We start from the raw sequence: 56603 nt of genomic DNA, 5'->3' as shown, positions 1-56603 counted from the left end.
CACGCACTGGAACTGCTGCGCCGACGTGGCAGCCCGGTGCGGGCCGCGCACTGGATCGGCGGACCCCGGCTGGGGCTCCGTCAGACGTACCTGGCGCACCTGGAGCGGTGCGGCATGGTGACGGCGGTGCCGGGCCAGGTGTGCGGCGTGCTGCCGACGACGCGCTATCAGGCGTCGGACGACTGTACGAACGCCGCCATCAAGCAGCGTCTGGACACCGCAATCCGCACCGGCGTACCACCGGACCCCAGGACGGCCGCGCTGGCCGCACTGGCGCACGCGGTGGGTCTGGGCAAGCATCTGTACCCCGGTAACGAGGGGAGGTCCTCGCGGTCACGACTGCGCGACCTGATCCGTTACGACCCGCTCGGCGGGATGGTCGCGCACGCCGTGATGGACGTCCAGAACGGCCTGCCGGCCCAGCAGGGCCGCGCCACGGCGGCCGGTGCCGGATCCCCGGCGGCCGGGCGTCCGGTGCCCGCCGGACGGCCCGTGGTGGCCCGGCCGGCCGCGGGCGGCCGGGGCGTGGCGGCCCGGGTGGGCGTGCGATGAACGGCTCGCGCCGTTAGCCAGAGGTGCATCTCGGGGCGGTCCGCCCGGCACACCGTTGCCGGACGGACCGCCCCGTCGGCGTTTCCCGGGGGGCTTTATCGGTTCTGCGCGGATGGCGCAAGAGGGGCGATCCCGATTGGGCGCTTTTCCGATGATCTGTTCTAGTGCGCTACTGCGATTCCCCGGCGCCGACCTGAGCCGAGATGACATGCTGCTCCAAGTCAGGGGGGTTGGTACCAATTTCCACAGTGTTCCGCGGCGCACCGCTCCCGGGTGTGCCAGAGGTCCGGCCGGAGGTCGATGTGTCCGCCAACATCAATCCGACAGTTCGGCGACGCAGACTCGGCGCCGAACTGCGGCGCCTGCGCGAGCTGAAGGGGATGACGGCCGAGGAGGTCGCCGGCCGCCTGATGGTCTCCCAGTCGAAGATCAGCAGGTTGGAGAACGGCCGTCGCAGCATCAGCCAGCGCGACGTCCGCGACCTGTGCGAGGTGTACGAGGTCGCCGACGAGCGGGTGCGCGCGGGGCTGATGGAGATGGCCCGCGAGTCCCGCCAGCGCGGCTGGTGGCACGAGTTCGGCGACATCCCGTACAGCGTCTACATCGGCCTCGAGGCCGAGGCCTCCTCGATCCGCGCGTACGAGTCCTCCTTCGTCCCCGGTCTGCTGCAGACCCGCGAGTACGCCGAGGCGGTGGTGCTCGGCACCCAGCCCGACACCGAGCCGGGCGCGATCAAGCGGCGGGTGGACGTACGGCTGAAGCGGCAGAGCCGGATATACGGCGAGGACCAGCTCGGCAGCCTCTGGGTGGTCATAGACGAGGCGGTGCTCTGCCGGGAGGTGGGGAGCCGCCAGGTGATGGCCGATCAGCTCCTGCAGCTGCTGGACCTGGGCGAGCGGCCCAACATCAACCTTCAGGTCATCCCGTTCAAGCACGGCGCCCATCCCGGCATGACCGGGACATCTCCCTGATGGAGTTCCCGGAGTCAGCGGATTCGACCGTTGTCTACTTCGAAGGAGTGACGAGCGACCTCTACCTTGAGAAGGAGGCCGACGTCCGCCGCTATACCAATCTGTACGACCACCTGCGGGCCGCAGCGCTCAGCGTCGCGGAGAGCCGGTCGCTGATACACAACCATGCAGAGGGGTTCAAGAGATGACCACCAAGTCCACGAGCAACCTGATCTGGCGCAAGAGCAGCCACAGCGGTGGCAACGGCGCTTGCGTCGAGATCGCCGTTCCCGACACCGCCACCATCGCCGTCCGTGACTCCAAGGACCCCGAGGGCCCCCAGCTGCACTTCTCCAACGAGGCCTGGGCCGCCTTCGCCGCCGCCGCCGGTTCCGGTGTGTTCGGCGAGGTCTGACGCACCCTCTGCGGTCCGGTGCCCGCCGTCCTTGCGCGGCGGGCACCCTCGGTCAGGCGATCGGGTAGCGCTCCGCCCACACCGTGCGCAGCTCGCCGCCGTGCAGCTCCGGCCCGTGCAGCAGCTCCAGGACGAAGTCGTCGGACAGCTCCAGGAGGGTTCCCCGCCCCTCCAACTCCGCCAGCAGCGTCGGCGGCAGCGCCGTCTCCCCGTGCAGCGCCCCGAGCAGATTCCCGCATATCGCCCCGGTGGAGTCGCTGTCCCCCGAGTGGTTGACGGCCAGCAGCAGACCGGACTTCACGTCGTGGGCCACCAGCGCGCAGTACACCCCGATGGCCAGCGCCTCCTCCGCCACCCAGCCCTCCCCCAACGCCTCGATCCGCTCGGCGGACGGTTCCCCCGCCCGTACGGCGTCCAGCGCCCCGCGCAGGGCCGCCGTGGTCTCCTCGTGCGACGGCCGCTCGGAGAGCAGCGCCAGAGCGAGGTGCACGCCCTCCTCCAGGGTGCCGCCCCGGGCCACCGCATGGACGATCACCGCCAGCGCTCCGGCCGCCAGGTAGCCGGTCGGGTGTCCGTGCGTCAGCACCGAGCACTCCACCGCCAGCTGGAAGACCAGTCCGGGCTCCCAGGCCACCAGCAGCCCGAACGGCGCGGCGCGCATCACCGTGCCGCAGCCCTTGGAGTGCGGGTTGCGCGGCGCGTCCAGGGTGCCGAGCCGCTCCGCGTCAGGCCCGGTGAGACCGGAGAGGCAGGCCTGGCCGGGCGCCCGCTGGGCGTACAGCCACTCCTCGCGGCCGAGCCAGCCGAGGTCGGCCCGGCGCTCGTCCGGGCCCCAGTCGCGCTGGGTGGCGGCCCAGCGCAGGTACGCCTGGTGCACGTCGGTGGGCGGGTGCCAGCTGCCGCCGTCCCGGCGGATGTGGGCGCGGATCAGCCCGTCGACGGTGAAGAGCACCATCTGGGTGTCGTCCGTGACGGACCCGCGCCGCCCGTACGCGGGCACGTACCCCGTCACGCCCTGCGGGCCGTGCGCGGCGCGGATCTTCTCCAGCGACTCGAACTCGATGCCGGCGCCGAGCGCGTCACCGATCGCCCCGCCGAGCAGACAGCCCCGCACCCGGCTGCGGAAGTCCTGCTGCTGCGCGCGTGACCACAGTGGCATCACGGGTCGGCACCTTTCGTCCGGGGGCAGGCTGCGGAGCCGGCCCGGTCAGCGGGGGTGGAGGCCGCGCCCGTCAAGGGTTCGGGCCCGGATCGGAGCTCCGAGCTTCGAGCGCACCCGCACTGTATTCGAATACCCGGGCGGATTGGGAAGGCCGGTCACTCCAGCACCGGCAGCAGCTCCGGCAGGTGTCCGTCCGAGGCCAGCGCCGCCGCGCGGCGTTCTGCGGGCACCTCGCCGTAGGTGGTGGTGCGCTGGCGGTGCGGGCGGCCGGCGGCCTCGGCGATGGCCTCCAGGTCGCGGATCGACTTGTAGCTGCCGTAGGCCGAGCCGGCCATCCGGGAGATGGTCTCCTCCATCAGCGTGCCGCCGAGGTCGTTGGCACCCGAGCGGAGCATCTCGGCCGCGCCCTCGGCGCCCAGCTTGACCCAGCTGGTCTGGATGTTGGGGATGTGGGTGTGCAGCAGCAGCCGGGCCATGGCGACGACGGCCCGGTTGTCGCGGGCGGTCGGGCCGGGGCGGGCGATGCCCGCCAGGTAGACCGGGGCGTTGGTGTGGATGAAGGGGAGGGTGACGAACTCCGTGAACCCGCCCGTGCGTTGCTGGATCTGCGCCAGCAGCCGCAGGTGTCCCAGCCAGTGGGCGGGGGTGTCCACATGGCCGTACATCATGGTGGAGGAGGAGCGGATGCCCAGCTCGTGGGCGGTGGAGACGACCTCGACCCAGGTGGCGGCGGGCAGTTTGCCCTTGGTGAGGACCCAGCGGACGTCGTCGTCCAGGATCTCCGCCGCCGTACCGGGGATGGTGTCCAGCCCGGCCTCCTTGGCCTGCTGGAGCCAGTCGCGGATCGAGAGCCCGGTACGGGTGGCCCCGTTGACCACCTCCATCGGCGAGAAGGCGTGCACGTGCATGCCGGGGACGCGGGCCTTCACCGCGCGGGCGATGTCGAAGTACGCGGTGCCGGGCAGGTCCGGGTGGATGCCGCCCTGCATGCAGACCTCGGTGGCGCCGACCTCCCAGGCCTGGGCGGCGCGGTCGGCGACCTGCTCCAGCGAGAGGGTGTAGGCGTCCGCGTCCGTCCGCCGCTGGGCGAAGGCGCAGAAGCGGCAGCCGGTGTAGCAGACGTTGGTGAAGTTGATGTTCCGGGTGACGCAGTAGGTGACGGTGTCGCCGACGGCCGAGCGGCGGACGTCGTCGGCGATCCGGCAGAGCGCGTCCAGCGCCGGGCCGTCCGCGTGGAAGAGCGCGAGGGCCTGGTCGTCCGTCAGCTTCGTCGGGTCGTCGGCGGCCACCGCGAGCGCCTCCCGGACGTCGCCGGGGAGCCGCTCGGGCGCGGAGGCGGCCAGCTGCTCGCGCAGGGCATCCCAGTCGCCGTAGACGTCCTCGAAGTCGGCCCGGCGGTCACCCGTACGGCCCTCGGTGTCGATGGTGCGGTGCAGGTCGGTGCGACCGTACGAGGCCGGCAGGTCCTCCGGCTCCTGCCAGGGCAGGCCGACGGGCTTGGCGTCCTCACGGGCCAGGCCGGTGACGGGGTCGGCAAGGGCCCGGACGTGCGGCAGGACGCGCGGGTCGAGCCAGGGCTCCCCGGCCAGCAGGTACTCCGGATGGACCGTCAGGCGCTCGCGGAGCTCGAAGCCCTCGGCGGCGGTGCGGGCGGCCAGCTCCTCGATGTGCGGCCAGGGGCGCTCGGGGTTGACGTGGTCCGGGGTCAGCGGGGACACGCCGCCCCAGTCGTCGATGCCCGCCCCGATGATCAGCGGATACTCCTCGTCCACCAGGTTCGGCGGCGCCTGGACCCTCGCCGACGGGCCCAGCACCAGCCGGGTGACGGCGATCGCGGCGGCCAGCTCCTCCAGCTCGGCGTCGGGCATCGCGCGCATCGCGGTGTCCGGCTTGGCCCTGAAGTTCTGCACGATCACCTCCTGGATGCCGTGGTACTGCCGGGCCGTGCGGCGGATCGCGAACAGCGGGTCGGCCCGCTCCTCGTACGTCTCGCCGATGCCGATCAGCACACCGGTGGTGAACGGGACGGCGCTGCGGCCCGCGTCCTCCAGCACCCGCAGCCGGACGGCCGGCTCCTTGTCGGGCGAGCCGTGGTGCGGGCCGCCGGGCTCGGACCAGAGGCGGGTCGCGGTGGTCTCCAGCATCATCCCCATCGAGGGCGCGACCGGCTTGAGCCGCTGGAAGTCCGTCCAGGTCAGCACACCGGGGTTGAGGTGCGGCAGCAGGCCGGTCTCCTCCAGCACCCGGATGGCCATCGCCCGGACGTACGCGAGCGTGTCGTCGTACCCGTGCGCGTCCAGCCACTCGCGGGCCTCGGGCCAGCGGTCCTCGGGGCGGTCCCCCAGGGTGAAGAGCGCCTCCTTGCAGCCGAGCGCGGCACCCTGGCGGGCGATCTCCAGCACCTCGTCCGGCGAGAGGTACATGCCGTGCCCCGCCCGGCGGAGCTTGCCGGGGACGGTGACGAAGGTGCAGTAGTGGCACTTGTCCCGGCAGAGCCTGGTGAGCGGGATGAAGACCTTCTTGGAGTACGTGATCACTCCGGGCCGCCCGGCCGCCGCCAGGCCGGCGTCACGGACCCTGCCCGCGCTCGCACACAGGTCGCGCAGGTCCTCGCCGCGGGCCTGGAGCAGTACCGCGGCCTCGGTGACGTCGAGCGCCACACCGTCCCGTGCACGACGCAGCGCCCGTCGCATCGCGTTGGCGGTGGGGACCGGCTGCGGGGTGTCCGTTGCATCCATGGGGTGACGATACGCGAGCGTTTCCTCCCATGGGTGTACGTGACCCTGAGGTGGGATCAGGGTCACCTGCGCCCATCGGCGTACCCCGATCTGGCCCTGAAGAGCGATGCCAGGACGGCCCCGGCCGTCTGTAATGGAGTAGCAAGCCAGTTGGTGGCTACGGAGGGGTTGGACGTCATGGTGGAGCAAGACGTGCCGTACCGGTCGGGTCGGCGGACGGCCGTGCGGGTGCTGGTGCCGGTCGGTGTGGTCGCGGTCGCGGCGGCGGGATTCGGGCTGGCGCCCGCGCTGGCCAGCGACTCCGGGCCGAGCCTGCCCTCGCTGACGGCGGAGCAGCTGGTCACGAAGGCGCTCGGTTCGGACACCCAGGCGCTGTCCGGCACGGTGAAGGTGAAGGCGGACCTGGGCGTGCCGGCCCAGCTGCTCGGCGCGGCCGGTGGCGGGCCGGGTGGCGGCGGCAGGAGCTCCGCGGCCCCGGAGGCCAAGCTGACCGAGCTGCTGGGCGGCGAGCACACGGTGCGGGTCGCGGTGGACGGGCCCGACCGGCAGCGCATCGGCCTGATCGACGGGCTCTCCGGGTACGAGGTGGTGCACAACGGCGACCAGGTCTGGGCCTGGGACAGCAGCAGCAACGAGGCCGTGCACCTGACGGCACCTCACGGCACCGAGAAGCAGCACGGCAAGGCCCCGCTGACGGGGGTGCCGACGACACCTCAGGAGATCGCCCGGCAGTTCCTGTCGCTGAGCGCCGGCACCACCTCGGTCACGGTGGACGGCACGGCAGAGGTGGCGGGCCAGAAGGCGTACCAGCTGAGCGTCAAGCCCAAGCAGTCCGGTTCGACCATCGGCGAGGTGCGGATCTCGGTGGACGCCCAGCACGGCGTGCCGCTGGCGGTGCTGGTGAAGTCGGCGAGCGGTGGCAACGTGCTGGACGCGCACTTCAGCTCGGTGTCCTTCGCCAAGCCGGATGCCAAGACCTTCCGGTTCACCGCGCCGAAGGGCGCCAAGGTGACGGAGCGAAAGGCCGATTCGAAGCCCGCGACCACCGAGCACAAGCCTTCGTCGGAGGGCCTCGGGCCGGACGGCTTCAACGTCGTGGGCGAAGGCTGGACGACGGTGCTGAGCACCCGGCTGCCCGCCGGCGAGCTCACGGCCGGTACCGCCAAGCACGGCAAGGGCACCCCGCAGAGCATCTCCTCCTTCGCCAAGGCACTCGGCAAGCCGGTCGGCGGCGGTTCGCTGATCAGCACCAAGGTGCTGAACGTGCTGATCACCGATGACGGCCGGGTCTTCGCCGGTGCGGTCACGCCGTCGGTGCTGCAGAGCGCGGCCGGGGTGAAGTAGTAGTGACCAGTGCCCCCACCCTGGAGAAGCCCGCGAGCCGAGGGGCGCGCCGGTGTCGAAAGCGACGATCGACAAGCGACGAAGGAGCGCCGGAGTGAGGAGTGTCGACACCGGCTATGAGCGTCCGGAGGCGAGCCAAGGGGGGAGCGGTGTGCGGCCGGTGGACTCGGACCACGTCATCCGTACGGCAGGACTGACCAAGCGGTTCCGTGGCGGTCAGCTCGCCGTGGACGGGCTGGATCTGACGGTGCCCCGGGGCAGTGTCTTCGGCTTCCTCGGGCCGAACGGGTCCGGCAAGACCACCACCATCCGGATGCTGATGGGCCTGATCGCCCCGTCCGCGGGCGTGGCGACGGTGCTCGGCGCGCCCATGCCGCAGTCGGTGGCCGCGGTGCTGCCCAGGGTGGGGGCTCTGATCGAGGGCCCGGCGCTGTACGGGTTCCTGTCGGGCCGCGACAACCTCGCGAGGATCGACGCGGCCGACCCGACGGCCGACCCCCGCACCCGGGCCCGCCGGGTCGGCGAGGCGCTGGACCGGGTCGGGCTGACCGCCGCGGCCGGCAAGAAGGCGCGGGCGTACTCGCTCGGCATGAAGCAGCGGCTCGGGTTGGCCTCGGCGCTGCTGCAACCGCGCGAGCTGCTCGTGCTGGACGAGCCGACCAACGGTCTCGACCCGCAGGGCATGCGGGAGATCCGGGCCCTGGTGCGGGAGGTGGCGGCCGAGGGCACCACGGTGTTCCTCTCCTCCCACCTCCTGGACGAGATCGAGCAGGTCTGCACGCACGCGGCGGTGATGTCCAAGGGCCGACTGGTGGTGCAGGGCACGGTCGCCGAGCTGGCGGCCAGGGCACAGGGGCGGCTGGTGGTCCGTACGCCGGACGTCGCGGCGGCCTCGGAGGTCCTGAGCGGGCACCGGGTCACGGACCTGCGGCCGAGCGAGGCCAGGGTCGACGGCCTCGCCGCCGAGCTCGGGGACGAGGCGCTGCCCAAGCTCTGCGCCGCCCTGGTCGAGGCCGGGGTGCGGGTGCACGGCTTCGGAGTGGAGCGGGGAACGTTGGAGGACGCCTTCGTGGCGCTGACCGGGGAGGGTTTCGATGTCGCAGGCTGAGGCGGTGCTTCAGGGGCCGCGGCCGCAGACGGCGGCCGGCTTCCTGGCCCTGTTCCGCAGTGAGCTGGGCCTGACCTTCCGCCGGGCCAGGTCGATCGCCCTGCTGGCGATCCTGGCCGTGCTGCCGGTGCTGATCGGCGTGGTGGTGAAGCTCCAGACCGGCGACAGCGGGCGGGGCGAGGGCCCGGCCTTCATCGCGCAGGTGACGCAGAACGGGCTGTTCCTGGTCTTCACCGCCCTGGCGGTCGCTCTGCCGGTCTTCCTGCCGATGACGGTCGGCGTGGTGGCCGGGGACTCGATCGCGGGCGAGGCGAGTACGGGGACGCTGCGCTACCTGCTCGTCGCCCCGGCCGGGCGGTCACGGCTGCTGGCGGCCAAGTTCGCGGCGGGGCTGGCGTTCTGCCTGGCGGCGACGCTGGCGGTGGCGGCAGCCGCGCTGGCGACGGGGGCCGCGCTGTTCCCGCTGGGCGAGGTCACCCTGCTCTCGGGGGACACCATCGGGCTGGCCGCGGCGCTGCTGCGGGCCGTCCTGGTGGCGGGCGTGGTGGCCGCCTCACTGGCCGGGCTGGTGGCGATCGGGCTCTTCATCTCGACGCTGACGGGCAGCGGGATCGCCGCGATGGCGAGCACCGTCGGCCTGGTGATCACCGTGCAGATCCTCGACACCTTCCCGCAGCTGCACGCGATCCAGCCGTTCCTCTTCACCCACCAGTGGCTGAGCTTCGGCGATCTGCTCCGGCAGCCGATGCACTGGGACAACGTGCTGGAGAACCTCGGGCTCCAGGCGGTCTACGTGGCCGTCTTCGGCTCGGCCGCCTGGGCCCGGTTCACCAGCCGGGACATCACGGCCTGACCCGTGTCACCCGGTGGGCGTCGCCGCGTGGCCGGCGAGGCCCACCCGGGAGGTCGCGGCCGCACAGGCCAGGACGGGAAGCTGGGCGGGCGCGATCAGGAACAGCGGGGACCAGTCGGGGCAGACCAGCCGTACACCGGCGGTGAGGCCGTGCAGCCGCGCCCGGTGGGAGCCCTTGAGGTCGACCCGGTCCAGCCGGTACGGGGACTCCAGCGTTATGGCCGGGCGCCCGTGCCGCTGCCACTGGATGGTCACCGGGCCGCCGCCCGGGCCGGGGGTGAGCAGCAGTTCGCCCGTCTCCGCGGCGTCCATCTCGCGCCGCACCGCAGGCACCCGCAGCGCGCCGCCGGAGGCCAGTACGGCCGTGGCGTCGACGATCGCCGGGCCTGGTACAGCACGGCGGAACGGCCTGGCGAGCTGTCCCGTGAGGTGGACCATCGCGACCCTCCTGTGCCCTTCGGCAGCCCTGTCGGGCGGGGTGTCCCCGGCATGTGGCTGCGGCACCCCGGACGTTAGCAGGAGAGGGGCCCGGTTGAGGAGATCTGGAAACGAGTTCTTCACAGGAGGAGCTCCCGGCACGAACGGCCTTCCGGCCCTCCCGACCGCCCGCGCGGGGGTCGTCCGATCCGTTGAACCGGTCGCGTCCGGACGCTTGACGCCTCCCCCGCCGGACGGTGGGATGGGCGCGTCATCGAACGTGCAACTGCTGTTCGCATCCGGCGCCTTGATCCCTCCCACCCTGCAACACGCCTGGCTGCCGGCCGGCGGGGCGGACGGCAGCGCGGCGCTCCCCTCGGCGCTCGCGGGCCCGCTCGCCGTCCGCACACCGGGAGACTCAGCCAGTCATGTCGATCAGCCGCAGGTCACTCCTGCTGGCCACCGGAGCCCTCGGCGGCTCCGCCCTGCTGTCCGCCTGTGGCGGCAGCGACCCGAGCGGCGCCACGGCCGGCGCTCCGACCGGCGAGTTGGAGGTCTTCTCGTGGTGGACGGAGGGGGCCGAGCGGAACGGACTGCTGGCCCTGCTCGACGACTTCAAGGGCCACCAGCCGAAGCTCGACTTCGTCAACCGCGCGGTGGCCGGCGGCGCCGGCGCCAAGGCCAAGGAGGAGTTGGCCGCACGGCTCGCGGCCGGCCACCCGCCGGACAGCTTCCAGGGCCACGCCGGCGCCGAACTCGCCGGCTACATAGCGGCCGGCCGGCTGGAGGGGCTGAACCCGCTCTACGAGAAGGAGAAGTGGGCGGACCACTTCCCCGCCGCGCTGCTCCCGCTGATCCGCACCGAGGGCACGTACTACTCGGTGCCGGTCAACATCCACCGGGCCAACATGCTCTGGTCCAACCCGGCGGTGCTGACCGCCGCGAAGGCCGATCCCGCCCCGACGAGCATCGAGGCCTTCCTGGAGAGTCTGCAGAAGGTCAAGCGGTCGGGCCGGATCCCGCTGGTGCTCGGGGAGGCGTGGACGCGCAAGCACCTGCTGGAGACGGTGCTGCTGGCCGGGCTCGGCGCCGAGCGGTGGTCCACCCTGTGGCGCAAGGGCGGCAGCTGGAGCTCTCCTCAGGTGACCGCCGCACTGCAGGACTTCCGCGACCTCCTGCAGCTCAGCAACCTCGCCGACGCCGACCCGCTGTCCTGGGACGACGCGACCAAGCTGCTTGGCGCCGGCAAGGCCGGGTACCAGGTGATGGGTGACTGGGCCGAGGGCACGCTCAAGGGCAGTCTGGGCCTGCACCCCGACAGCGGCTACAACTGGGCCGCGGTACCGGGCACGTCGGGCATGTTCCAGTTCCTCTCGGACTCCTTCACCCTGCCCGCCAAGGCGAAGCACCGGCAGGCCGCGCTCGCCTGGCTGACCGAGTGCGGCAGCCTGGACGGGCAGTTGGCCTTCAACGGCGCCAAGGGCTCCATCCCGGCCCGCACCGACTTCCCGGCCGACACCCGTGCACTGTTCGGCCAGTACCAGCAGTGGTCGCTGGACCAGTGGCAGAAGTGCGAGATCGTCGGCTCGCTGACCCACGGTGTGGTGGCGCCGATCGAGTGGAACGCCGAGATCGACGCCGCGCTGGCCGACTTCACCACCCGCCGCGACCTGCCGAAGTTCCAGGACGCGCTGGCCGCGGCAGGGGCCAAGCACGCCACGTAAGGGCGTCCGCCAACAGGTGCGCCGCTCAGGTGTGGGCATCCCAGGGGCGCGGGGAACTGCGCGAGATCGGAAGGTACCGGCCTGTAGCCTCCCGCCTCGCGCACGCAGTTCATCAAGCAGGGCCCCGCGCCCCTGTGGTTGGCCCGCTGCCCCAGCTACTGGCGGAGCCTCTGAGCGACGGCCGGGGCCGCCGCTTCCTCCGTGGAGACGGGCGGCACCGGCCGGTCGGCGCGTACCCGGGTCTGCCGCAGCTGGCGCAGCGCGTCGTAGGAGAGCACCGCCAGCGCAGCCCAGACCAGCGCGAACCCGGCCCAGCGGGCCGGCGGCATCGACTCGTGGAAGACCGCGATGCCGATCAGGAACTGGAACACCGGCGCCAGGTACTGCAGCAGCCCGAGCGTGGTCAGCGGCACCCGCACCGCGGCGGCGCCGAAGCAGAGCAGCGGGATCGCCGTGATCAGCCCGCTGAGCATCAGCAGTCCGGAGTGGCCCCAGCCGTAGGAGCCGGCCTCGGTGTGCCCGAAGGTGCCCTGTCCGCGCACGGCCAGGTAGACCAGGTAGCCGACCGCGAACGGGAACATCACGGCGCTCTCCACCGCGAAGCTCTCCAGCCCGCCGAGGCCGACCTTCTTCTTCAGCAGCCCGTAGGTCGCGAAGGACAGCGCCAGGGTGAGCGCGATCCAGGGCAGCCGCCCGTACCCGACGGTGAGCACCGCGACGGCGGCCGCGCCGATGCCGACGGCCGCCCACTGCGCGGGGCGCAGCCGCTCGTGCAGCACCAGGACGCCGAAGGCGATGGTGACCAGCGGGTTGATGAAGTAGCCGAGGCTGGTCTCGACGACGTGCCCGGAGTTGACGCCCCAGATGTAGACGCCCCAGTTGACCGAGATCACCACGGCGGCGGTGGCCAGGAGCGCGAGACGCCGGGGCTGGGCGAACAGCGGCCGGATCCAGGCCCACTTCCGCTGGACCAGCAGCATCAGGACGACGGCCACCAGCGACCAGGTCATCCGGTTGGCCAGGATGTCGTCGGCCCTGCCCGGCTCCAACAGCGGCCAGAACAGCGGGAACAACCCCCAGATCCCGTACGCGGCGAAGCCGAACCAGAATCCCCGGCCGGCCTCCTGCTGAGATCCCTCCACTGTGACTCCTCACTTGCCTCCGGGCGCTCTTGACCCGGTGCCGACGCTCCTCGCTCCGGCACTCTCCCCCAGCCTTCGGCCGGGGGGACCCCATCGCTCGCTTGTCGCTTTCGCCACCGGCGCGCCCTTCGGCTGGTGAGGAAGACCGACCTGCCCTCCGCGCGCGCTTGTGTCGAGCCGACGGTAGCGGGCGGGAGGGCAGGCTGTCATCTCCGTATTCGCATTTTGGTCATGACAGCCGCGTCAGAGGGCGGCCTTGACCGTCTCGACGAGCGGGGTGGTCGGGCGGCCGATCAGCCGGGCCAGGTCACCGGTGGTGCGGGCGAGGTCGCCGCGCCCGATGGCCGCATCCACGTCCACGAAGATGTCGGCGAAGACCTCCGGCAGCCCCGCCCCGAGCAGCACCTCGCGGTGCTCCTCCGCCGACACGTTCCGGTACACCACCGGCTTGCCCGAGTGCGCCGCCAGCTCGGCCGCGTACTCCGAGAAGCTCCAGGCCACGTCGCCGCTCAGCTCGTACGCACGGTTCTCGTGCCCCTCGCCGGTGAGCACCGCGACCGCCGCCGCCGCGTAGTCCCGGCGGGTCGCGGTGGCCACCCGGCCGTCCCCGCTGCTGCCGAGCACCACGCCGCGCTCGACCGTGCCGGCCGCGTCGGCGGTGTAGTTCTCCGTGTACCAGCCGTTGCGCAGGAAGACGAAGGGCAGGCCCGACTCGCGGATCGCCGCCTCGGTCGCCTTGTGCTCGTCCGCCAGGCGGAAGCTCGCCTCGTCACCGCCGAGCACCCCGGTGTACCCGAGCAGGGCGACTCCGGCGGCCTTCGCCGCGTCGATCACCGCCCGGTGCTGCGTGACCCGGCTGCCCATCTCGTTGCCGGAGATCAGCAGCACCCGGTCACCGGCGGCGAACACGCCCTCCAGGGTCTCCGGTCGGTTGTAGTCGACCACCCGGACGTCCACGCCCTGCGCGGCCCACGCGGCGGCCTTCTCGGCGGAGCGGACGGCGACCGCCACCTCGCTCGCGGGGACCTCGGCCAGCAGCCCCTCGACGACGAAACGGCCGAGCTGTCCGGTGGCACCGGTGACGACGATCATTGCTACTCCCTGAGGTGTGCGGTTTCCTTCGGTTCCTCACTCACCCTAGGGACTGTACTAACCTTTTTTAAGTACGCACTTCAAAGTAGGGTACTTACATGCAGGTAATGAACGAGCCCTCGCTGCTGGACCGTATGCCGGACGTCTACGACCGGATGTGCCCCTCGCGCGCGGTCCTGGAGCACGTCACCAGCCGCTGGGGCGTGCTGGTGCTGGTGGCACTGAGCGAGCGCGGCTACCGCTTCAGCGAGCTGCGCCGCCGGGTCGCCGGGGTGAGCGAGAAGATGCTCGCGCAGACGCTCCAGACGCTGGAGCGCGACGGCTTCGTGCTGCGCGAGGCGCACCCGGTGATCCCGCCCAGGGTGGACTACAGCCTCACCCCGCTCGGCGAGGAGGTGGCCCGACCGGTCTCCGAGCTCGCACACTGGGTCGAGTCCCGCATGTGCGCCGTCGCGGAAGCCCGCGAGGCGTACGACGCGCGCTGAGCCCTGTCGGGTAGATCTTGGGGGCACGCTCACGCAGTGGCGGGCACGGCGAGCAGCGTGGTCAGTCCGGCGACGGCGGCAAGGAGCACTGCGTACGGCCACAGCTCGGTCCGTGCGATCGGCAGGGCGGCCAGCGCATGCCCGACCGCGACCAGCACGAGTTCCACGGCCCACCCGTCGGTTCTCGGCCGGCGAACCAGGCCGAAGGTCCGGACGGCCCCCCAGATGCACACCGCCACCCAACACACCGCCAGGCCGAGCCACAGGTTGTCCGTCCAGGGCGGCGACGGCCTGTCGGGTTCCGGGTCGATGGTCAGCGCGACCACCACGACGGCCCCGAGCAGCAGGGACATGAGAAGCGCCTCGGCCGCGAGGACGAGACCTGTGGCGACGAGGGCGGCCTTCCGCACGGGACTCTCCGGTTGATCGGTCGTGAGCGAGATCGCGACCGACCGTACCGCCCCGAGCCCGCTGCCCGGGCGGCCGGGCGGCCGGGCATGACGACGGCGCCCCCGCCGGAGCGGGGGCGCCAGGGGCGGGAGCGACGGGCGTCAGCCGACGGCCCAGGTGTCGCTTCCGGCGAGCAGTGCGGCCAGGTCGCCGGGGCCGCGCTCGGCGGTGGCGGTGGCGAGCTGGTCGGCCATCAGGGTGTCGTAGACCGGCCGCTGGACGTCGCGCAGGACGCCGATGGGGGTGTGGTGCAGGGTGTCCGCGTCGGCGATCCTGGAGAGTGCGAAGGCACCGGCAGGGCTCGCCGCATGGGCGTCGTGGACGATGACCTCGCCCTCGTTCTCGGGGGTGACCCCGGCGACGAACAGCTCGCCCTGCGGGTCGCGGAAGACGCCCTGCCCGGCGAAGGTGACCGGCTGTCCGTGTTCGAGGCGGATCAGCGCCTCGTCGCGGGTGCCGGGGTCCTTCAGGACCTCGAAGGCGCCGTCGTTGAAGATGTTGCAGTTCTGGTAGATCTCCACCAGCGCGGTGCCCTCGTGCTCGGCGGCGGCGCGCAGCACGGACTGCAGGTGCTTGCGGTCGGAGTCGATGGTCCGGGCGACGAAGGTGGCCTCGGCGCCGAGAGCCAGGGAGAGCGGGTTGAAGGGCGCGTCCAGCGAGCCCATCGGCGTGGACTTGGTGATCTTGCCGAGCTCGCTGGTCGGCGAGTACTGGCCCTTGGTCAGACCGTAGATCCGGTTGTTGAAGAGCAGGATCTTGAGGTTGACGTTGCGGCGCAGCGCGTGGATCAGATGGTTGCCGCCGATGGAGAGCGCGTCGCCGTCGCCGGTGACGACCCAGACGGACAGGTCGGGCCGGGAGGCGGCGAGGCCGGTGGCGATGGCCGGGGCGCGGCCGTGGATGGAGTGCATCCCGTAGGTGTTCATGTAGTACGGGAAGCGGGAGGAGCAGCCGATGCCGGAGACGAAGACGGTGTTCTCCCGGCGGATGCCGAGCTCGGGCATGAAGGCCTGGACGGCTGCCAGGATCGCGTAGTCCCCGCAGCCGGGGCACCAGCGGACCTCCTGGTCGGTCTTGAAGTCCCTGGCGCTCTGCGGCTGGTCGTCCTTCGGCACGAGCCTCAGCGAACGGAAGGCCTCAGTCATTGCTCTCATCCCCTTCGAGCGTTCCGATCGCCGCCCACAGCACGTCCGCCAACTGGGCCGCCTTGAAGGGCAGTCCGCGCACCTGGTTGTAGGACTGCGCGTCCACCAGGTACTTGGCGCGCAGCAGCAGCGCCAGCTGGCCCAGGTTCATCTCGGGCACGATGACCCGGTCGTAGCCCTTCAGCACCGAACCGAGGTTGGCGGGGAAGGGGTTGAGGTTGCGCAGGTGGGCCTGGGCGACGTGGCCGCCGTCCGCCCGGACCCGCCGTACGGCCGCGGTGATCGGCCCGTACGTCGAGCCCCAGCCCAGCACCAGCACCCTCGCCTCGCCCGTGGGGTCGTCAACCTCCAGGGCCGGCACGGTGATTCCGTCGATCTTGGCCTGCCTGGTGCGGACCATGAAGTCGTGGTTGGCCGGGTCGTACGAGATGTTGCCGGTGCCGTCCTGCTTCTCGATACCGCCGATCCGGTGCTCGAGGCCCGGCGTGCCGGGGATCGCCCAGGGGCGGGCGAGGGTGTGCGGGTCGCGCTTGTACGGCCAGAAGGCCTCGCTGCCGTCCTCCAGCGTGTGGTTCGGGCCGTCGGCGAAGTCGGGTGCGATCTCCGGCAGTTCGTCGACCGAGGGGATCTTCCACGGCTCGGAGCCGTTGGCCAGGTAGCCGTCGGAGAGCAGGAAGACCGGGGTGCGGTAGGTGACCGCGATCCTGGCCGCCTCCAGTGCCGCGTCGAAGCACTCGGCGGGGGTGGCGGGGGCCACGATCGGGACCGGGGCCTCGCCGTTGCGGCCGAACATCGCCTGCAGCAGGTCGGCCTGCTCGGTCTTGGTCGGCAGACCGGTGGACGGGCCGCCACGCTGGATGTCGACCACCAGCAGCGGCAGTTCGAGCGAGACCGCGAGACCGATGGTCTCCGACTTCAGCGCCACCCCGGGCCCTGAGGTGGTGGTCACCCCGAGCGAGCCGCCGAAGGCCGCGCCCAGCGCCGCGCCGATGCCGGCGATCTCGTCCTCCGCCTGGAAGGTGCGGACGCCGAAGTTCTTGTGCCGGCTCAGCTCGTGCAGGATGTCCGAGGCCGGGGTGATCGGGTACGAGCCGAGGAACAGCGGCAGCCCGGAGCGCTGGGAGGCGGCGATCAGCCCGTACGAGAGCGCCAGGTTCCCGGAGATGTTCCGGTACGTCCCGGCGGGGAGCCTGGCCGGCGGGATCTCGTAGGAGACGGCGAAGTCCTCGGTGGTCTCGCCGAAGTTCCAGCCCGCGCGGAAGGCGCTGATGTTGGCCTCGGCGATGTCGGGCTTCTTGGCGAACTTGGTGCGCAGGAACTTCTCGGTGCCGTGGGTGGGCCGGTGGTACATCCAGGAGAGCAGGCCCAGCGCGAACATGTTCTTGGCCCGCTCGGCGTCCTTCCGGGCCAGACCGCTGTCCTTGAGCGCCTCCACGGTCAACGTGGTCAGCGGCACCTTGTGCAGGTGGTACGCCTGCAGCGAGCCGTCGGTCAGCGGGTCGGCGGCGTAGCCGACCTTGGCCAGGGCGCGCTTGGTGAACTCGTCCGTGTTGACGATGATCTCCGCGCCGCGCGGCAGGTCCGCCAGGTTGGCCTTGAGCGCGGCCGGGTTCATCGCGACCAGCACGTTCGGCGCGTCGCCCGGGGTGAGGATGTCGTGGTCGGCGAAGTGCAGCTGGAAGCTGGAGACACCCGGCAGGGTGCCGGCGGGGGCCCGGATCTCGGCAGGGAAGTTCGGCAGGGTGGAGAGGTCGTTGCCGAAGGACGCCGTCTCCGAGGTGAAGCGGTCACCCGTGAGCTGCATCCCGTCGCCCGAGTCACCGGCGAAGCGGATGATCACCCGGTCCAGCCGACGGATCGGCTTGGCGGGCGGGTGCTGCCTGCCCGGCGGAGCGGTGGGCCCCAGGCGGCCCTCGCCTCCGTCCGAGCCGTCCACTGCCTCTGACTGATCGACCTGACTGGTCACTGCCGCGGACCTCCTCGTGGGCACCAGCCGCGGGCGTGAGCCGTGTGCCCCGTCCGCCTGGTGCACCAATCGCATCCTAAGCGGCTCAAGGATGGCTAGGTTGTAACCAACGGCAAACCGCGTCGCCGGTGGTTTCCTCTACGGATTCCAACGCCCACCCCGCCGCGGGTCATACCCGGCGGGCGGCAGATCCCGCCGTCAGGAGCTCAGATAGGTGAGCACGGCGAGCACCCGGCGGTGGTCCTCGGGGCTCTGGGCCAGGCCCAGCTTGAGGAATATGTTGCTGACGTGCTTCTCCACCGCGCCGTCGGAGACCACCAGCTGCTTGGCGACGGCCGCGTTGGTCCGGCCCTCCGCCATCAAGCCCAGCACCTCGCGCTCGCGCGGGGTCAGGCCCTCCAGAACATCACCCCTTCGGCTGCGGCTGAGCAGCTGCTGCACCACCTCCGGGTCCAGCGCCGTACCGCCGCCCGCGACCCGCACCACGGCGTCGACGAACTCCCGGACCTCGGCGACCCGGTCCTTGAGCAGGTACCCGACACCCCGGGTGGAACCCGCCAGCAGCTCGCCCGCGTAGCGCTCCTCGACGTACTGCGAGAGCACCAGGACGCCCAGCTGCGGGTAGAGGCCGCGCAGGGTGACGCAGGCGCGGACGCCCTCGTCGGTGTGGGTCGGCGGCATCCGTACGTCCGCGACCACCACGTCCGGCAGCGCGTCGGCGGCGGCCAGCTCGTGGATGGTCATCAGCAGCGCCTCGCCGTCCCCGACCCCGGCGACGACCTCCAGCCCACGGTCGGTGAGCAGCCGGGTCAGCCCCTCCCGCAGGAGTACGGAGTCCTCGGCGATGACGACGCGCAGCATGGGACGGCCCTTCGGGAGTACGGCTCCTGATCAACGGCCCCAGTCTCGCGCATCACCGGCAGGGGCGCGGGGAACTGCGCGAAACGGCAGGGCACCACGGACAACCGGGCACCGAGGGCACCTGCACCCTGCTCCCCAAGGTTCGCTGCGGGTCGGCTGTCTTCCGCCTCGCGCAGTTCTCCCCCAGCCTTCGGCCGGGAGGTGCCCCCACGCGCCCCTGGTGGTGCCCCTCAGATGCTCCGGATCACATGGTCCGGATCGCCACCGCGTCGCAGAGCCCCTGCAGGGCGGCCTTGGCCGGGCACTCCGGGAGCGGGGTGAGCAGCGCGCGGGCCTCCTCGGCGTAGCGCAGGGTCTCCCGGCGGGCGCGCTCGAGCGCGGGGTGGCGGCGGAGCAGCCGCAGGGCCTCGGCGTGCAGCTCGTCGTCCTCGGCGAGGTCGCGGTCGAGCAGCTCGCGCAGCCGTACGTCCTCCGGGTTGGCCTCGTCCACCGGCATCTGCTGGAGCAGCAGGATCGGCAGGGTCGGGACGCCCTCGCGCAGGTCGGTGCCGGGGGTCTTGCCGGACTCGTGGCTGTCGCTGGCGATGTCGAGCACGTCGTCGGCGAGCTGGAAGGCGGTGCCCATCCGCTCGCCGTACTGGGTGAGGATGTCGACGATCCAGTCCTCGGCACCGGCCATCAGCGCGCCGAAGCGGCCGGAGACGGCGATCAGCGAGCCGGTCTTGCCGGAGATGACGTCCAGGTAGTGCTGCAGCGGGTCGTCGCCCGGGCGGGGGCCCGCGGTCTCCAGGATCTGACCGGTGACCAGCCGCTCGAAGGCGTCGGCCTGGATCCGGACGGCCTCCGGGCCGAGGTCGGCCAGCACCTGGGAGGCCCGGGAGAAGAGGAAGTCGCCGGTGAGGATGGCGACGGAGTTGTCCCAGCGCGAGTTGGCGCTGGGGGCGCCGCGGCGTACGGGGGCCTCGTCCATCACGTCGTCGTGGTAGAGCGTCGCGAGGTGCGTGAGCTCGACGACCACGGCGGACGGGACGACGCCGGGGGCGTACGGGTCGCCGAACTGCGCGGCCAGCATGACCAGCAGCGGGCGGAAGCGCTTGCCGCCGGCCTCGATCAGGTGGCTGGCGGTGATCGTGATGAAGGGGACGTCGCTCTTGACCGCCTCGACGAGCGAGGCCTCCACTGCGTCCATCCCTGTCTGGACGTCGCGGGTGAGATCGCGGTCCTGCACGCTCAGCCCGAAGGGCCCCACGACGGTCACGAAGACCACTCCTGTCCCTGGTCGTTTCTGCGGCCTGGTCCCTGAGTGCCGCCGCTGGCCTACAAGGAGGGTATCGGGTCACGAGTGGATCACTGCACGGGCGTGCGGGTGCGGCTCCTTCAAGCGAGCCGGGCGAGGCAGGCCGGGCATGCGTCGGGGCCCGCAGTGGTGGACTGCGGGCCCCGGCGGGTCGGGCTATCGGACGAAGACCGAGGCCTTGGAGGCCAGGTCGAGGAAGTACTGCGGGAGCAGGCCGAGGCCCAGGGTGACCAGGACCCCGACGCCGATCGCGGTGGCGGTCAGCGGACTGGGGACGGCGACGGCCGGGCCGCTGGGCTGCGGGTCGGAGAAGAACATCAGCACGATGACCCGGATGTAGAAGAACGCCGCGACCGCGGAGCTCAGCACACCCACGATGACCAGCGGCGTGGCGCCGCCCGCCGCCGCGGCCTGGAACACCGCGAACTTCCCGGTGAACCCGGAGGTGAGCGGGATCCCCGCGAAGGCCAGCAGGAAGAGCGCGAAGACACCCGCCACCAGCGGCGAGCGCCGGCCGAGCCCGGCCCAGCTGGACAGGTGGGTGGCCTCGCCCTTGGAGTCGCGGACCAGCGTCACCACGGCGAAGGCGCCGAGCGTGACGAAGGAGTACGCGAGCAGGTAGAAGAGGACGGCGCTCAGGCCCTGCTTGTTGGTGGCGATCACGCCGGTGAGGATGAAGCCCGCGTGCGCGATCGAGGAGTACGCCAGCAGCCGCTTCACGTCCTGCTGGGTGACGGCCAGGATCGCGCCGACCACCATGGTGAGGATCGCGACGCCCCACATCACCGGCCGCCAGTCCCACCGCAGGCCGGGGAAGGCCACGTAGAAGAGGCGCAGGAAGGCCCCGAAGGCCGCCGTCTTGGTCGCCGCCGCCATGAAGCCGGTGACCGGGGTCGGGGCGCCCTGGTACACGTCCGGGGTCCAGGAGTGGAACGGCACCGCGCCGACCTTGAAGAGCAGGCCGACGGCGAGCATGGCCAGACCGATCAGCAGCAGCGCGTCGTTCTGGGTGGTGGTCGCCAGGGCCGGGGTGACGGGGGCGACGCCCGAGACCACGTCGGCGATGTCGCCGAGCTGGACGCTGCCCGCGTAGCCGTACAGCAGCGCGGTGCCGAAGAGGAAGAACGCCGAGGCGAAGGCACCGAGCAGGAAGTACTTGACCGCCGCCTCCTGGGAGAGCAGCCGGCGGCGGCGGGCCAGGGCGCAGAGCAGGTAGAGCGGGAGGGAGAAGACCTCCAGCGCCACGAACATGGTCAGCAGGTCGTTGGCGGCGGGGAAGAGCAGCATGCCGCCGACGGCGAAGAGGGTGAGCGGGAAGACCTCGGTGGTGGTGAAGCCCTGCTTTGTGGCCTGCCGCTCCTGCTCACCGCCCGGTACGGCCGCTCCCTGCGCGGTGAAGGCGTCCACCCCGTGGCCGTTGAGGCGCGGCTCGAGCCGCCGCTCGGCGTAGGTGAGGACGGCGACCACGGCGGAGAGCAGGATGACGCCCTGCAGGAACAGTGCCGGGCCGTCCAGCGCGACAGCGCCCATCGCCAGCAGGCCGGCTTTGGTGGTGCCGTACCCCTGGGCGGCGAGCACGATCACCGCGGCGAAGGCACCGCCGAGGCCGAGCAGCGAGATGACCAGCTGGGCGCCGTAGCGCGACCGGCGGGGCAGGAAGGCCTCGGCCAGGATGCCGGCGATCGCGGCTCCGAAGACCACCAGCATCGGGGAGAGCTGGCCGTACTCGACGTGCGGCGCGGGAATGCTCGGGCTGTTGCCGCCCGCCGCAGCCGTCCACAGGCTGTGGATCACTTCTGCTCACCTCCGGTGGTGGCGGCGACCGGGTGGGCCGGCGCCGGGTCGGTCTGGTGGACCTGGGAGAGCGTGGCGTCCACCGCCGGATTGACGATGTCGGTGAGCGGCTTCGGGTACACGCCCAGGAAGATGGTCAGTGCCACCAGCGGGGCGACCACGAGGAGTTCGCGCGCCTTGAGGTCGGCCATGCCCTCGACGCCCGCCTTGACCGGTCCGGTCATGGTGCGCTGGTAGAGCACCAGCGCGTAGAGGGCGGCGAGCACGATGCCGAAGGTGGCGATGATGCCGATCACGGGGTACTTGCTGAACGTCCCGACCAGGACCAGGAACTCGCTCACGAACGGGGCGAGCCCCGGCAGCGAGAGCGTGGCCAGGCCGCCGATCAGGAAGGTGCCGGCCAGTACCGGGGCGACCTTCTGCACGCCGCCGAAGTCGGCGATCAGACGCGAGCCCCGCCGCGAGATCAGGAAGCCCGCGATCAGCATCCACGCGGCGGTGGAGATGCCGTGGTTGACCATGTAGAGGGTGGCGCCGCTCTGGCCCTGGCTGGTGAAGGCGAAGATGCCCATGATGATGAAGCCGAAGTGCGAGATCGAGGCGTACGCGACCAGGCGCTTGATGTCCTTCTGGCCGACCGCGAGCAGCGCGCCGTAGACGATCCCGATCAGCGAGAGCACCAGGATCGTCGGGCCGAAGGTCCTCGACGCGTCCGGGAACAGCCCGAGGCAGAACCGGAGCATCGCGAAGGTGCCGACCTTGTCCACAACCGCCGTGATCAGCACGGCCGTTCCGGCGGTGGCCTCACCCATCGCGTTCGGCAGCCAGGTGTGCAGCGGCCAGAGCGGGGCCTTGACGGCGAAGGCGAAGAAGAAGCCCAGGAAGAGCGCCTTCTCGGCGGTGGGGTCGATGGTGAGCTTGCCGTCCGCGATCGCCGTGGTGAGCGTCGGCAGGTCGAAGGTGGCGAAGCCCTTGCCCTGCGCGATCACGTACAGGCCGACCACCGCGGCCAGCATGACCAGGCCGCCGAGCAGGTTGTAGAGCAGGAACTTCACCGCGGCGTACGAGCGTTGCGCCCCGGACTCGGGGCCGCCCGCACGGTCGCCGAAGCCGCCGATCAGGAAGTACATCGGGATCAGCATGGCTTCGAAGAAGACGTAGAACACGAAGATGTCGGTCGCCAGGAAGGAGACGATCACCATCGCCTCGACGGCCAGCACCAGGGCGAAGAAGCCCTGGGTACGCCTTTTGTTCTCGAACGTGCCCTCCGGCGCGGGCGCCGGGTCGGCGTCGTGCCAGGAGGCCAGCATGATCACCGGGACCAGCACGGCGGTGAGCAGCATCAGCACCACGGCGATGCCGTCCACCCCGAGCGAGAAGGAGATCCCGAACGAGCGGATCCAGCTGTACGACTCGGCGAGCTGGTAGCGCGCCCCACCCGGCTCGAACCGGGCGGCCACGACGGCGGCCAGCGCCAGGGTGGCGCCCGAGACGACCAGCGCCACGGCCTTGCTGGTACGGCGGCGCGCCTCGCTGGAGCCGGCCGGCAGCGCGGCGGTGAGCACCGCGCCGGCCGCCGGGACGGCGCAGGTGGCGGTCAGCAGGTAACTCATGGCCTTACCTCCTGACGTGAACAGTCGCCGCCCCGAGCCGAAGGGCGTGCCGGTGTCGAAAGGGAGGAGCGACAAGCGAGCGATGGGGGTCCCCCCGGCCGAAGGCTGGGGGAGAGTGCCGGAGCCTGGGGGCACCTCCCAGCCGCCAGGCTGGGGGAGAGTGTCGGCACCGGGTATGAGCGCCTGGAGGCGAGTGGGCGAATAGCGGCCATCATCAGACCGACCTCATCAGGAGAGTGGTGGCGACCAGGATCAGCGTGCCGCCGAACATGGAGAGCGCGTACGACCGGACGTAGCCGGTCTGGACCCGCCGCAGGCGGCTGGAGATGCCGCCGATGGTGGCGGCCAGACCGTTGACGAAGCCGTCCAGCGCCTTGCTGTCCAGGTAGACCAGCGAGGCGGTCAGGGCCGAGCCCGGCCGGACCAGCACCGCGTGGTTGAAGTCGTCCTGCAGCAGGTCGCGGCGCGCGGCGCGGGTGAGCGGCGAGCCGACCGGCGGGGTGACGGGGACGGCCGAGCGCCCGTACATGGCGTACGAGAGGGCGACACCGATCACCATGCAGACCGTGGTGATCAGGGTGACGGTGAGCGGCGTCAGCGGGGAGTTGCCCTCGGAGTGGCCGGTGACCGGCTCCAGCCAGTCCACGAACGAGTTGTTCAGGACGAACAGCCCGCCGGCGAAGACCGAGCCGAAGGCCAGGACGATCATCGGCAGCGTCATGGTGGACGGCGACTCGTGCGGGTGCGGCTCCTCGCCGGTGGTGGCGTCCGCCTGCCAGCGCTTCTCGCCGAAGAAGGTCAGGATCATCACCCGGGTCATGTAGAACGCGGTGACGGCGGCGCCGAGCAGTGCGCAGAGGCCGATGATCCAGCCCTCGGTGCCGCCCTTGGCGAAGGCCGCCTCGATGATCTTGTCCTTGGAGAAGAAGCCCGACAGACCCGGGAACCCGATGATGGCGAGGTAGCCGAGGCCGAAGGTGACGAAGGTGATCGGCATGTACTTCCGCAGGCCGCCGTAGTGACGCATGTTCACCTCGTCGTCCATGCCGTGCATGACCGACCCGGCGCCGAGGAAGAGCCCGGCCTTGAAGAAGCCGTGGGTGACCAGGTGCATGATCGCGAAGGCGTACCCGATCGGACCGAGGCCGGCCGCCAGGATCATGTAACCGATCTGCGACATGGTCGAGCCGGCCAGCGCCTTCTTGATGTCGTCCTTGGCGCAACCGACGATCGCACCGAAGAGCAGCGTGACCGTACCGACCACCACGACGGCGAGCTGCGCGTCGGGGGCGAGGTTGAAGATGGGGCCGGAGCGGGTGATCAGGTAGACGCCGGCGGTCACCATGGTGGCCGCGTGGATCAGGGCCGAGACCGGGGTCGGGCCCTCCATGGCGTCCCCGAGCCAGGACTGCAGCGGCACCTGGGCCGACTTGCCGCAGGCGGCCAGCAGGAGCAGCAGTGCGATGGCCGTCAGCTTGCCCTCGCTCAGCTGGCCGGCCGCCCCGAAGACCGGCCCGAAGGTGAAGCTGCCGAACTGGGTGAACATCACCATGATCGCGATGGACAGGCCCATGTCGCCGACCCGGTTGACCAGGAAGGCCTTCTTGGCGGCGGTCGCGGCACTCGGCTTGTGCTGCCAGAAGCCGATCAGCAGGTACGAGGCGAGGCCCACGCCCTCCCAACCGACGTACAGCAGCAGGTAGTTGTCCGCCAGCACCAGCAGCAGCATGGAGGCCAGGAACAGGTTGAGGTACCCGAAGAAGCGGCGACGGCGCTCGTCGTGCGCCATGTAACCCACCGAGTAGAGGTGGATCAGCGAGCCGACGCCGGAGATCAACAGGACGAAGGTCATGGACAGTTGGTCGAGCTGGAAGGCGACGTCGGCCTGGAAGCCGTTCACCGGGATCCAGCTGTACAGGAACAGGTTGACCGTCCGGTCGTCCCCCGCCTTGCCCAGCATGTTCGCGAACAGCACGAGGCCGAAGACGAAGGAGAGCGCGGCAGCAGCCGTACCCAGCCAGTGACCGAAGCGGTCGAGATGGCGCCCGCCGAGCAGGAGCAGGGCAGCGCCGACCAGAGGAGCCGCCACGAGCAGCGGAATGAGAGAGTTCACCGTGGGCCCTCCGCCTACAGCTTCATCAGGTTGCTGTCATCGACCGAAGCCGAGTGCCTGGTCCGGAAGATGCTCACGATGATGGCGAGGCCGACCACGACCTCCGCCGCCGCGACCACCATGGTGAAGAACGCGATGATCTGGCCGTCCAGGTTGCCGTGCAGCCGGGAGAAGGTGACCAGGGCCAGATTGGAGGCGTTGAGCATCAGCTCGACGCACATGAACAGCACGATCGCGTTCCGCCGGATCAGCACGCCGGAGGCGCCGATGGTGAACAACAGGGCTGCCAGGTAGAGGTAGTTGACGGGGTTCACTCCCCACCCTCCTCATTCTCGGGGACGCCGTTCTCCGGCACGCCGTTCTTCGGCACCGTCTCGAGCTCCTTGCGGGGGCCCGTCACCGGCGGTCGCTCGGACGGGGGCCGCCCGAGCCAGTCGGCGGTGGTGGACTCCAGCTCGGCCATCCGCTGCAGCATCGCCTGGCTGACGTCGCGGATCTGGCCGCGCTCGCGCAGGGTGTTCATCACGGAGTCCTCGGCGATGGTGCCGTCCGGGAGCAGGCCGGGGATGTCCACCGCGTTGTGCCTCGCGTACACGCCGGGGGCCGGCAGCGGCGGCACCTGGATGTTGTCCTTCACCCGCTGGGCGGCCAGCTCGCGCTGGGTGAGCGGGGCCTTCACGTGCTCGCGGTGGGTGAGCACCATGGCGCCGATCGCGGCGGTGATCAGCAGTGCGCCGGTGACCTCGAAGGCCCAGACGTACTTGGTGAAGATCAGCCGGGCCAGGCCCTGGACGTTGCCCTCGGCGTTGGCCTCGGAGAGGCCGGTGAAGTGGCTGAGCTTCGCGTTGGCGATGCCCGCGCAGAGCAGGATGCCGAAGCCGAGGCCGGTGAGCACGGCGGCGACCCGCTGGCCCTTCAGCTGCTCCTTGAGCGAATCGGCGGTGGTGACCCCGACCAGCATGACGACGAAGAGGAAGAGCATCATGATCGCGCCGGTGTAGACGACGATCTGCACCACGCCCAGGAAGACCGCGCCCTGGGCCAGGTAACAGACCGCCAGCGCCATCATGGTGGCCGCCAGACAGAGTGCGCTGTGCACGGCTTTCTTCATCAGCAGCATGCCGAGTGCGCCGCCGACGGCGATCACGGCGAGGATCCAGAACTGTACGGCTTCGCCCGTGGAGGTCATGGCTGCACCTCCTTCTCGCGGTCCGTGCGCTCCTGCTGCACCGTGCCCGGCGCCGCCGCGGTGATCTCGCCGCGGTAGTAGGCCTGTTCGTCGGCGCCCGGGAAGATCGCGTGCGGGGTGTCCACCATGCCCTCGGTGAGGCCGACGAGCAGCTGTTCCTTGGTGAAGATCAGGTCCGCACGCGAGGAGTCGGCCAGCTCGTACTGGTTGGTCATGGTCAGCGCGCGGGTCGGGCAGGCCTCGATGCAGAGCCCGCAGAGGATGCAGCGGGCGTAGTTGATCTGGTAGACCGCGCCGTAGCGCTCACCGGGCGAGTAGCGCTCCTCGTCGGTGTTGTCCGCGCCCTCGACGTAGATCGCGTCGGCCGGGCAGGCCCAGGCGCAGAGCTCGCAGCCGATGCACTTCTCCAGGCCGTCCGGGTGCCGGTTCAGCTGGTGGCGGCCGTGGAAGCGCGGAGCGGTGGGCTTCTTCAGCTCCGGGTACTGCTCGGTCAGCCGCTTCTTGAACATGGCCTTGAAGGTCACGCCGAAGCCTGCGGCCGGGCCGAGGATCGACGGCTTGTCCGTCCTGTCGTCCGACATGTTCAGCTCCCTTCGGGATGGTCGGCCCCGTTGAGGGCGTCCTGGAGTTGCTTCGGCGCGCGGCTGGGCCGGCGCGGTACGGGCGGGGACTCCTGGCCCGGCAGCGGCGGTACGGGGTAGCCGCCGGCCATCGGGTCGAACTCGGCCGGGGGCGTCTCCTCGGGCTCGGGCTTGCGCTTGAAGACGTCCCGGAGCAGGGCCAGCAGCAGGATCGCGCCGATCGGTGCGCCGACGTACAGCACCACCTGGCCGAAGTCGTAGCCCTCGTTGCGCAGGGCGCGCACGCTGGCCACCATCACCAGCCAGACCAGCGAGACCGGGAGCAGCACCTTCCAGCCCAGCTTCATGAACTGGTCGTAGCGCAGGCGGGGCAGCGTGCCGCGCAGCCAGATGAAGAAGAACAGCAGCAGCTGGATCTTGATGACGATCCAGAGCATCGGCCACCAGCCGTGGTTCGCGCCGGCCCAGAAGGTCGAGATCGGCCACGGCGCCCGCCAGCCGCCCAGGAAGAGCGTGCTGGCCACGGCGGAGACGGTGACCATGTTGACGTACTCGGCCAGCATGAACATCGCGAACTTCAACGAGCTGTACTCGGTGTTGAAACCGCCGACCAGCTCGCCCTCGGCCTCCGGGAGGTCGAAGGGCGCCCGGTTGGTCTCACCGACCATCGCGATGATGTAGACGATGAACGAGACCGGCAGCAGCACCGCGAACCAGGTCGGCTGCTGGGAGGCGACGATCTCCGAGGTGGACATCGACCCCGAGTAGATGAACACCGCCGCGAAGGAGAGGCCCATCGCGATCTCGTACGAGATCATCTGCGCGGCCGAGCGCAGACCGCCGAGCAGCGGGTACGTCGAGCCGGAGGACCAGCCCGCCAGCACGATCCCGTAGATGCCGACCGAGGCGACGGCCAGGATGTAGAGCAGGGCGATCGGCAGGTCGGTGAGCTGCAGCGGGGTACGGGTGCCGAAGATCGAGACCTCGTTGTCCGCCGGGCCGAACGGGATCACCGCGAAGGCCATGAACGCCGGGATGGCCGCGACGATCGGGGCCAGCACGTAGACCACCTTGTCGGCCCCGGTGACCACCAGGTCTTCCTTGAGCGCGAGCTTCACCCCGTCGGCCAGCGACTGCAGCATGCCCCAGGGGCCGTGCCGGTTCGGGCCGATGCGCAGCTGCATCCAGGCGACGACCTTGCGCTCCCAGACGATGGCGATCAGCACCGTGCCGACCAGGAAGGCGAAGACGAACACCGCCTTGAGCAGGACCAGCCACCACGGGTCGCGTCCGAAGAAGCCCAGGGTTTCGTAGGCTGCGACGAGGGTCTGCCTCCCAGAGAGATTCAGCACTGCTCCTCCTCCGCCGCAGCAATGGTGACCAGGTGGCCCACCGTGGTGCCGAGCGCGCGATGGGCGCCGCCCGGCGTGGAGTTGAGCGGGATCCAGACCGTACGGTCCGGCAGCTCGGCGGTGAGCTCCACCGGCAGGACGAGCGAACCGCCCGGGCCGGTGATCCGTACCGCCGTGGACGCGCCGATCTCCTCGGCGGTGACCGCCGAGAGCCGGGCGACCACCGGGTGCCGGGTACCGGCCAGGTGCTCGTCGCCGTCCTGCAGCGAGCCGTTGTCCAGCAGCATCCGGTGGCCCGCGAGCACGGCCTGGCCGGTGGCCGGGCGGGGCAGCGGGGCCGGGTGCGCGGCCGGCGCGGCCTGGCGGTCGCCCGTCCACGGAGCGAAGCGGTCCAGCTCCAGCCGGGCGGCCCGGACGTCGGGGAGGCCCAGCGGGCGCCCGATCGCGTCGGCGAGCATGTTCAGCACCCGCACGTCGGAGTGCAGTTGGCGCCGCATCAGCTGGTCCGGCTTGAGCGCGGCCTCGAACATCCGCGCCCGGCCCTCCCAGTCGAGGAAGGTGCCGGCCTTCTCGGCCACCGCGGCCACCGGCAGGACCACGTCCGCGCGCTCGGTGACGGCGGAGGGCCGGATCTCCAGCGAGACCACGAACGGCACCCGGGTCAGCGCCTCCTCGGCAAGCGCCGGGTCGGCCAGGTCCTCCAGGCCGACGCCGCCGACCACCAGGGCGTCCAGGTCACCGTGGGCGGCGGCCGCCAGGATCTGGTCGGTGTCCCGGCCGACCCTGGCCGGCAGGTCGGCGACGCCCCAGGCGTCGGCGGCCTCGGCCCGGGCGGCCGGCACGGAGACCGGGCGGCCGCCGGGCAGCAGACCGGGCAGCGCACCCGCCTCGACGGCGCCGCGCTCACCCGCCCTCCGCGGGATCCACGCGAGCCTGGCGCCGGTGGCGTGGGCCAGCCGCAGTGCGGCGGTCAGCGCGCCGGAGACGGCAGCCAGCCGTTCGCCGACCAGGATCACCGCACCGGGCGTCCGGAGCAGGCCGGCCGCCCGGCCGGCGTCGTCGCCGAGCGCCTCGTCGTCGGCCAGCGCGGAGAGCCACTCGGCCTCGGTCCCGGGCGCGGCGGGCAGCAGCGCACCGCGCAGCTTGCCCAGGCCGCGCGAGCGGTGCGAGGCGATCGAGAAGACCTGCAGTCCGGCGGCACGGTTGGCCTTGCGCAGCCGCAGGAAGACGATCGGCGACTCCTCCTCGGGCTCGAAGCCCGCGAGCAGCACGGCCGGCGCCTTCTCCAGCTCCTGGTACGAGACACCCTCGCCATCCAGGTCGACGCCTCGGCCCGCGACCGCCGCGGCCAGGAAGTCCGCCTCCTCCCCGCTGTGCGGGCGGGAGCGGAAGTCCACGTCGTTGGTGCCGAGCACGACCCGGGCGAACTTGGCGTAGCCGTACGCGTCCTCGACCGTCACCCGGCCGCCGGCCAGCACCGCCGTCCGGGCGCCGCTCAGCCCGGCGGCCGCCTTGGCGAGCGCCTCCGGCCAGGAGGCGGCGACGAGTTCGCCGTCCTCGCCCCGGACCAGCGGGCTGCTCAGCCGGTCGCGCAACTGCCCGTAGCGGAAGGCGAAGCGGCCCTTGTCGCAGTTCCACTCCTCGTTCACCTCGGGCTCCTCGCCCGCCAGCCGGCGCAGCACCTTGCCGCGTCGGTGGTCGGTGCGCTGCGAGCAGCCGGAGGAGCAGTGCTCGCAGACGCTCGGCGAGGAGACCAGGTCGAACGGCCGGGAGCGGAAACGATAAGCCGCCGAGGTCAGCGCACCCACCGGGCAGATCTGGATGGTGTTGCCGGAGAAGTACGAGGCGAAGGGCTCGTCGTCGCCGATGCCGACCTGCTCCAGCGCTCCGCGCTCCAGCAGCTCGATGAACGGGTCACCGGCGATCTGCTGGGAGAAGCGGGTGCAGCGCGCGCAGAGCACGCAGCGCTCGCGGTCCAGCAGCACCTGGCTGCTCAACGGGATCGGCTTCTCGTACGTGCGCTTCATGCCCTCGAAGCGGGTGTCCGGGTCACCGGTGGTCATCGCCTGGTTCTGCAGCGGGCACTCGCCGCCCTTGTCGCAGACCGGGCAGTCCAGCGGGTGGTTGATCAGCAGCAGCTCCATCACGCCGCGCTGCGCCTTCTCGGCGACCGGCGAGCTGACCTGGGTGCGGACCACCATGCCCTCGGCGACCGGGATGGTGCAGGAGGCCACGGGCTTGCGCTGGCCCTCGATCTCGACGATGCACTGGCGGCAGGCGCCTGCGGGGTCGAGCAGCGGGTGGTCGCAGAAGCGCGGGATCTGGGTGCCGATCTGCTCGGCCGCGCGGATCACCAACGTCCCCTTGGGGACCTGGACCTCGACGCCGTCGATGGTGAGCGTGACGAGGTCGGTGCCTGTCTCTGTGATGGTCATGCGTGCACCTCCCTCTCGGTGGCGGACTGGTGGCCGGTGCGGTGGGTGTCGGCCCAGACGGTGGAGGCCGCCGGGTCGAACGGGCAGCGCCGCTCGGCGAGGTGCTGCTCGTACTCGGCGCGGAAGTGCTGCAGCGAGGAGACGATCGGGCTGGCGGCGCCGTCGCCGAGGGCGCAGAAGGACTTGCCGTTGATGTTGTCGGCGATGTCGAGCAGCTTCTCCAGGTCGCCGGCGACGCCCTGGCCCGCCTCGATCCGCTTGAGCAACTGCACGAGCCAGTACGTGCCTTCGCGGCACGGGGTGCACTTGCCGCAGGACTCGTGGGCGTAGAACTCGGTCCACCGGGTGACCGCCCGGACCACGCAGGTGGTCTCGTCGAAGATCTGCAGCGCCTTGGTGCCGAGCATCGAACCCGCCGCGCCGACGCCCTCGTAGTCGAGCGGGACGTCGAGGTGCGCGTCCGTGAACATCGGGGTGGAGGAGCCGCCCGGGGTCCAGAACTTGAGCTGGTGCCCGGCCCGCACGCCTCCGCTGATGTCCAGCAGCTGGCGCAGGGTGATGCCGAGCGGGGCCTCGTACTGGCCGGGGTTGGTGACGTGCCCGGAGAGCGAGTAGAGCGTGAAGCCGGGGGACTTCTCCGTCCCGAGCGACTTGAACCACTCCTTGCCCCGGGCCAGGATCGGCGGCACCGAGGCGATCGACTCGACGTTGTTGACCACCGTCGGGCAGGCGTACAGACCGGCGATGGCCGGGAACGGCGGCCGCAGTCGCGGCTGGCCGCGCCGGCCCTCCAGCGAGTCGAGCAGCGCCGTCTCCTCGCCGCAGATGTACGCCCCGGCGCCCGCGTGCACGGTGATATCGAGGTCGATGCCCGAGCCGAGGATGTTCTTCCCGAGGTACCCGGCCTCGTACGCCTCCGCGACCGCCGCCTGGAGCCGGCGCAGCACCGGGACGACCTCGCCGCGCAGGTAGATGAAGGCGTGGTCGCAGCGGATCGCGTACGAGGCGATGATCATGCCCTCGATCAGCGAGTGCGGGTTGGCGAAGAGAAGCGGGATGTCCTTGCAGGTGCCCGGCTCGGACTCGTCCGCGTTGACGACGAGGTAGTGCGGCTTGCCGTCGTTCTGCGGGATGAACTGCCACTTCATGCCGGTGGGGAAGCCCGCGCCGCCGCGGCCGCGCAGTCCGGCGTCCTTCACCAGGGCGATGACGTCGTCGGGCGGCATCGCGAGGGCCGCCTGCAGGCCCTGGTAGCCGTCGTGGCGCCGGTAGGTGGCCAGCGTCCAGGGGCGGTTGTCGTCCCAGGAGGCGGAGAGTACGGGGGTGAGCAGCTTCTCGGCCGGCTCGGCGGAGGTCATCACGCTTCGGTCCCTTCGTGGCGCGGTGAGACGACCTTGGTGCCCGGCGTGCCGGGCAGGGCCTCGCCCTTGGACAGCCGAAGGCCCGCCAGCGAGGGGGCGCCGCCCGCGCCGGAGGCGTCCACGGCGCCGGGGCGCTCGTCGGGGAAGCCGGCCAGCAGGCGGGAGGTCTCCTTGAAGGAGCAGAGCCGGGCGCCCCGGGTGGGCTGCGGGTCCTGGCCGGCCCGCAGCTCGTCGACCAGCTGCTTGGCGCTCTCGGGGGTCTGGTTGTCGAAGAACTCCCAGTTGACCATCACCACGGGGGCATAGTCGCAGGCCGCGTTGCACTCGATGTGCTCGATCGAGATCTCGCCGTCGGCGGTGGTCTCGTTGTTCCTGATCCCGAGGTGCTCCTGGAGCTCGTCGAAGATCTGGTCGCCGCCGAGCACCGCGCAGAGCGTGTTGGTACAGACGCCCACGTGGTACTTCCCGGCGGGCCGGCGCCGGTACATGGTGTAGAAGGTCGCGACAGCCGAGACCTCCGCGGTGGTCAGCTCCAACTGCTCGGCGCAGAACCGGATCCCGGTCGGGCTGACGAAGCCCTCCTCCGCCTGCACCAGGTGCAGCAGCGGCAGCAGCGCGGAGCGGGCCACGGGGTAGCGGCCGATCAGCTCCTTGGCGTCCTCCGCCAGCCTGGCCTGCACCTCCGCCGGGTACGGCTTGGCCGGCAGCGCCGGCAGGCCCAATTCGACGTTGCTCACCGGTCCACGCCTCCCATCACCGGGTCGATCCCGGCCACCGCGACGATCACGTCGGCGACCTGGCCGCCCTCGCACATCGCCGCCATCGACTGCAGATTGGTGAACGAGGGGTCGCGGAAGTGGACGCGGTACGGGCGCGTCCCGCCGTCGCTGACCACGTGCACCCCGAGCTCGCCCTTGGGCGACTCGACCGCCGTGTACGCCTGCCCGACCGGGACCCGGAAGCCCTCGGTGACCAGCTTGAAGTGGTGGATCAGGGCCTCCATCGAGGTGCCCATGATCTTCCGGATGTGATCGAGCGAGTTGCCCATCCCGTCGGCCCCGACGGCCAGTTGGGCGGGCCAGGCGATCTTCTTGTCCGCCACCATCACCGGGCCCGGCTTCAGCCGGTCCAGGCACTGCTCGACGATCCGCAGCGACTGCTTCATCTCCTCCAGCCGGATCAGGAACCGGCCGTAGGAGTCGGCGGTGTCGGCGACCGCGACCTCGAAGTCGTAGTTCTCGTACCCGCAGTACGGGTCGGACTTGCGCAGGTCGTGCGGCAGGCCGGTGGCCCGCAGGATCGGCCCGGTGGCGCCGAGGGCCAGGCAGCCGGACAGGTCGAGGTGACCGACGTCCACCAGGCGGGCCTTGAACACCGGGTTGTTGCTGGCGAGTTTGTCGTACTCGTGCATCCGCGAACGGAACAGCTTGACGGCCTCGCGGATCTGGTCGACCGCCCCCGGCGGGAGGTCCTGGGCCAGGCCGCCGGGCCGGACGTACGCGTGGTTCATGCGCAGGCCGGTGACCAACTCGAAGACGTCCAGGATGACTTCGCGGTCCCGGAAGCCGTAGATCATCAGGGTGGTGGAGCCGATCTCCATACCGCCGGTGGCCAGCGCCACCAGGTGCGAGGAGATCCGGTTGAGCTCCATCATCATGACCCGGATGACGGTGGCCCGGTCGGGGATCTGATCCGTGATGCCGAGCAGCTTCTCGACGGCCAGGCAGTAGGCGGTCTCGTTGAACAGCGGGGTCAGGTAGTCCATCCGGGTCACGAAGGTGGTGCCCTGGACCCAGTTCCTGAACTCCATGTTCTTCTCGATGCCGGTGTGCAGGTAGCCGATGCCGCAGCGGGCTTCCTTCACCGTCTCGCCGTCGATCTCCAGGATCAGCCGCAGCACGCCGTGGGTGGACGGGTGCTGGGGGCCCATGTTGACGATGATCCGCTCGTCGTCGGCCCTGCCGACGGCCTCGACCACCTCGCCCCAGTCGCCACCGGTGACGGTGAAGACCCGGCCCTCGGTGGTCTCTCGCGCACCTGCTTCGTAGTCAGTGCTCATCAGCTGTACGACCTCCGCTGGTCGGGCGCCGGGATCTGGGCACCCTTGTACTCGACCGGGATGCCACCGAGCGGGTAGTCCTTGCGCTGCGGGTGGCCCAGCCAGTCGTCCGGCATCATGATCCGGGTGAGCCCGGGGTGGCCGTCGAAGATCAGGCCGAAGAAGTCGTACGCCTCGCGCTCGTGCCAGTCGTTGGTCGGGTACACGCTGACGACGGACGGGATGCGCGGGTCGGCGTCCGGTGCGCTGACCTCGACGCGCAGCAGGCGGCCGTGGGTGATCGAGCGCAGCTGGTAGACCGCGTGCAGCTCCCGGCCGGTGTCGCTCGGGTAGTGCACGCCGCTCACACCGAGGCAGAGCTCGAAGCGAAGGGCCGGGTCGTCGCGGAGGGTCCGGACGGCCTTGAGCAGGTGCTCGCGGGCGATGTGGAGGGTGAGTTCGCCGCGGTCCACGACGGTCTTCTGGACCACCTCGGCCGGGTCGAGGCCCTGCTCCTCGATCGCGCCCTCGAACTCGTCGGCCACCTCGTCGAACCAGCCGCCGTACGGGCGGACGCTCGCCGGGGGCAGCGCGATCGGGGCGGTCAGGCCGCCGAAGCCGGAGGTGTCGCCGGTGCCTTGCGCGCCGAACATGCCCTGGCGCTTGCCGATCACCTCCACCGGGATCTCTTTACGGGTGGCGGGGACGGCGCTCTCCGGCGCGTTGTTCTCGGAGGTCATCGCAGCAGCCCCCCCATCTCGCTGGTCGGGGTGGCCTCCAGGGCGAGCTCCTCGGCCAGCTCCTCCGCGCGGCGCCGGTTCACGCCGAGCGGCTCGTGCTGGATCTTGTCGTGGAGCTTGAGGATGGCGTCCATCAGCATCTCCGGGCGGGGCGGACAGCCCGGCAGGTAGATGTCGACGGGGACGATGTGGTCCACGCCCTGGACGATCGCGTAGTTGTTGAACATCCCGCCGGAGGAGGCGCAGACGCCCATCGAGATGACCCACTTCGGGTTGGCCATCTGGTCGTACACCTGGCGCAGCACCGGGGCCATCTTCTGGCTGACCCGCCCCGCCACGATCATGAGATCGGCCTGCCGGGGCGAGCCCCGGAAGACCTCCATGCCGAACCGGGCCAGGTCGTAGCGGCCGGCCCCGGTGGTCATCATCTCGATCGCGCAGCAGGCCAGCCCGAAGGTGGCCGGGAAGAGGGATGCCTTGCGCACCCACCCCGCGGCCGTCTCCACGCTGGTGAGCAGAAAGCCGCTCGGCAGCTTCTCCTCGATACCCATCAGATCCCTCTCAGCCTTCTCAAGTCCGGGTGTTTGCCCTCGCGTTCACAAGGGGCCGTCAGTCCCACTCCAGACCGCCGCGACGCCAGACGTAGGCGTACGCGACAAAGACGGTGGCGATGAACAGGAGCATCTCGACCAGCCCGAAGATCCCCAGGGCGTCGAAGCTGACCGCCCACGGATAGAGGAAGACGATCTCGATGTCGAAGACGATGAAGAGCATCGCCGTGAGGTAGTACTTGATCGGGAACCGACCGCCGCCCACCGGCTGCGGGGTCGGTTCGATGCCGCACTCGTAGGCCTCCAACTTGGCCCTGTTGTAGCGCTTGGGGCCGGTCAGTGAGGCCATCACGACGGAGCCGACCGCGAACGCCGCCGCGATGGCACCGAGTACGAGGATCGGCGCGTAGGCATTCATGAGCCCCCGCTCCCTCCGTCCAGTCGTCCTTGACTGCAGATCGGAACCGCCGGGTCACGCTGTGGTTGACCCGTGATCCATTTCCTGAGATCCACCTCATGTGAGGCAGTTCACAAAGCCTGGATCGAGCGCATCCTATGCCCGTCGGCTTGTGATCTGCGACACGCAGTTCTGGACGATCTTTGTGATCTACGCCACCTCACAAACGATCGCCAAGGCGATCAAGCCACGATCTATCAACCCAACGAAGGCAAATGGCCACAATCTGTCGCATTCATCTGTGAAGCGACTGGTCAGAGGCATCTGCCTATATCAATCATGCTGCGCTCATCGCAAATTTCTGAGCACCATGTTGACGTGATAGAGGCCCTCACTCGCAGGGGTGGCAGGGCTCGTACGTGCGCTTGACCTTTCGTTCACAAGCTCACGAGCGCGGTCGTCCCGGACCGTCTCAGGCAGGCTCGGGCGAGGCCGTGACCGCCTCGGTCATCGACTCGGCGGCCGGGGCCGGGCCGGCGGCTCGGCGGCCCCACTCGGTGCCGACCAGGACCAGCAGGGCGCCCAACAGCGCGAGGGTGCTCAGGCGGTCGCCGCCGAGGGCGATACCGAAGACGGCGGCCCAGAGCGGCTCGGTGCCGAGCAGCAGGCTGACCCGGGACGGGGAGGTGGCGCGGACGGCCCACATCTGGACGAAGAAGGCGAACAGTGTGCAGAGCAGCGTCAGGTGGAGCAGCAGCGCCCACTGGGACGGGCCGTAGGAGGCTGCCAGGGCGAGCGGGGACGAGCCGCTGAACGGTGCGACGACGGCGAAGACCAGGGTCGCGGCGGCGAGTTGGACCCAGGTCAGGGCGAGGGAGTCCGTCCCCCGGATCGCCCTGGTCCGGGACATGGTCAGCACGTGGACGGTCCGGACCACGGCCGCGCCGAGGACCAGCAGGTCGCCCGGGGTGGGCGCCCTGAGCCCGAGCAGCGCGACACCCAGCACCGAGAGACCGGCTGCCGCGAGGAAGGCACGCGGCAGGGCGGTGCGTCGGACGGCACTCTCGGCGAGCGGGGTGAAGACCATCGTCAGGCTGATGATCAGCCCGGCATTGGTCGCCTTGGTGAGCACGGCTCCGTACGTCTCCAGCAGGAAGATCGCGCCGAGGATGCCGCCCAGGGCCGCGCCGCCCAGCCACTCCCGCACGCTCAGCCGGCGCAGTGCGCGCCAGGCCACCAGGGCGAGCAGCGGCAGGACCAGCCCGAAGCGGAGCACCAGCATCGACACCACGGTGTCCGGGGTCGCGAGGTGCTTGACCGCGAGGAAGCTGGAGCCCCAGACCACCGCCACACCGAGGACGGGCAGGTCGCGGACGGTCTGTGAAGCGGCTCGCATGGGCAGGTCCCTCCGAGGCGGGGCGGCTCGATGCCCGTACGCCTTCGGACGGATCATGCTCGCGGGGTCGCGGCGGGCCATCCTCGCGCACCGGGCCGCAGCCGATCAACACCTTTCCGGCCGGCCCACCTGACGAAGCCGGTCGCGCGCGCATACCGGATCCGAGGACGGGAAGTCATGATGCAGTCATGACAACCCGCCCGCTCCTGGAGGTCCGTCAAGTGAAGCGCAAGCACTGGGCGTTGCTCGTCACCGCCACCACCCTGCCCCTCGGCCTGACCATGTCGGCGGGAGTGGCCGATGCGGCACCCACGGCACAGGTCACCTGCGCCTACACACCGGCGGTGCCCGCCGACAACTTCAAGGGCATCCCGGTCTTCGACGCCAGAAAAGCCGCCAAGCCGTACAGCGCGACGCTGCGGACCGGCCAAGGGGCGGTCACCTTCCAGGCGCTGACGGACAAGGCGCCGTGCACCACCTTCTCGTTCCGCTTCCTGGCCGAGCACGACTACTTCAACCGCAGCCACTGTCATCGGCTCACCACCCAGCGCATCTACGTGCTCCAGTGCGGCGACCCGACCGGCACCGGCAGCGGCGGGCCCGGCTACTCCTTCCCGGACGAGAACCTGACCGGCGCGACCTACCCCGCCGGGACGGTGGCCATGGCCAACGCCGGCCCGAACACCAACGGCAGCCAGTTCTTCTTCGTCTGGAAGGACACCAAGCTCTCCCCCGCCTACACCCCGTTCGGCCGCGTCACCGCCGGCCTCGACGTCCTGCAGAAGATCGCCGCAGCCGGCGAGGACGACCAGAACAACCCCGGCGACGGCTTCCCGAACCTCCCCGTCGACATCAAGCGCGTCCGGATCAGCGCCCGCTGATCCCGGCTCCCGTACGGTGGTGGCTCCGCCGACACCGTACGGGAGCACCTCACATGGACACCGCTGCCCGGGGCACCGTCGACCACCTGGTCGCCCGGCTCGCCCCGGTGGCCCTGCGTACCCTGACCCCCGACGCCCGCGGTGTCTTCGCCGAGCGGATGGCCTACGTCCAACGGCGCGCCTTGAGTCAGGGCGTCGCACCGATCAGGATCGGGCATCCCAGGGGCGCGCGGAACGGCGCGAGGCGGAAGAGTGCGAGTGGTGCCCTTCCGCTGCGCGCAGTTCCCCGCGCCCATGGTGGTACCCCGCTGCGCACCTACTGGCGGACGCCTCACGCGTTGGGGGCGACCTTGGCCAGGCCGTTGATGATGCGGTCCATCGCGTCGCCGCCCTGGGGGTCCGTCAGGTTGGCGAGCATCTTGAGGACGAACTTCATCAGGATCGGGTGGGTCAGGCCGCGCTGGGTGGCGAGCTGCATCACCTTCGGGTTGCCGATCAGCTTCACGAAGCCGCGGCCGAGCGTGTAGTAGCCGCCGTAGACGTCCTTGAGGACCGCCGGGTACGCCTGCAGGGCCTTCTCGCGGCCGGCGGGGGTGATCCGGGCGTGGGCCTGGACGATGACGCCCGCCGCGAGCTGGCCGGACTCCATCGCATAGGCGATGCCCTCGCCATTGAAGGGGTTGACCATGCCGCCCGCGTCGCCGACCAGCAGAAGGCCGCGGGTGTAGTGCGGCTGCCGATTGAAAGCCATCGGCAGAGCGGCCCCGCGGATCGGGTCGGTCATGTTCTCGGGGGTGTAGCCCCACTCCTCCGGCATGTTGGCGCACCACGACTTGAGCACCTCGCGCCAGTCCAGCTCGCCGAAGGCGGGCGAGGAGTTGAGGATGCCGAGGCCGACGTTGGAGGTGCCGTCTCCCATGCCGAAGATCCAGCCGTAGCCGGGCAGCAGCTTCTTCTGGCCGCCCCGGGTGTCCCAGAGCTCCAGCCAGGACTCCAGGTAGTCGTCCTCGTGCCGGGGCGAGGTGAAGTACGTCCGGTAGGCGACGCCCATCGGGCGGTCCTCGCGGCGGTGCAGGCCCATCGCGAGCGAGAGCCGGGTGGAGTTGCCGTCGGCGGCCACGACCAGCGGGGCGCGGAAGGTGACCGGGCGCTTCTCCTCGCCCAACTTGGCCGTCACGCCCACGATCCGGCCGGTCCGGTCGTCCAGCACGGGGCCGGTGACGTTGCAGCGCTCGTGCAGCCGTGCGCCCGCCTTCTGGGCCTGGCGGGCGAGGATCTCGTCGAAGTCGGCGCGCTTGCGGACCAGGCCGTAGTCCGGGAAGGCCGACAGCTCGGGCCAGTCCAGCTCCAGCCGGACGCCGCCGCCGATGATCCGCAGGCCCTTGTTGTGCAGCCAGCCGTTGTCGGTGGAGACGTCGATGCCCATGTCGACCAGCTGCTTGGTGGCACGCGGCGTCAGACCGTCGCCGCAGACCTTCTCGCGCGGGAACTCGGTCTTCTCCAGCAGGAGTACGTCGAGACCGGCCTGCGCGAGGTAGTACGCGGTGGTCGAACCGGCCGGGCCCGCGCCGACCACGATGACGTCGGCAGTGCTCTCAACTACGGTCTCGGACTCGGACACGGTGGGCACACTCCTGCAACTGCGGGTCGGCTGGGCGTGATGAGTCTAACGAGGCACCCGCTCGGCCATGCACTGCCAGGGGCGCCGGGCGCCCCTGGCAGGTGTCAGATCTTGAAACCGCGGTGCAGGGCCACGATGCCGCCGGTGAGGTTGCGCCAGGCCACCTTGGACCAGCCGGCCTGCTGCAGCTTGGCGGCCAGCGCGGGCTGGTCGGGCCAGGCGCGGATCGACTCGGCGAGGTAGACGTACGCGTCCGGGTTGCTGCTGACGGCCGTGGCGACCGGCGGCAGGGCCCGCATCAGGTACTCGGTGTAGACCGTGCGGAACGGCGTCCAGGTCGGGGTGGAGAACTCGCAGATGACGACCTTGCCACCGGGCTTGGTGACGCGGTACATCTCGCGCAGCGCCGCCTCGGTGTCCTGCACGTTGCGCAGCGCGAAGGAGATCGTGACGGCGTCGAAGGAGTCGTCGGCGAAGGGCAGCCGGGTCGCGTCGCCGGCGGTCAGCGCCAGCTCGGGGTGGCGCTTCTTGCCCTCGGCGAGCATGCCGATCGAGAAGTCGCACGGGACGACGTCCGCGCCCGCCTCCAGGAAGGGCAGCGAGGAGGTGCCGGTCCCCGCCCCGAGGTCGAGCACGCGCCGGCCCGCCTGGGCGTCCACCGCCTCGGCCACCGCACGCCGCCAGGCGCGGGCCTGGCCGAGGGAGAGCACGTCGTTCGTACGGTCGTACTTTGCCGCGACGTCGTCGAACATCGCGGCGACTTCGTGCGGCTGCTTGTCCAGGGAGGCTCGGGTCACGTACCCATTGTTCACCCTCGCCGGGACAACCTGGGCAACGGGTACGGCGGAGCGTCGCCACGGCCCTCGGTGCAGCCGTCAGCGCAGGGCGCGTCGGCCGCCCTTGCGGCGGCGCCGGGAGCGCTTGCCGTGCGTGATCGCGGGCATCCCGTCGCCGATCGCCTCGGTGGCGAAGGCGACCGTGGTGCGGACCCTGGAACTCCCGGTGCGGACCGACCGGGCCCGATGGTGGCGCCAGATGCGGGCCACACAGGCAGCGAAGAGCAGCAGCGCGATCGGGACGCTGGTCCGGGCGAGCCCGACGCCCGCCGGCTGCGGGTAGCGCTTGCCGCAGACCCGTACGGCGCCCGGGTCGCCCGCGGCGTGCTCCAGGCAGATCTGGTCGCCGACCTTGACGTTCTCGGGCAGCCAGAGGTCGGCGGCAGTGTGCACCTGGCCGTCCGCGCGGTAGCTGACGGCGCTGTAGGTGGCGCTGCCGGCCGGGAGTTGGGTGACGGTGCCCTCGACACGGACGGGGTGCGCCTCGATCCGGTCCGCCTGGTCCGCCTGGCGCCAGCCGAGCAGGCACATGCCGACCGCCAGCACCGCGCTGAGCACGGCCGCGAGATACCAGCCTCGGCCGAGGCGCGGGCTGCGCAGGCGGGGGACTGCGGTCGCGGATCGCATGGTTCCTGTCCTGGCTTGCCGGACGGGGCCTGGGGAGGGCCCGGTGGTGAGGGTGTCCGCTCGGGCTGTCCACCAGAGGGGCTGTCCGGGATCGTAACCGCTGGCGGGGTCTCAGGTCACGGCGAGGATCAATCAGTTTGTATGAGAATTGCGGGGGTTCGCCGGATTCCGGCCATCCGCCCTACCCGAACACGCCATCCGCTGCTCCCCGCGGCCCGTCCGGCCCGCCCGACCTGCGCGGTCTGCTCGCGATCCGCTCGGGATCTGCTAACGCCGCCGGTACAGCAGCCGTCCGCCCAGCACCGTGGCCAGGCAGCAACCCGCGCCCCTCTCCTCCAGCTCGGCGGCCGACCGCACGTCGAAGACCGCGAAGTCGGCCCGCCCACCGACCGTCAGAGGCCGGTGCACGGCAGCCGCGAGACCGGCCGAGGCCAGCGGGTCCAGCCCGCCGGCGGCCCCCTCTCCCGGCAGCGACACCAGCCCGGAGCGCGCCACGGCCGTCCGTACGGCGGGCAGCTCGAAGGGCCCGGCCACCGCGGTCGTCCCGTACCCCAGCATCCGCTGCAGCCCGCGCCGGGCACTGCCGCCGCGCCGGGCTTCGTCCACCTCCAGCATCAGAGGCTCGTCGCCCAGCTCCTCCCGGGGGTCCGGGTGGTACGCCCGCTCCAGCAGCCACTGCCCGTACGGGTTGAGCAGACCGGGCGTCAGCAGGCCGTCCCACTCCCGCACCCGGGTACCCGCCACCGGCTCGTACGGGCCGACGGCGGCGATGACGGCGCCATCGACCAGCACCGCCCCGTCGGTGATCGACGGGGCGGTGGGGTCTGCAAGCAGCTGGGCGGCTCGGTGCAGGGTCAGCATCAGGTGGTGGAGAGGATCTTCAGCTCGGGGTGCGCCGTGCCGCCCTCGATCGCCGTGGAGGCGATGTGCGAGGCGACGCGCGGGTCCACCGGGTCGTTCGCCGGGTCGTCCAGCACCCGCAGGTGCTCGTACGTGGTCGAACGCTGCGCCGGCGTACGGTCCGCGGCACGGATCAGGTGGATCAGCTCGGTCAGGTTGGAGCGGTGCTTGGCACCGGCCATCGAGACCACGTTCTCCTCCAGCATGACCGAGCCCAGGTCGTCCGCGCCGTAGTGCAGCGAGAGCTGGCCGGCCTCCTTGCCCGTGGTGAGCCAGGAGCCCTGGATGTGGGCCACGTTGTCGAGGAAGAGCCGGGCGATGGAGATCATCCGGAGGTACTCGAAGACGGTGGCCTGGGTGGAGCCCTTGAGGTGGTTGTTCTGCGGCTGGTAGGTGTACGGGATGAAGGCGCGGAAGCCGCCCGTACGGTCCTGCACGTCGCGGATCATGCGCAGGTGCTCGATCCGCTCGGCGTTGGTCTCGCCGGTGCCCATCAGCATGGTGGAGGTGGACTCGACGCCCAGGCCGTGGGCGGTCTCCATGATCTCCAGCCAGCGCTCGCCCGACTCCTTGAGCGGCGCGATCGCCTTGCGCGGACGCTCCGGCAGCAGCTCGGCGCCGGCGCCGGCGAAGGAGTCCAGACCCGCCCGGTGGATCCGGGTGATGGCCTCCTCGACCGAGACCTTGGAGATCCGGGCCATGTGCTCGACCTCGGAGGCACCGAGCGAGTGGATCACCAGCTGCGGGAAGTCCGCCTTGATCGCGGCGAAGTGCTTCTCGTAGTACTCGACGCCGTAGTCCGGGTGGTGCCCGCCCTGGAACATGATCTGGGTACCGCCCAGCTCGACCGTCTCCGCGCAGCGGCGCAGGATCTCGTCGAGGTCGCGCGACCAGCCCTTGTCGCTCTTCGGGGCGACGTAGAAGGCGCAGAACTTGCACGCCGTCACACACACGTTGGTGTAGTTGATGTTCCGCTCGATGATGTACGTCGCGATGTGCTCGGTACCGGCGTACCGGCGGCGGCGTACCGCGTCGGCGGCGGAGCCCAGCGCGTGCAGCGGCGCCGAACGGTAGAGCTCCAGCGCCTCCTCGGGGGTGATCCGGCCCCCGGCGGCCGCACGGTCGAGGACGGCCTGCAGGCTGGTGGCGATGGGGGTCCCCCCGGCCGAAGGCTGGGGGAGGGTCTGCTCGGACACCTGGCGGGCCTTCTTTCTCTCCGACGTCGAGTCGTGCTCGACCGGAGGGGAGCCCCGGCCGACATGACCGAACCAGCCTACGCCAGCCCCTCCCGGCGCCTGCTCAGCCCTGCTTGGTGAGATCCCCGGCCGGGTCCGAGCCCATCGCCGCTCCGCTGACCTGCAGATGCAGCGTCCCGTTCTTGAGGCTGTACGTCTGACGCTCCGGCACGCCGGTGCAGGCCGGGTTGTCCCCGACCGGGCGCTCCTGCAGCTCGACGCTGTCCGAATCCACGGTGAGCAGCGTCAGTTCGCCCCTGCAGACCGTGCTGCTGAGCCGGGAGGCATTGCTGGTCCGCCCCACCACCTCGCCGACCTTGCCGGCCGTGAACTCGACCCGGAAGGTACTGCCGAGCGGCACGATCTGGGTGGTGATGGTGCCCTCCCAGGTGCCGAGGTACGCCTCCGGCACGTCACCGGAAGCCTCCGGCGGCGCCTGCGTCCGGCCGTCGGAACCGCCGCGGCTCCCCGAGTCCGGGCCCCACAGCCACAGGCCACCGCCGGCCAGCGCGGCCACTGCCACGGCTGCCGCAGCCGGCGGCCACCACCGACGTCTGCGCTTCGGCACCGCGGGCGCCACCACCTCGGTCGGCGTCCGGTCGACCGGCGGCCTGGCGGGCGCCGCCGCCGGCGTCCCGTCGAGGTCGAGCAGGTCGACCGCCCGCTGCGCCACCGCCGCCGCCATCTCGGGTGGCAGCCAGCCTCGCCCGGGTGCGCCGCGCAGCACCGCGAGCAGCTGCTCCGGGGCCGGCCTGTCCCCCGCGGCCTTGGCCAGGCAGTGCCGGACGAGCTCGCCCAGCGGGCCGTCGAGCCCCGCCAGATCGGGCTCCTCGTGCAGCACCCGGTAGAGCAGCACCGCCGCGCTCACGCCCTCGCCGAACGGCGCGACGCCCGTGGCCGCGTACGCCAGCACCGCGCCCAGCGAGAACACGTCGCTCGCGGGACCGGCCGGCGCCCCCTCCGCCTGCTCGGGGGACATGAAGCCCGGCGAGCCGACGACGTAACCGGACTGTGTGAGCGCCGTCGCGGCGTCCAGCGCCCGCGCGATGCCGAAGTCGATCAGGCGCGGCCCGTCCAGCGCCAGCAGGACGTTGGAGGGCTTGATGTCCCGGTGCACCAGGCCGAGGCCGTGCAGGTGCACCAGCGCCTCGGCGAGACCGGCCCCGAGGGCGTGCACGACCGGGACCGGCAGCGGCCCGAACTCCCGTACGGCGGCGCCGAGCGCGGGCCCGGCGACGTAGCCGGTGGCGACCCAGGGCAGCGGGCCCTCGGTGTCCGCGTCCAGCACGGGGGCGGTCCACTGCCCGCCCACCAGGCGCGCGGCCGCGACCTCCTGACGGAAACGGGCGCGGAACTCGGCGTCGTCGGCCAGCTCGCCGCGCACCGCCTTCACGGCGACGGTCCGGCCGCCGGCCGTCCGCCCGAGGTACACCCGGCCCATGCCGCCCGCACCGAGCCGCCTCAGCAGCCGGTACTCGCCGATCTGCCCCGGATCGTCCGTCGCCAGTGGCTCCATCGCCCGTCCCCCTCCTACCGGATCACGACAGTACCGCCCCCACCGGCTCCAGCAGACTGACCGTCACATCCGGCGCGAAGCCGCTGTCGTGGCCGACCCGGCGGGCGAACTCGGCGATGCCCGCGATCTGCCGCTCGCCGAGCGAGAAGTCCAGCGCCTCGCTGAAGTACCGCTCCAGCACCGGCGCCGAGAAGGCCTCCCAGCGGGCCGCCTGCTCGGCGACCCGGCCGGCCTCGGCCAGCGAGAGGTCACGGGACTCCAGGAAGGCCCGGTGCACGGCGGCGACCGCCTCGGGGCGGCGCTCGACGAACTCGCGGCGGGCGGCCCAGACGGCGAAGACGAACGGCAGCCCCGTCCACTCCTTCCACATCTCGCCCAGGTCGTGCACTGCCAAGCCCTGGCTGGGCGCCTGCTCCAGCGAGGCCCGCAGCGCGGGGTCGCCGATCAGCACGGCGGCGTCGGCGTCGGCCAGCATCGCGTCCAGGTCGGGCGGGCAGCCGAAGTACTCGGGACGGACGCCCTCCCGCTCCTCCAGCAGCAGCTGTGCCAGCCGTACGGAGGTCCTGCTGGTGGAGCCGAGGGCGACGCGGCGGCCGTCCAGCTGACCGAGCGGGACGCGGCTGACGATCACGCAGGACATCACCGGGCCGTCGCTGCCGACCGCGATGTCCGGGAGGACCACCAGCTCGTCGGCGTGGCGCAGGTACTCCACACAGGTGATCGGGCCGATGTCGAGCGAGCCGTTCACCAGCTGGTCGCTGAGCTTCTCGGGGGTGTCCTTGGTGAGGTCGAGATCGAGGAGGTTGCCCGTCCTGGCCAGCCCCCAGTAGAGGGGCAGGCAGTTCAGGAACTGAATATGTCCGACCCGGGGCCGTACCGCCACCGAGCTACCCGCATCCCGACCGGTCACCGTGTGCTCCCTCTGCCTGCCCGTTCGTACCCTCCCCGCAGGGTATGCCCGCTCCCGGGACCGGCTGCCACCCGGCTTCCGACACACCGGCGACACACGGTCGGAGCACCCGCGACACACTCGCGGCGCGCCCTCGGACACCCCTGGTCGGGGCCGCCCTCGCGTGCTACCGTTCCATCCAGTTGCAGTTTGATTCCCCTTGCAGTACTTGAAGCCTGCGGAGCATGTAACCGCGGGCTTTTCGTAGTTTTTCAGCATTATCGAAAAACTCCGGACCCACTCCGGAGGCGGGGCGATCAGCGCAGCGGACCGGAGGTCACACGGTGTGGCATCCGAAACGTCCCTCGCAAGGAGAACGGCATGGCTCAGGGAACCGTCAAGTGGTTCAACGCTGAGAAGGGCTTCGGCTTCATCGCCCAGGAGGGCGGCGGCCCCGACGTCTTCGTCCACTACTCCGCCATCAACGCGAACGGTTTCCGCTCGCTGGAGGAGAACCAGCACGTCACCTTCGACGTGACCCAGGGCCCGAAGGGTCCGCAGGCGGAGAACGTCACCGCCGTCTGATTTTCATCTCCTCCGATGAACTGATCGCTCGGGACCCCAGTCGGGTCCGCAGACGGCCATGGGGGCCGTCACCAAGAGCATGATGAGTAAGACCAAGGGGGCCCGCCACGTCTCGTACGCGGCGGGCCCCCTGCCTCTGTCCCGGAGGCTGACACAGGCATGATCGAGGCCATGCACGACCCTCGCGCGGCACTCAGAGCCCTGGACCGCTCCCTGCACCGGATCGGTATCGACGGCTACATCCTGCTGCTGCTCGGCACGGTCGGCCTGGCCACCCTGCTGCCCGCCACCGGCGCGGCGGCCAGCGTGGTCACCGGCGCCGTGAAGGTCGCCGTCGGGCTGCTCTTCTTCCTGTACGGCGCGCGGCTCTCCCCCGAGGAGGCGCTGGCCGGCGCCCGGCACTGGCGGCTGCACCTGCTGATCCTCGGCTGCACCTTCGTGCTCTTCCCGCTGCTCGGCGAGGCGGCCCGCGTCCTGCCGGACGCCGTGCTCGGGCCGCAGCTCTACACCGGGGTGCTCTTCCTCACGCTGCTGCCGTCCACCGTGCAGTCCTCGATCGCCTTCACCTCGATGGCACGCGGCAACGTCGCGGCCGCGATCTGCGCCGCCACCTTCTCCAGCCTGCTCGGCATCGTCCTCACCCCGCTGCTCGCGGCCTGGCTGCTGACCAGCGAGGCCGGCGTCCAGGTCAGCGGCGAGCAGATCCTGGACATCGTCCTGCAGCTGCTGGTGCCGTTCGCCGCCGGGCAGCTGCTGCGGCGCTGGGTCGGGCCGTGGATCCGGCGGCACCGGACCGTGACCATGGTGGTGGACCGGGGTTCCATCCTGCTGATCGTCTACAGCGCCTTCAGCGAAGGCGTCCGGGAGGGCATCTGGGGCCAGGTGACGGTGACCCAGCTCCTCTGGCTTGGCGCGGTCTGCCTGGCGATGCTCACCTTCGTCCTGGTCTTCACCGGCGTGGTCTCCCGCCGCCTCGGCTTCGAGCGCGCCGACCGGGTCACCATCCGGTTCTGCGGCTCCAAGAAGAGCCTGGCCAACGGCCTGCCGCTGGCCACCATCCTCTTCCCGGCCGCCTCGGTGGGCATCACGGTGCTGCCGCTGATGCTCTTCCACCAGATCCAGCTGATGGTCTGCACCGTCCTCGCCCAACGCTGGGGGCGCCGGGCCGACGCGGCCTCGGCGGCCCGCCCCGGCCGGCCCTGAGCGGAGCGAGGGGGCCGGCAATTCCCTTGCGGCGTACCGGCCTTCTGCGCAGACTGTGCCGGTGCTGATTCGACGCGAACTGCCCGCCGACGTCCCCGCCGTACGCGCTGTCACCGCAGCCGCCTTCGCCAAGCCGGACACTCCCGTTCCCGTCGAGGTCGACGTGCTCGACGGGCTGCGCGACTGCGACGGCTGGCTGCCCGAACTGTCCTTCGTGGCCACCCGCGACGGCGAGGTCGTCGGCCATGTGGTCTGCACCCGAGGCCACGTCGAGGCCTCCCCGGTCCTGGCCCTGGGCCCGCTCAGCGTCCACCCCGGCCACCAGCGCCGCGGCGTCGGCCTCGCCCTCGTCCACGCCGCCCTCGGCGCGGGCGACGCCCTCGGCGAACCCCTGGTCGTCCTCCTCGGCAGCCCCGACTACTACGGCCGGTACGGCTTCCGCACCAGCACCGACTTCGGCATCACCCCTCCGGACCCCACCTGGGGGAAGTACTTCCAGGTCCGCCCCCTCACCGCGTACGACCCCGCCCTGCGCGGCGCCTTCAGGTACGCCGAACCCTTCGACCTCGCCTGAACCACGAACCGGCGGCCCCGCGCCGGCTACATGTACACGTCGGAGACCTCGAAGGTCTGGACGGTGTTGGGGGCGAAGTAGGACCAGAACCGGGTGCCGTGCATGAAGGTGTCCTGGTGGTGCCGGTACCGCTCGGTCCCGCCCGTCTGCGTGCACCAGCGCTCGACCAGGGCGCCGTCCTGGGACGGCCCGGCGAACCGGGACAGGTCGAAGTCGATCCACTGGCCGGTGCCGTAGTTCGTGGCGACGACGACCAGCCTGTGGTTGGCGCTGTCGTAGGCGGCGACGGTATTGCCGCTGCCGCCGTCGATGATCTGCATGCCGGGACGGACGTGCCGCATGTACTGGGCCAGGACGAAGTACTTGGTGTTGATCTTGCTCGGCACCCCGTCGACGAACTCGATCGGACCCCAGTTGACCCCGGCCTCCACCACCTGCCAGTAGACCCATGCCGTCGGGTGCAGCCAGCGGAGGTCGAGGTTGAGATTGCGGGCGATGGTCATACCGCCGGCGTCGTGGTCCGTGTACTCGGAGTTCCAGATCTTCTTCCCGGCGGCCGCCGCCGCGTCGTACAGCAGGTCTCTCCGGCCGTCCTGGTCGTAACCGTGGACGTTGATCCGGCCGATGGCGGCACGGGTGGCGGCGTCGAACCCTTTCCAGGTCGACAGCGCGATCCCGTACCCCCACTCGTCGCTGCCCGACACCTGGATCCGGTGCAGGCCCCGGGCGTCGAGCTCGGCGCGCGTCCGCCGGATGATCTCCGCCTGCGCGCCAGGGTCGACGTGGCAGCCCTCCTGCCCGTTGCTCCATTTCGGTCCCCAGACTCCGCTGGGCTCGTTGACCGGCTCGACCGAGGTGAAGTCGATGCCCCAGTGGTCGTGCGCGTAGCGGGCCACGGTGGCGAGGTAGGCGGCATGCCGACCGTAGTTGCCGTCCTGCAGGTTGTTGCCGCCGTCGTCCGCCCCGGCGGGATTGTCGTTCTTCAACATCCACCACATGGGCGAGTTGGAGAACAGTTCGAAGACGTTGACGCCGCGGTCCCGAGCCAGCCGCATCATGTCGCGCTGGTTGGCGTCGGCGCTCCAGTTCCAGCTGGCCGACTGCGGGTCCGAAATGAACCAGTCGAGCTGGTAGCCCTCGATCCGCTTGAAGCCGTCGAGGCTCGGAGTGGGCCGCATCGTCCGGCCGGAAATGCTGTTGGTGCCGGAGCCACCCGCGTTGTACCGGACGATGTTCATCCCCAGACCGGGCAGCGTCTGCCCGTAGTACTGCACGGTGTCCCGACCGAACAGCACGTCGGCGAGGTCCGCCCGGGGGCCCAGCGCATTGGCCCACCAGCACAGCGAGGTACCCCAGCCGTCCCACGTCCCCCAGCCGGCACCCGGATTGATCGTGGTGCTGCTCACGGCCCGGGCCGGGGCGGCCGCCGAGACCACCGCCGTCGCGCCGACGGGCACGGCCAGCAGGCCCCGTAGGACGGTACGACGCTCCATCAGACCCCCGTGTTCACCACCACTCCGGACCACCTGGGCGCGACTTTGATCTTCAACGCCGACGCAGCCCGCAGTTTAGGCAGCGCGCCTGCAAACCCGTGCGACCGCGGACTCCGAGGCGGGTCGCACGTCGAGACACAGGTCGACATCAGGCTGAACGCCACCGCCTCGTGCATCAACCCCGGTCAGCACCACCCCAAGGCTGACAACAAGCAGTCTGTGAGCCAGACAGGCACCTGCCCGGTGCAGAACGGCCAAGCTCAGTTCACACTCACGGTTACCGCCACGTTCAAGCCTCAGTGCAGCCCGCCCATGACGGTGGTCTTCTCGCACATCACGCTCGCTGACGTTGCACACAACGTCTCCGCCAACGTGCCCGGCACCTTCTAGTCGCCCCTCACCGGCAAGCCGTACCAAGGCCAACCGTCGGGCGTGACTCATGATCCACCGAGCGACCTGCGAAGCAGCATGCTCGCGGGTCGCTTGCGTGCCCACCCGAATCAGCCACCGCCAAGTTTGAGTTCCGACCGACGGGCTCGATTGACCGCTACGGAGTTATACGTATAACTTGGCATACGATCCCACCGCTCGTCCCTGCCTTCGGGAGTCCGATCCATGGGCTATCTCGCCCTGCTCCGCGCCCCGCACGTCACCCGGCTCCTGTTCGGCACCCTCCTCGGCCGCCTCCCGGCCGGCATGACCGCCCTGGTCATCGCGCTCGCGCTGCGCGAGGCCGGCGCCCCGTACAGCAGGATCGGCCTGGCCACCGCCGCGTACGCCATCGCCGCCGCAATCGGCGGCCCGGTGCTCGGCCGGATCGTGGACCGCACGGGGCAGCCCCGCGTCCTGCTGGCCTCCGCCGTGGTCGCCGGGCTCGGCTACGCGCTGCTGGCTCTTGCGCCGGGCTCCCCCCTGGCCGCACCCCTCGGAGCAGCCGTCGCCGGTCTCGCCATGCCACCGCTCGAGCCCTGCCTGCGCTCCCTCTGGCCCACCGTGGTCGACGAGGAGCAGCTCGACACCGCGTACGCCTTCGACTCCGCCTCCCAGCAGATCCTCTACGTGGCCGGACCGCTCACGGTGGCCGGGATCGCCGCCGCCTTCGGCCCCTCCACGGCCCTGTGGACGGCCGCGGGCCTCGGCCTGGCCGGCGCCCTCGTCGTGGCCACCACCGCTCCCGCCCGCGCCTGGCGCGCCCCCGTACGTGCCGCCTCGGCCGGACTGCTCGGCCCCCTGCGCTCCCCCGGGCTGGTCCTGCTGCTGATCGGACTGGCCGGTGCGGGCTGGACGGTCGGCGCACAGAACGTCCTCTTCATCGCGTACGCGGAGGACCACAGCCTCCCCGGCGGCGCCGGCACCCTGCTCGCGCTCGCCGCACTGGGCGGCCTGCTCGGTGCGCTCGCGTACGGCGCGGTCCGGTGGCGCAGCAGCACCGCGACCCGCACCTGGGTGCTGGCCCTGGCGATGGCCGTCTCCTACCTGCCGCTGCTCCTGCTCCCCGGCCCGGGCCCGATGACGGCACTCGCCCTGCTCTCCGGGATCGGGCTGGCGCCGCTGCTGGCCGCCGCCTTCGTCCTGGTCGCCGAACTGGCCCCGACCGGTACGGTCACCGAGGCCTTCGCCTGGCTGATCACCCTCTTCGCGACCGGCAACGCCGCCGGCTACGCGGTCTCGGGTGCCCTGGTCTCCGACTCGCTCCGGTCCGTCGCCCTCTGCGCGGTCGGTGGCATCGGCATCGGCGGGCTGCTGCTGCTCGGCGCCCGCCGCTGGTTCCGTCCTGCGGCTGCCACCGCTGCGGAGCCGGCGGCAGAGCTCGTCCCCACGTCCTGACCGCTGCCGGCCTTCAGGATCGGGCATCCCAGGGGCGCGGGGAACTGCGCTAAGCGGTAGGGCACAGGCCGTTGCCTTCCGATCTCGCGGAGTTCCCCCGCGCCCCTGGGGTTGGCCCGCTGCCCTGCCTACTCGCAATCAACCGGCCGGGCCGGTCGAGGTGCGGAGCACCAGCGCGGTGGCCAGCGGCGGAACCGGCGGAACCGGCTCTCCCCGCAGCAGGGCGGCCAGGGCGGCGACGCCGACACGGCCGAGCTCCTCCCCCGGCAGGTCCACGGTGGTGAGCGGCGGCGCGAGCAGGTCGGCCACCGGGATGTTGTCCATGCCGACGACCGAGACGTCCCCGGGGATCCGGAGCCCGAGCTCGGCGGCGGCCTGGTAGAGCCCCGACGCGACCACGTCGTCGTCGCAGACCACCGCGTGCGGCCGGTCCGGCCGGCTGAGCAGCTGGTACGCGGCGGACCTGGCCGCCCGCTGACCCTCGTTCAGGCTGACGCCGAGTTCCAGCACCTCCAGCCCCCGCGCGGCCTCCTCGAAGGCGGCCTGCCGGACGCGGAACGTGTACGCGGAGTGGGTGGACCTGAGGTGCCCGATCCGCCGGTGCCCCAGGGCGGCGAGGTGCTCGACGGCGGCTCTCATCCCACCCGCCACGTCCAGTTCGACGGTCGGCCGGGAGCGGTTGGTCACGGGATCGGCGTCGAGGAAGACCGCGGGGGTGTCGGGGGGAAGTTCGCCGAGCTGGCTGTCGTCCGGCGAGCAGATCAGCAGGCCGTCGAAGCGGCTGGTGGTGGCCGCCTCGGCCAGGGTCGCGCTGCCCCACCCCGAGCTGACCACGACCGCCAGCCCGTGCTTGCCCGCCTCCTCGTGGACGCCGACCAGCACCCGTCCGAAGAACGGCCCGAGGATGTTCGGCACCGCCAGCAGGATCATGCCGCTACGGCCCAGCCGCAGCTGACGCCCCGCCGCCTGCGGCCGGTACCCGAGGCTGCGGGCCGCCTCGCGGACCCGCTGCCTGGTCGCCTCGGAGACCCGGTGCCCGGCCTCCGAGCCGGAGAAGACCAGCGAGACCGTCGCCTGCGAGACGCCGGCGAGCCGCGCCACGTCCCGCCCGGTGGGGCGCCGCCCGGGCGCGGGGGAGGTCATCGGAGCGTCAGTTCTGCGGGGCCGCCGCCGCGCGGGCCGCGTCGTCCGCCGCGTCCTCCTCGGCGTTCTGATTGGCGATCCGGTCGGCCGTACGGGAGCGCATCCCGCCGACCTTCCCGGCGATCTGGGCCGACATCGCGTCCCGCTGCTTGCTCAGCAGGACGTAGCTGAGCGGAGCGGAGACCAGACCGGCGACCAGGATCAGGAAGACGAAACCGGCCGCACCCGCCACCGGGATGATCCCGAAGTGCCCGAGCAGCAGGGCCACCAGCAGGCAGCCGAGGAAGATGCTGGCCCGCAGGGAGGTGTAGCGAAGCGTGGCGTGCGACGTGCTGTCGACCGTCGCCGAAGTGGCCGGCGTGGTCGACGTGCTGCTCGGCTTGCTGCTCACGGGGGCGTCCTTACTGCTGGGTACGGCTGGCGGAGCTGCCGCGCGTGGGCGCGGGTCTTCCAGTGAAGCATGCCCGACTCGCCGACCGGCACCAGGTGTGCACCTACGGTGTGCGCAGGCCGACCGGCGTGCGCAGGTCGAGTGGTGTGCGCAGGTCGAGCCACATCGTCACGTCGTCCCGGTCGTCGCCGGGCCCGATCCTGATGGCGCCCGGCACCCGGCCCACCTCCGTGTAGCCGCAGCGGCCGTAGAACTTCTCCAGGCCCTGCCCGCCGCGCAGGGTGAGCTTCAGACCGTCGAGGCCCCAGCCCCGGGCGAGGCGCTCGGCCTCGGCCAGCAGCTCCACGCCGTACCCGCGGCCCTGGAGGCCCGGGTGCACCATCACGCTCCGCAGCAGCCGCCAGTGGTCCATCAGGCCGAAGCGCATGTCCTCGAAGAACAGCAGCCCGGCCAGCCGCCCGGTCTCCTCCTCGTGCGCGACCAGCAGCTGGTCGGGCTGCCCGGGGCCGAGGCCCGCGAACTGCTTCTCCGCCGTCTCCCGTACCTCGTCCTCCGTGACCGGCGGCACGAAGCCGACCGCGCCGCCCGCGTTGCTCGCCTCGGTCCAGAGGGAGACGATCGCGGCGCGCAGCTCGGGGGTCAGGTCGGGGGAGAGGGAGAAACACAACGTCATGGGCCCAGAGCCTAGTAGGCCATGACGACGGCCGGCGGGCGGCGCCGGAGCGCGAGACAGAGCAGGACGGCGACGGCGCACAGTCCGCCCGCCCCGTACCAGGCGAGGTCGTAGTTGCCGAAGTGGTCACGGGCCAGGCCGGCCAGACCGGCCACCACGGCGGCGCCGATCTGGTGGCTGGCCAGCACCCAGCCGAAGACGATCGGCGCGTCCTCCCCGAAGTGCTGGCGGCAGAGCGCGACCGTGGGCGGCACGGTGGCGACCCAGTCCAGGCCGTAGAAGATCACGAAGGCCAGGATGGGCGGCCGCAGCGAGCCGGCGAACAGCTGGGGCAGAAAGAGCAGGGAGAGTCCCCGCAGCGCGTAGTACGTGATCAGCAGCCCGCGGGAGTCGAAGCGGTCGGTGAACCAGCCGCTGGCGATGGTGCCGAGCACGTCGAAGACGCCGATCATGGCCAGCAGGCCCGCTCCGGTGGTGACGGGCATGCCGTGGTCGTGCGCGGCCGGGATGAAGTGGGTGCCGACCAGGCCGGCGGTGGTCGCGCCGCAGATCGCGAAGGAGCCGGCCAGCAGCCAGAACGCCTTGCTGCGGGCGGCGTCCCGCAGCACCCGCAGGCTGCGGGCGATCGCGCTCCCGCCGGCCGCCGGCGCGGCGGGAGGCTCGTGTGCCCCGTACGGCAGCAGGCCCAGGTCGGCCGGGCGCTCACGCATCAGCAGCAGGACCGGGAGCGCGACCGCCGTGGCCGAGAGCGAGACCACCACGACCGCCGTCCGCCAGCCGTGCTGCTCGACCAGCCAGGCGAGCACCGGCATGAAGACCAGGTTCCCCGCGGCCCCGGCGGCCGTGAGCACGCCGGTGACCAGGCCCTGGCGGGCGACGAACCAGCGGCCGGTGACGGTGGTGGCGAAGGCCCCGGCCATCGAGCCGCTGCCGAGGCCGACCAGCACGCCCCAGCAGAGGACCAGCTGCCAGCTCTGCGTCATCAGCATGGTCAGCCCGGAGCCGGTGGAGATGGTGAGCAGCGCGCAGACCACCACCACGCGGACGCCGAAACGGTCCATCAGGGCGGCGGCGAACGGCGCGGTCAGGCCGTAGAGGGTGAGGTTGACCGAGACGGCGCTCGCGATGGTGGCGTGCGACCAGCCGAACTCGCCGTTGAGCGCGTCCATCATCAGACCGGGCGCGGACCGGAATCCGGCCGACCCGAGCAGGACCAGCAGGGCGACGCCTGCGACGACCCAGGCGTAGTGCAGTCCGGGGGACTTGGCGGGGGTGGGGTCGACGTCCAGGGTGGTCACAGGCGCTTCGTTCACAGCCCGAGTCTCGCGGAGGGCCGGGCCGGTGAACGAGGGGTGTGACTGCCACCTTTCATCAGGATCAGGCCACCGTCAGCGCTCTCCAGCACGCTGCAGCTCCCGGATCGGCCTGGCCAGCAGCAGAGCGGCCACCACCAGCAGCGACACCACTCCTCCCGCCGCCAGTACGGTGTGCGCTCCGAAGGCGGCGACGGCCGGGCCGGCCAGGGCGCTGCCGACCGGGAACATGCAGACCGAACCGGCCACCTCGTACGCGTGGATGCGGTTGAGCACCTCGCCCGGGACCTGGGTCTGCACGCTGGTGGCCCACATGACGCTCCAGAAGGTGACGCCGGCCCCGACCACCACCTGGCCCGCCGCCAGCACCCCGATCGGCCAGCCGAGCACGATGCCGAACGGGTAGACCGGGAAGGCAAGCATCGCCACCGCCCCGGCGGCGAGCGGGCGCCGCGGCTTGATCCGGATCGCGAGCAGGCCGCCGAGTACGGTGCCTGCCCCGAAGGCGCAGTTGAGCAGGCCGTACGCGGTGGAACCGTGCTCGGGCACGATCAGACCGGCGGCGATCGGCATCAGCGGGCCCCAGGACAGGACGGTGAAGAACAGCCAGATGACGATGACGCCCCACATCCAGTTGCGAGCGCGGAACTCGTGCCAGCCGACCACCAGGTTGCGCCAGAGGCTGTCACCGGGCGGTGGCGCGGGCACGGCGCCGAGCCTCAGCGCGAACAGGCAGCAGGCGCTGACGCCGAAGGTGACGGCGGCGATCACCATCACCCAGCCGGTGGCTGCGGCGCCGACCAGCATGCCCGCCAGCGCGGGGCCGAGCAGGGCGGTGGCCGCCTCGGAGGTGCGGAGCACACCGTTGGCTCCCTGGACGTCCCGGGCCACCAGCGGGACGGTGCTGGCGGCACCCGGCTGGAACATCGCGGCGGCGGTGCCCGCCACCGCGAGCAGCGCGTACAACTGCCAGAGCCGGTCGATGCCCTGGAAGAACAGCACGGCCAACAGGATGCGGGTGCCCAGGTTGGCCAGGTCCGCGGCGATCATCATCCGGCGGGCGGTGAAGCGGTCGGCCAGGACGCCGCCGAAGAGCACCAGGCCGGCGAAGGGGGCGAACAGGAAGGCCAGCGCGTAGCCGACGCTGTCCAGGCCGTGCCCGGCGCCGATCAGCCCGGCCGAGACGGCCACGGGGAGCATGGCGTCACCGAGCAGTCCCGCGCTGCGGGCGGTGAAGTAGTAGCGGAAGTTGCGGGACCAGATGGCGGGCTCGGGCGTGGCGGGGGCGTCGAGCGTCGGCACCTGCTGCAGTTCGGTCACAGGCAGCAGTTTTGGTCCAGACCACTCGGATTTCCAGTGGTTTTGCCATCACGATCCGGCCCACACGACCCGCTCTGCACGATTGTGGACGAACCGGTCTGGACGGCGGCGCGTCGTACGCGCCCCGAGCACGGCACGGCGGGCCGCCATCCATCCGGGTCGCACGGGCCCTGAACCCGCGCACCAGCGCTCCGCACTCGCCAAGGGGCCCACCCGCGCGGCCGGCAGCGCACGGTCCCCCATGCTGACACCGTTCGGGTGCTCCCTCGACGTCCCCTCACAACGGAGAACTGCACCCAAGAGTGATCAGTCGGA

General features: G+C 71.3%; 51 protein-coding genes and 1 pseudogene (1 of these 52 running past the window's edge). 14 read left to right on the top strand and 38 right to left on the bottom strand.

Annotated features, from left to right (window positions below; genetic code table 11):
- From FB465_RS20675 to FB465_RS20665, 3 genes and pseudogenes are all read left to right on the top strand, one after another.
- Window positions 1-552, top strand: the 3' portion of a protein-coding gene (locus FB465_RS20675) for a GOLPH3/VPS74 family protein (RefSeq protein WP_145792679.1). The gene continues 207 nt to the left of window position 1, outside the view; 552 of the gene's 759 nt are visible here — the last part of the coding sequence; the start codon falls outside the window, past its left edge; its stop codon occupies window positions 550-552.
- A 302-nt stretch (window positions 553-854) separates the two neighbouring features.
- Window positions 855-1711: pseudogene (locus tag FB465_RS20670) on the top strand (helix-turn-helix domain-containing protein).
- Complete coding sequence (locus FB465_RS20665; protein WP_145792677.1) at window positions 1708-1917, top strand: DUF397 domain-containing protein; 210 nt, start codon at window positions 1708-1710, stop codon at window positions 1915-1917. Before FB465_RS20670 ends, FB465_RS20665 begins: the two are co-directional and overlap by 4 nt.
- A gap of 52 nt (window positions 1918-1969) precedes the next feature.
- Here the strand turns inward: FB465_RS20665 and FB465_RS20660 are convergent, their stop codons facing one another.
- Together FB465_RS20660 and FB465_RS20655 are read right to left on the bottom strand one after the other, a co-directional pair.
- Window positions 1970-3076: an ADP-ribosylglycohydrolase family protein gene (locus FB465_RS20660; protein WP_145792675.1), complete on the bottom strand. Its 1107-nt coding sequence runs from the start codon at window positions 3074-3076 to the stop codon at window positions 1970-1972.
- A gap of 158 nt (window positions 3077-3234) precedes the next feature.
- Window positions 3235-5817 carry a bifunctional FO biosynthesis protein CofGH gene (locus FB465_RS20655; RefSeq protein WP_145792674.1) on the bottom strand — a complete coding sequence of 861 codons (2583 nt, stop codon included), beginning with the start codon at window positions 5815-5817 and terminating at the stop codon, window positions 3235-3237.
- A 177-nt stretch (window positions 5818-5994) separates the two neighbouring features.
- Between FB465_RS20655 and FB465_RS20650 the strand changes: the two genes are divergently transcribed.
- From FB465_RS20650 to FB465_RS20640, 3 genes are all read left to right on the top strand, one after another.
- Window positions 5995-7161, top strand: a complete 1167-nt coding sequence (locus FB465_RS20650) for a LolA family protein (protein WP_145792673.1) — start codon at window positions 5995-5997, stop codon at window positions 7159-7161.
- A 151-nt stretch (window positions 7162-7312) separates the two neighbouring features.
- Complete coding sequence (locus tag FB465_RS20645) at window positions 7313-8269, top strand: ABC transporter ATP-binding protein (protein WP_246193257.1); 957 nt, start codon at window positions 7313-7315, stop codon at window positions 8267-8269.
- On the top strand, window positions 8256-9122 hold the full coding sequence (locus FB465_RS20640; RefSeq protein ID WP_145792671.1) for an ABC transporter permease: 867 nt from the start codon (window positions 8256-8258) through the stop codon (window positions 9120-9122). The genes FB465_RS20645 and FB465_RS20640 overlap by 14 nt, the downstream gene beginning before the upstream one ends.
- A gap of 6 nt (window positions 9123-9128) precedes the next feature.
- Here FB465_RS20640 and FB465_RS20635 read toward each other — a convergent pair whose 3' ends face one another.
- Window positions 9129-9560, bottom strand: a complete 432-nt coding sequence (locus tag FB465_RS20635) for a hypothetical protein (protein ID WP_145792669.1) — start codon at window positions 9558-9560, stop codon at window positions 9129-9131.
- Between the two features lie 407 nt (window positions 9561-9967).
- Here FB465_RS20635 and FB465_RS20630 point away from each other — a divergent pair, with 407 nt between their 5' ends.
- Entirely contained in the window at window positions 9968-11263 is a 1296-nt protein-coding gene (locus FB465_RS20630) for an ABC transporter substrate-binding protein (RefSeq protein WP_145792667.1), read from the top strand.
- Between the two features lie 155 nt (window positions 11264-11418).
- On the opposite strand, the gene rarD is transcribed toward FB465_RS20630, so the two are convergent.
- A complete protein-coding gene (gene rarD / locus FB465_RS20625; protein ID WP_145792666.1) occupies window positions 11419-12405 on the bottom strand; it encodes an EamA family transporter RarD in 987 nt (328 codons plus the stop codon).
- 243 nt (window positions 12406-12648) lie between these two features.
- Window positions 12649-13497, bottom strand: a complete 849-nt coding sequence (locus tag FB465_RS20620; RefSeq protein WP_145792664.1) for an SDR family oxidoreductase — start codon at window positions 13495-13497, stop codon at window positions 12649-12651.
- A gap of 107 nt (window positions 13498-13604) precedes the next feature.
- Between FB465_RS20620 and FB465_RS20615 the strand changes: the two genes are divergently transcribed.
- The gene (locus FB465_RS20615) at window positions 13605-13982 is read left to right on the top strand and encodes a winged helix-turn-helix transcriptional regulator (protein WP_145797477.1); all 378 of its coding nucleotides are present in this window, start codon (window positions 13605-13607) and stop codon (window positions 13980-13982) included.
- 29 nt (window positions 13983-14011) lie between these two features.
- Here FB465_RS20615 and FB465_RS20610 read toward each other — a convergent pair whose 3' ends face one another.
- The 20 genes from FB465_RS20610 to FB465_RS20515 all read right to left on the bottom strand — a co-directional run bounded on the left by FB465_RS20610 (window position 14012) and on the right by FB465_RS20515 (window position 37261).
- Entirely contained in the window at window positions 14012-14392 is a 381-nt protein-coding gene (locus FB465_RS20610) for a hypothetical protein (RefSeq protein ID WP_145792662.1), read from the bottom strand.
- 141 nt (window positions 14393-14533) lie between these two features.
- Window positions 14534-15577, bottom strand: coding sequence for a 2-oxoacid:ferredoxin oxidoreductase subunit beta (locus FB465_RS20605; RefSeq protein ID WP_145792660.1), 1044 nt, complete (start codon window positions 15575-15577; stop codon window positions 14534-14536).
- Window positions 15570-17543 carry a 2-oxoacid:acceptor oxidoreductase subunit alpha gene (locus tag FB465_RS20600; protein ID WP_145792658.1) on the bottom strand — a complete coding sequence of 658 codons (1974 nt, stop codon included), beginning with the start codon at window positions 17541-17543 and terminating at the stop codon, window positions 15570-15572. Before FB465_RS20600 ends, FB465_RS20605 begins: the two co-directional genes overlap by 8 nt.
- Window positions 17544-17741: 198 nt before the next feature.
- Entirely contained in the window at window positions 17742-18404 is a 663-nt protein-coding gene (locus tag FB465_RS20595) for a response regulator transcription factor (RefSeq protein WP_145792656.1), read from the bottom strand.
- A gap of 244 nt (window positions 18405-18648) precedes the next feature.
- Window positions 18649-19662 carry a polyprenyl synthetase family protein gene (locus FB465_RS20590; RefSeq protein WP_145792654.1) on the bottom strand — a complete coding sequence of 338 codons (1014 nt, stop codon included), beginning with the start codon at window positions 19660-19662 and terminating at the stop codon, window positions 18649-18651.
- A gap of 195 nt (window positions 19663-19857) precedes the next feature.
- Window positions 19858-21495 (bottom strand): NADH-quinone oxidoreductase subunit NuoN, encoded by a 1638-nt coding sequence (gene nuoN / locus FB465_RS20585; protein WP_145792653.1) that lies wholly within the window; start codon window positions 21493-21495, stop codon window positions 19858-19860.
- Window positions 21492-23108 (bottom strand): NADH-quinone oxidoreductase subunit M, encoded by a 1617-nt coding sequence (locus FB465_RS20580; RefSeq protein ID WP_145792651.1) that lies wholly within the window; start codon window positions 23106-23108, stop codon window positions 21492-21494. The genes nuoN and FB465_RS20580 overlap by 4 nt, the downstream gene beginning before the upstream one ends.
- A 214-nt stretch (window positions 23109-23322) precedes the next feature.
- Window positions 23323-25221: an NADH-quinone oxidoreductase subunit L gene (gene nuoL, locus FB465_RS20575; protein ID WP_145792650.1), complete on the bottom strand. Its 1899-nt coding sequence runs from the start codon at window positions 25219-25221 to the stop codon at window positions 23323-23325.
- Window positions 25222-25235: 14 nt separating this feature from the next.
- Window positions 25236-25535 carry an NADH-quinone oxidoreductase subunit NuoK gene (nuoK, locus tag FB465_RS20570; protein ID WP_035798594.1) on the bottom strand — a complete coding sequence of 100 codons (300 nt, stop codon included), beginning with the start codon at window positions 25533-25535 and terminating at the stop codon, window positions 25236-25238.
- Window positions 25532-26410 (bottom strand): NADH-quinone oxidoreductase subunit J, encoded by an 879-nt coding sequence (locus FB465_RS20565; RefSeq protein ID WP_145792648.1) that lies wholly within the window; start codon window positions 26408-26410, stop codon window positions 25532-25534. Before FB465_RS20565 ends, nuoK begins: the two co-directional genes overlap by 4 nt.
- The gene (gene nuoI / locus FB465_RS20560; RefSeq protein ID WP_145792646.1) at window positions 26407-26991 is read right to left on the bottom strand and encodes an NADH-quinone oxidoreductase subunit NuoI; all 585 of its coding nucleotides are present in this window, start codon (window positions 26989-26991) and stop codon (window positions 26407-26409) included. Before nuoI ends, FB465_RS20565 begins: the two co-directional genes overlap by 4 nt.
- Window positions 26992-26993: 2 nt before the next feature.
- Entirely contained in the window at window positions 26994-28343 is a 1350-nt protein-coding gene (gene nuoH, locus FB465_RS20555) for an NADH-quinone oxidoreductase subunit NuoH (protein WP_246192752.1), read from the bottom strand.
- The gene (locus FB465_RS20550; protein WP_145792644.1) at window positions 28337-30778 is read right to left on the bottom strand and encodes an NADH-quinone oxidoreductase subunit G; all 2442 of its coding nucleotides are present in this window, start codon (window positions 30776-30778) and stop codon (window positions 28337-28339) included. Before FB465_RS20550 ends, nuoH begins: the two co-directional genes overlap by 7 nt.
- Window positions 30775-32136 carry an NADH-quinone oxidoreductase subunit NuoF gene (gene nuoF, locus FB465_RS20545; RefSeq protein WP_145792642.1) on the bottom strand — a complete coding sequence of 454 codons (1362 nt, stop codon included), beginning with the start codon at window positions 32134-32136 and terminating at the stop codon, window positions 30775-30777. Before nuoF ends, FB465_RS20550 begins: the two co-directional genes overlap by 4 nt.
- The gene (nuoE, locus tag FB465_RS20540) at window positions 32136-32876 is read right to left on the bottom strand and encodes an NADH-quinone oxidoreductase subunit NuoE (protein ID WP_145792640.1); all 741 of its coding nucleotides are present in this window, start codon (window positions 32874-32876) and stop codon (window positions 32136-32138) included. The genes nuoF and nuoE overlap by 1 nt, the downstream gene beginning before the upstream one ends.
- A complete protein-coding gene (locus tag FB465_RS20535) occupies window positions 32873-34198 on the bottom strand; it encodes an NADH-quinone oxidoreductase subunit D (protein WP_145792638.1) in 1326 nt (441 codons plus the stop codon). The genes nuoE and FB465_RS20535 overlap by 4 nt, the downstream gene beginning before the upstream one ends.
- The gene (locus FB465_RS20530; RefSeq protein WP_145792637.1) at window positions 34198-34917 is read right to left on the bottom strand and encodes an NADH-quinone oxidoreductase subunit C; all 720 of its coding nucleotides are present in this window, start codon (window positions 34915-34917) and stop codon (window positions 34198-34200) included. The genes FB465_RS20535 and FB465_RS20530 overlap by 1 nt, the downstream gene beginning before the upstream one ends.
- The gene (locus FB465_RS20525) at window positions 34914-35468 is read right to left on the bottom strand and encodes a NuoB/complex I 20 kDa subunit family protein (RefSeq protein WP_145792635.1); all 555 of its coding nucleotides are present in this window, start codon (window positions 35466-35468) and stop codon (window positions 34914-34916) included. The genes FB465_RS20530 and FB465_RS20525 overlap by 4 nt, the downstream gene beginning before the upstream one ends.
- 58 nt (window positions 35469-35526) lie before the next feature.
- The gene (locus FB465_RS20520) at window positions 35527-35886 is read right to left on the bottom strand and encodes an NADH-quinone oxidoreductase subunit A (protein WP_014137597.1); all 360 of its coding nucleotides are present in this window, start codon (window positions 35884-35886) and stop codon (window positions 35527-35529) included.
- Between the two features lie 451 nt (window positions 35887-36337).
- A complete protein-coding gene (locus FB465_RS20515) occupies window positions 36338-37261 on the bottom strand; it encodes a DMT family transporter (protein ID WP_145792633.1) in 924 nt (307 codons plus the stop codon).
- A gap of 188 nt (window positions 37262-37449) precedes the next feature.
- On the opposite strand from FB465_RS20515, the gene FB465_RS20510 reads away from it, so the two are divergent.
- On the top strand, window positions 37450-38142 hold the full coding sequence (locus FB465_RS20510; RefSeq protein ID WP_145792632.1) for a peptidylprolyl isomerase: 693 nt from the start codon (window positions 37450-37452) through the stop codon (window positions 38140-38142).
- A 331-nt stretch (window positions 38143-38473) separates the two neighbouring features.
- On the opposite strand, the gene FB465_RS20505 is transcribed toward FB465_RS20510, so the two are convergent.
- The 7 genes from FB465_RS20505 to FB465_RS20475 all read right to left on the bottom strand — a co-directional run bounded on the left by FB465_RS20505 (window position 38474) and on the right by FB465_RS20475 (window position 45787).
- Window positions 38474-39763 (bottom strand): geranylgeranyl reductase family protein, encoded by a 1290-nt coding sequence (locus FB465_RS20505; protein WP_145792630.1) that lies wholly within the window; start codon window positions 39761-39763, stop codon window positions 38474-38476.
- A 104-nt stretch (window positions 39764-39867) separates the two neighbouring features.
- Window positions 39868-40560 carry a demethylmenaquinone methyltransferase gene (locus FB465_RS20500; RefSeq protein ID WP_145792628.1) on the bottom strand — a complete coding sequence of 231 codons (693 nt, stop codon included), beginning with the start codon at window positions 40558-40560 and terminating at the stop codon, window positions 39868-39870.
- Between the two features lie 78 nt (window positions 40561-40638).
- Window positions 40639-41226 carry a hypothetical protein gene (locus FB465_RS20495; RefSeq protein WP_145792627.1) on the bottom strand — a complete coding sequence of 196 codons (588 nt, stop codon included), beginning with the start codon at window positions 41224-41226 and terminating at the stop codon, window positions 40639-40641.
- 267 nt (window positions 41227-41493) lie between these two features.
- Window positions 41494-42087, bottom strand: coding sequence for a hypothetical protein (locus FB465_RS20490; protein WP_145792625.1), 594 nt, complete (start codon window positions 42085-42087; stop codon window positions 41494-41496).
- Window positions 42087-43277 carry a cyclic dehypoxanthinyl futalosine synthase gene (gene mqnC / locus FB465_RS20485; protein ID WP_145797475.1) on the bottom strand — a complete coding sequence of 397 codons (1191 nt, stop codon included), beginning with the start codon at window positions 43275-43277 and terminating at the stop codon, window positions 42087-42089. The genes FB465_RS20490 and mqnC overlap by 1 nt, the downstream gene beginning before the upstream one ends.
- 148 nt (window positions 43278-43425) lie before the next feature.
- Entirely contained in the window at window positions 43426-44877 is a 1452-nt protein-coding gene (locus FB465_RS20480) for a serine/threonine-protein kinase (RefSeq protein WP_145792623.1), read from the bottom strand.
- Window positions 44878-44899: 22 nt separating this feature from the next.
- Entirely contained in the window at window positions 44900-45787 is an 888-nt protein-coding gene (locus tag FB465_RS20475; protein ID WP_211785825.1) for a menaquinone biosynthetic enzyme MqnA/MqnD family protein, read from the bottom strand.
- A 360-nt stretch (window positions 45788-46147) separates the two neighbouring features.
- On the opposite strand from FB465_RS20475, the gene FB465_RS20470 reads away from it, so the two are divergent.
- The 3 genes from FB465_RS20470 to FB465_RS20460 all read left to right on the top strand — a co-directional run bounded on the left by FB465_RS20470 (window position 46148) and on the right by FB465_RS20460 (window position 48128).
- Complete coding sequence (locus FB465_RS20470) at window positions 46148-46351, top strand: cold-shock protein (protein WP_145792621.1); 204 nt, start codon at window positions 46148-46150, stop codon at window positions 46349-46351.
- Window positions 46352-46522: 171 nt separating this feature from the next.
- Window positions 46523-47554 carry a bile acid:sodium symporter family protein gene (locus FB465_RS20465; protein ID WP_145792619.1) on the top strand — a complete coding sequence of 344 codons (1032 nt, stop codon included), beginning with the start codon at window positions 46523-46525 and terminating at the stop codon, window positions 47552-47554.
- A 61-nt stretch (window positions 47555-47615) separates the two neighbouring features.
- Window positions 47616-48128: a GNAT family N-acetyltransferase gene (locus tag FB465_RS20460; protein WP_145792618.1), complete on the top strand. Its 513-nt coding sequence runs from the start codon at window positions 47616-47618 to the stop codon at window positions 48126-48128.
- Window positions 48129-48154: 26 nt separating this feature from the next.
- On the opposite strand, the gene FB465_RS20455 is transcribed toward FB465_RS20460, so the two are convergent.
- Window positions 48155-49621 carry a glycoside hydrolase gene (locus FB465_RS20455; protein WP_145792616.1) on the bottom strand — a complete coding sequence of 489 codons (1467 nt, stop codon included), beginning with the start codon at window positions 49619-49621 and terminating at the stop codon, window positions 48155-48157.
- Between the two features lie 9 nt (window positions 49622-49630).
- On the opposite strand from FB465_RS20455, the gene FB465_RS20450 reads away from it, so the two are divergent.
- Entirely contained in the window at window positions 49631-50011 is a 381-nt protein-coding gene (locus tag FB465_RS20450; protein ID WP_145792614.1) for a hypothetical protein, read from the top strand.
- 225 nt (window positions 50012-50236) lie between these two features.
- Entirely contained in the window at window positions 50237-51448 is a 1212-nt protein-coding gene (locus tag FB465_RS20445; protein ID WP_145792612.1) for an MFS transporter, read from the top strand.
- 138 nt (window positions 51449-51586) lie between these two features.
- Here FB465_RS20445 and FB465_RS20440 read toward each other — a convergent pair whose 3' ends face one another.
- The 5 genes from FB465_RS20440 to FB465_RS20420 form a co-directional block, all read right to left on the bottom strand.
- Window positions 51587-52591 carry a LacI family DNA-binding transcriptional regulator gene (locus FB465_RS20440; RefSeq protein ID WP_145792610.1) on the bottom strand — a complete coding sequence of 335 codons (1005 nt, stop codon included), beginning with the start codon at window positions 52589-52591 and terminating at the stop codon, window positions 51587-51589.
- 7 nt (window positions 52592-52598) lie between these two features.
- Window positions 52599-52982 carry a DUF4229 domain-containing protein gene (locus FB465_RS20435; RefSeq protein ID WP_145792608.1) on the bottom strand — a complete coding sequence of 128 codons (384 nt, stop codon included), beginning with the start codon at window positions 52980-52982 and terminating at the stop codon, window positions 52599-52601.
- A gap of 103 nt (window positions 52983-53085) precedes the next feature.
- Window positions 53086-53655: a GNAT family N-acetyltransferase gene (locus FB465_RS20430; RefSeq protein WP_145792606.1), complete on the bottom strand. Its 570-nt coding sequence runs from the start codon at window positions 53653-53655 to the stop codon at window positions 53086-53088.
- Window positions 53656-53666: 11 nt separating this feature from the next.
- Window positions 53667-54968: an MFS transporter gene (locus FB465_RS20425; RefSeq protein ID WP_145792605.1), complete on the bottom strand. Its 1302-nt coding sequence runs from the start codon at window positions 54966-54968 to the stop codon at window positions 53667-53669.
- 75 nt (window positions 54969-55043) lie between these two features.
- Window positions 55044-56288: an MFS transporter gene (locus FB465_RS20420; protein WP_246192751.1), complete on the bottom strand. Its 1245-nt coding sequence runs from the start codon at window positions 56286-56288 to the stop codon at window positions 55044-55046.
- Between the last annotated feature and the right edge of the window lie 315 nt (window positions 56289-56603).

Origin of the sequence: Kitasatospora atroaurantiaca, from assembly GCF_007828955.1 — a bacterium.
In the GTDB taxonomy this organism is placed as follows: Bacteria; Actinomycetota; Actinomycetes; order Streptomycetales; family Streptomycetaceae; genus Kitasatospora; species Kitasatospora atroaurantiaca.
The sequence above is the reverse complement of the archived record's forward strand: the minus strand, read 5'-3'. Positions and strand labels throughout refer to the sequence as shown.

Excerpts from the sequence above, each read along its gene's own strand:
- FB465_RS20635 (WP_145792669.1), bottom strand. The coding sequence starts at position 9,560 with ATGGTCCACCTCACGGGACAGCTCGCCAGGCCGTTCCGCCGTGCTGTA.
- FB465_RS20650 (WP_145792673.1), top strand. The coding sequence starts at position 5,995 with ATGGTGGAGCAAGACGTGCCGTACCGGTCGGGTCGGCGGACGGCCGTG.
- FB465_RS20525 (WP_145792635.1), bottom strand. The coding sequence starts at position 35,468 with ATGGGTATCGAGGAGAAGCTGCCGAGCGGCTTTCTGCTCACCAGCGTG.
- FB465_RS20470 (WP_145792621.1), top strand. The coding sequence starts at position 46,148 with ATGGCTCAGGGAACCGTCAAGTGGTTCAACGCTGAGAAGGGCTTCGGC.
- FB465_RS20595 (WP_145792656.1), bottom strand. The coding sequence starts at position 18,404 with ATGCTGCGCGTCGTCATCGCCGAGGACTCCGTACTCCTGCGGGAGGGG.
- FB465_RS20495 (WP_145792627.1), bottom strand. The coding sequence starts at position 41,226 with ATGCGATCCGCGACCGCAGTCCCCCGCCTGCGCAGCCCGCGCCTCGGC.
- FB465_RS20665 (WP_145792677.1), top strand. The coding sequence starts at position 1,708 with ATGACCACCAAGTCCACGAGCAACCTGATCTGGCGCAAGAGCAGCCAC.
- FB465_RS20520 (WP_014137597.1), bottom strand. The coding sequence starts at position 35,886 with ATGAATGCCTACGCGCCGATCCTCGTACTCGGTGCCATCGCGGCGGCG.
- FB465_RS20565 (WP_145792648.1), bottom strand. The coding sequence starts at position 26,410 with ATGACCTCCACGGGCGAAGCCGTACAGTTCTGGATCCTCGCCGTGATC.
- nuoI (WP_145792646.1), bottom strand. The coding sequence starts at position 26,991 with ATGTCGGACGACAGGACGGACAAGCCGTCGATCCTCGGCCCGGCCGCA.
- FB465_RS20490 (WP_145792625.1), bottom strand. The coding sequence starts at position 42,087 with ATGCTGACCCTGCACCGAGCCGCCCAGCTGCTTGCAGACCCCACCGCC.
- FB465_RS20655 (WP_145792674.1), bottom strand. The coding sequence starts at position 5,817 with ATGGATGCAACGGACACCCCGCAGCCGGTCCCCACCGCCAACGCGATG.
- FB465_RS20510 (WP_145792632.1), top strand. The coding sequence starts at position 37,450 with ATGACAACCCGCCCGCTCCTGGAGGTCCGTCAAGTGAAGCGCAAGCAC.
- FB465_RS20550 (WP_145792644.1), bottom strand. The coding sequence starts at position 30,778 with ATGACCATCACAGAGACAGGCACCGACCTCGTCACGCTCACCATCGAC.
- FB465_RS20530 (WP_145792637.1), bottom strand. The coding sequence starts at position 34,917 with ATGACCTCCGAGAACAACGCGCCGGAGAGCGCCGTCCCCGCCACCCGT.
- FB465_RS20465 (WP_145792619.1), top strand. The coding sequence starts at position 46,523 with ATGCACGACCCTCGCGCGGCACTCAGAGCCCTGGACCGCTCCCTGCAC.
- FB465_RS20580 (WP_145792651.1), bottom strand. The coding sequence starts at position 23,108 with ATGAGTTACCTGCTGACCGCCACCTGCGCCGTCCCGGCGGCCGGCGCG.
- FB465_RS20440 (WP_145792610.1), bottom strand. The coding sequence starts at position 52,591 with ATGACCTCCCCCGCGCCCGGGCGGCGCCCCACCGGGCGGGACGTGGCG.
- FB465_RS20660 (WP_145792675.1), bottom strand. The coding sequence starts at position 3,076 with ATGCCACTGTGGTCACGCGCGCAGCAGCAGGACTTCCGCAGCCGGGTG.
- FB465_RS20480 (WP_145792623.1), bottom strand. The coding sequence starts at position 44,877 with ATGGAGCCACTGGCGACGGACGATCCGGGGCAGATCGGCGAGTACCGG.
- FB465_RS20430 (WP_145792606.1), bottom strand. The coding sequence starts at position 53,655 with ATGACGTTGTGTTTCTCCCTCTCCCCCGACCTGACCCCCGAGCTGCGC.
- nuoF (WP_145792642.1), bottom strand. The coding sequence starts at position 32,136 with ATGACCTCCGCCGAGCCGGCCGAGAAGCTGCTCACCCCCGTACTCTCC.
- FB465_RS20630 (WP_145792667.1), top strand. The coding sequence starts at position 9,968 with ATGTCGATCAGCCGCAGGTCACTCCTGCTGGCCACCGGAGCCCTCGGC.
- FB465_RS20535 (WP_145792638.1), bottom strand. The coding sequence starts at position 34,198 with ATGAGCACTGACTACGAAGCAGGTGCGCGAGAGACCACCGAGGGCCGG.
- FB465_RS20615 (WP_145797477.1), top strand. The coding sequence starts at position 13,605 with ATGAACGAGCCCTCGCTGCTGGACCGTATGCCGGACGTCTACGACCGG.
- FB465_RS20455 (WP_145792616.1), bottom strand. The coding sequence starts at position 49,621 with ATGGAGCGTCGTACCGTCCTACGGGGCCTGCTGGCCGTGCCCGTCGGC.
- FB465_RS20640 (WP_145792671.1), top strand. The coding sequence starts at position 8,256 with ATGTCGCAGGCTGAGGCGGTGCTTCAGGGGCCGCGGCCGCAGACGGCG.
- FB465_RS20620 (WP_145792664.1), bottom strand. The coding sequence starts at position 13,497 with ATGATCGTCGTCACCGGTGCCACCGGACAGCTCGGCCGTTTCGTCGTC.
- FB465_RS20445 (WP_145792612.1), top strand. The coding sequence starts at position 50,237 with ATGGGCTATCTCGCCCTGCTCCGCGCCCCGCACGTCACCCGGCTCCTG.
- FB465_RS20605 (WP_145792660.1), bottom strand. The coding sequence starts at position 15,577 with ATGACTGAGGCCTTCCGTTCGCTGAGGCTCGTGCCGAAGGACGACCAG.
- FB465_RS20515 (WP_145792633.1), bottom strand. The coding sequence starts at position 37,261 with ATGCGAGCCGCTTCACAGACCGTCCGCGACCTGCCCGTCCTCGGTGTG.